52 protein-coding genes (2 of these 52 cut by a window edge) are annotated in these 56,073 nt (G+C 65.8%); 26 read left to right on the top strand and 26 right to left on the bottom strand.

Features of this window, described 5'->3' with window-relative positions:
* The 4 genes from ACNFIA_RS10820 to ACNFIA_RS10805 form a co-directional block, all read left to right on the top strand.
* A protein-coding gene (locus tag ACNFIA_RS10820) for an inorganic triphosphatase (protein WP_259757946.1) crosses the window boundary here: on the top strand, positions 1-954 show its 3' portion. 411 nt of this gene lie to the left of the window's left edge; only the last 954 of its 1,365 coding nucleotides appear in the window; its start codon lies off the left edge, out of view; it ends in the stop codon at positions 952-954.
* Positions 955-1,099: 145 nt separating this feature from the next.
* On the top strand, positions 1,100-2,884 hold the full coding sequence (locus ACNFIA_RS10815) for a GspE/PulE family protein (RefSeq protein ID WP_259757947.1): 1,785 nt from the start codon (positions 1,100-1,102) through the stop codon (positions 2,882-2,884).
* Between the two features lie 120 nt (positions 2,885-3,004).
* A complete protein-coding gene (locus ACNFIA_RS10810; protein ID WP_259757948.1) occupies positions 3,005-3,931 on the top strand; it encodes an SPFH domain-containing protein in 927 nt (308 codons plus the stop codon).
* Positions 3,931-4,377, top strand: a complete 447-nt coding sequence (locus tag ACNFIA_RS10805) for an NfeD family protein (protein WP_259757949.1) — start codon at positions 3,931-3,933, stop codon at positions 4,375-4,377. The genes ACNFIA_RS10810 and ACNFIA_RS10805 overlap by 1 nt, the downstream gene beginning before the upstream one ends.
* 153 nt (positions 4,378-4,530) lie before the next feature.
* Here the strand turns inward: ACNFIA_RS10805 and lgt are convergent, their stop codons facing one another.
* Together lgt and ACNFIA_RS10795 are read right to left on the bottom strand one after the other, a co-directional pair.
* Positions 4,531-5,331, bottom strand: coding sequence for a prolipoprotein diacylglyceryl transferase (gene lgt, locus ACNFIA_RS10800; RefSeq protein WP_416784741.1), 801 nt, complete (start codon positions 5,329-5,331; stop codon positions 4,531-4,533).
* A 19-nt stretch (positions 5,332-5,350) separates the two neighbouring features.
* Positions 5,351-6,133, bottom strand: a complete 783-nt coding sequence (locus tag ACNFIA_RS10795) for a sulfite exporter TauE/SafE family protein (RefSeq protein ID WP_416784739.1) — start codon at positions 6,131-6,133, stop codon at positions 5,351-5,353.
* Between the two features lie 113 nt (positions 6,134-6,246).
* Between ACNFIA_RS10795 and ACNFIA_RS10790 the strand changes: the two genes are divergently transcribed.
* A complete protein-coding gene (locus ACNFIA_RS10790; protein ID WP_259757952.1) occupies positions 6,247-6,993 on the top strand; it encodes an NRDE family protein in 747 nt (248 codons plus the stop codon).
* On the opposite strand, the gene ACNFIA_RS10785 is transcribed toward ACNFIA_RS10790, so the two are convergent.
* The 3 genes from ACNFIA_RS10785 to ACNFIA_RS10775 form a co-directional block, all read right to left on the bottom strand.
* Entirely contained in the window at positions 6,990-8,015 is a 1,026-nt protein-coding gene (locus tag ACNFIA_RS10785) for a sensor domain-containing diguanylate cyclase (RefSeq protein WP_259757953.1), read from the bottom strand. The two genes, ACNFIA_RS10790 and ACNFIA_RS10785, sit on opposite strands and share 4 nt — an antisense overlap.
* Positions 8,016-8,101: 86 nt before the next feature.
* On the bottom strand, positions 8,102-10,381 hold the full coding sequence (ptsP, locus tag ACNFIA_RS10780) for a phosphoenolpyruvate--protein phosphotransferase (protein WP_259757955.1): 2,280 nt from the start codon (positions 10,379-10,381) through the stop codon (positions 8,102-8,104).
* A 31-nt stretch (positions 10,382-10,412) separates the two neighbouring features.
* On the bottom strand, positions 10,413-10,892 hold the full coding sequence (locus ACNFIA_RS10775) for an RNA pyrophosphohydrolase (protein WP_017520843.1): 480 nt from the start codon (positions 10,890-10,892) through the stop codon (positions 10,413-10,415).
* Positions 10,893-11,039: 147 nt separating this feature from the next.
* Here ACNFIA_RS10775 and ACNFIA_RS10770 point away from each other — a divergent pair, with 147 nt between their 5' ends.
* A complete protein-coding gene (locus ACNFIA_RS10770) occupies positions 11,040-11,696 on the top strand; it encodes an HAD family hydrolase (protein WP_416784736.1) in 657 nt (218 codons plus the stop codon).
* Between the two features lie 7 nt (positions 11,697-11,703).
* Here ACNFIA_RS10770 and ACNFIA_RS10765 read toward each other — a convergent pair whose 3' ends face one another.
* The 3 genes from ACNFIA_RS10765 to ilvA form a co-directional block, all read right to left on the bottom strand.
* Positions 11,704-12,189, bottom strand: a complete 486-nt coding sequence (locus ACNFIA_RS10765; RefSeq protein ID WP_416784734.1) for a DUF2269 family protein — start codon at positions 12,187-12,189, stop codon at positions 11,704-11,706.
* A 10-nt stretch (positions 12,190-12,199) separates the two neighbouring features.
* Positions 12,200-12,667, bottom strand: a complete 468-nt coding sequence (locus ACNFIA_RS10760) for a DUF2269 domain-containing protein (protein WP_416784733.1) — start codon at positions 12,665-12,667, stop codon at positions 12,200-12,202.
* Between the two features lie 68 nt (positions 12,668-12,735).
* Entirely contained in the window at positions 12,736-14,262 is a 1,527-nt protein-coding gene (gene ilvA / locus ACNFIA_RS10755; protein ID WP_416785407.1) for a threonine ammonia-lyase, biosynthetic, read from the bottom strand.
* Between the two features lie 190 nt (positions 14,263-14,452).
* Between ilvA and rpiA the strand changes: the two genes are divergently transcribed.
* The 3 genes from rpiA to ACNFIA_RS10740 all read left to right on the top strand — a co-directional run bounded on the left by rpiA (position 14,453) and on the right by ACNFIA_RS10740 (position 17,706).
* Positions 14,453-15,124 (top strand): ribose-5-phosphate isomerase RpiA, encoded by a 672-nt coding sequence (rpiA, locus tag ACNFIA_RS10750; RefSeq protein ID WP_416784731.1) that lies wholly within the window; start codon positions 14,453-14,455, stop codon positions 15,122-15,124.
* Between the two features lie 92 nt (positions 15,125-15,216).
* Positions 15,217-15,549, top strand: a complete 333-nt coding sequence (locus tag ACNFIA_RS10745; protein ID WP_416784729.1) for a YegP family protein — start codon at positions 15,217-15,219, stop codon at positions 15,547-15,549.
* Positions 15,550-15,762: 213 nt separating this feature from the next.
* Positions 15,763-17,706, top strand: a complete 1,944-nt coding sequence (locus ACNFIA_RS10740; RefSeq protein WP_416784727.1) for an autotransporter outer membrane beta-barrel domain-containing protein — start codon at positions 15,763-15,765, stop codon at positions 17,704-17,706.
* Between the two features lie 21 nt (positions 17,707-17,727).
* On the opposite strand, the gene ACNFIA_RS10735 is transcribed toward ACNFIA_RS10740, so the two are convergent.
* Positions 17,728-18,651, bottom strand: coding sequence for an SdiA-regulated domain-containing protein (locus tag ACNFIA_RS10735; RefSeq protein WP_416784726.1), 924 nt, complete (start codon positions 18,649-18,651; stop codon positions 17,728-17,730).
* Positions 18,652-18,800: 149 nt separating this feature from the next.
* Here ACNFIA_RS10735 and ACNFIA_RS10730 point away from each other — a divergent pair, with 149 nt between their 5' ends.
* From ACNFIA_RS10730 to ACNFIA_RS10700, 7 genes are all read left to right on the top strand, one after another.
* Complete coding sequence (locus ACNFIA_RS10730; RefSeq protein ID WP_416784724.1) at positions 18,801-19,817, top strand: AraC family transcriptional regulator; 1,017 nt, start codon at positions 18,801-18,803, stop codon at positions 19,815-19,817.
* A 364-nt stretch (positions 19,818-20,181) separates the two neighbouring features.
* Complete coding sequence (locus tag ACNFIA_RS10725; RefSeq protein WP_416784722.1) at positions 20,182-21,219, top strand: ABC transporter ATP-binding protein; 1,038 nt, start codon at positions 20,182-20,184, stop codon at positions 21,217-21,219.
* Positions 21,216-22,130: an ABC transporter permease gene (locus tag ACNFIA_RS10720; protein WP_259757967.1), complete on the top strand. Its 915-nt coding sequence runs from the start codon at positions 21,216-21,218 to the stop codon at positions 22,128-22,130. The genes ACNFIA_RS10725 and ACNFIA_RS10720 overlap by 4 nt, the downstream gene beginning before the upstream one ends.
* Entirely contained in the window at positions 22,127-22,915 is a 789-nt protein-coding gene (locus tag ACNFIA_RS10715; RefSeq protein ID WP_065086552.1) for an ABC transporter permease, read from the top strand. Before ACNFIA_RS10720 ends, ACNFIA_RS10715 begins: the two co-directional genes overlap by 4 nt.
* Positions 22,916-22,958: 43 nt before the next feature.
* Positions 22,959-24,008 (top strand): extracellular solute-binding protein, encoded by a 1,050-nt coding sequence (locus tag ACNFIA_RS10710; protein ID WP_259757970.1) that lies wholly within the window; start codon positions 22,959-22,961, stop codon positions 24,006-24,008.
* 389 nt (positions 24,009-24,397) lie between these two features.
* Positions 24,398-25,786 carry an APC family permease gene (locus ACNFIA_RS10705; RefSeq protein ID WP_259757971.1) on the top strand — a complete coding sequence of 463 codons (1,389 nt, stop codon included), beginning with the start codon at positions 24,398-24,400 and terminating at the stop codon, positions 25,784-25,786.
* 54 nt (positions 25,787-25,840) lie between these two features.
* The gene (locus ACNFIA_RS10700) at positions 25,841-26,872 is read left to right on the top strand and encodes a histone deacetylase family protein (RefSeq protein ID WP_017520827.1); all 1,032 of its coding nucleotides are present in this window, start codon (positions 25,841-25,843) and stop codon (positions 26,870-26,872) included.
* A 260-nt stretch (positions 26,873-27,132) separates the two neighbouring features.
* Here ACNFIA_RS10700 and ACNFIA_RS10695 read toward each other — a convergent pair whose 3' ends face one another.
* The 4 genes from ACNFIA_RS10695 to ACNFIA_RS10680 form a co-directional block, all read right to left on the bottom strand.
* Entirely contained in the window at positions 27,133-27,510 is a 378-nt protein-coding gene (locus tag ACNFIA_RS10695) for a NirD/YgiW/YdeI family stress tolerance protein (protein WP_416784719.1), read from the bottom strand.
* Between the two features lie 118 nt (positions 27,511-27,628).
* Entirely contained in the window at positions 27,629-28,582 is a 954-nt protein-coding gene (locus tag ACNFIA_RS10690; RefSeq protein ID WP_416784717.1) for an SdiA-regulated domain-containing protein, read from the bottom strand.
* Positions 28,583-28,627: 45 nt separating this feature from the next.
* Complete coding sequence (locus ACNFIA_RS10685) at positions 28,628-29,293, bottom strand: fumarylacetoacetate hydrolase family protein (protein ID WP_259757975.1); 666 nt, start codon at positions 29,291-29,293, stop codon at positions 28,628-28,630.
* 160 nt (positions 29,294-29,453) lie between these two features.
* Complete coding sequence (locus tag ACNFIA_RS10680) at positions 29,454-30,848, bottom strand: FAD-binding oxidoreductase (RefSeq protein WP_259757976.1); 1,395 nt, start codon at positions 30,846-30,848, stop codon at positions 29,454-29,456.
* Positions 30,849-31,042: 194 nt separating this feature from the next.
* Between ACNFIA_RS10680 and serA the strand changes: the two genes are divergently transcribed.
* A complete protein-coding gene (gene serA, locus ACNFIA_RS10675; protein ID WP_259757977.1) occupies positions 31,043-32,272 on the top strand; it encodes a phosphoglycerate dehydrogenase in 1,230 nt (409 codons plus the stop codon).
* A gap of 228 nt (positions 32,273-32,500) precedes the next feature.
* On the opposite strand, the gene ACNFIA_RS10670 is transcribed toward serA, so the two are convergent.
* Complete coding sequence (locus tag ACNFIA_RS10670; RefSeq protein ID WP_259757978.1) at positions 32,501-32,932, bottom strand: DUF4399 domain-containing protein; 432 nt, start codon at positions 32,930-32,932, stop codon at positions 32,501-32,503.
* Between the two features lie 143 nt (positions 32,933-33,075).
* Positions 33,076-33,570 carry a DUF523 domain-containing protein gene (locus ACNFIA_RS10665; protein ID WP_259757980.1) on the bottom strand — a complete coding sequence of 165 codons (495 nt, stop codon included), beginning with the start codon at positions 33,568-33,570 and terminating at the stop codon, positions 33,076-33,078.
* A gap of 266 nt (positions 33,571-33,836) precedes the next feature.
* Between ACNFIA_RS10665 and ACNFIA_RS10660 the strand changes: the two genes are divergently transcribed.
* Entirely contained in the window at positions 33,837-34,385 is a 549-nt protein-coding gene (locus tag ACNFIA_RS10660) for a DUF6160 family protein (protein WP_416784715.1), read from the top strand.
* A gap of 4 nt (positions 34,386-34,389) precedes the next feature.
* Here ACNFIA_RS10660 and ACNFIA_RS10655 read toward each other — a convergent pair whose 3' ends face one another.
* Positions 34,390-35,028 carry a 2OG-Fe(II) oxygenase gene (locus tag ACNFIA_RS10655; RefSeq protein WP_259757982.1) on the bottom strand — a complete coding sequence of 213 codons (639 nt, stop codon included), beginning with the start codon at positions 35,026-35,028 and terminating at the stop codon, positions 34,390-34,392.
* A 100-nt stretch (positions 35,029-35,128) separates the two neighbouring features.
* Between ACNFIA_RS10655 and ACNFIA_RS10650 the strand changes: the two genes are divergently transcribed.
* Positions 35,129-35,869, top strand: a complete 741-nt coding sequence (locus ACNFIA_RS10650; protein ID WP_416784713.1) for a hypothetical protein — start codon at positions 35,129-35,131, stop codon at positions 35,867-35,869.
* Positions 35,870-36,014: 145 nt separating this feature from the next.
* Here ACNFIA_RS10650 and ACNFIA_RS10645 read toward each other — a convergent pair whose 3' ends face one another.
* Positions 36,015-36,953 (bottom strand): alpha/beta hydrolase, encoded by a 939-nt coding sequence (locus ACNFIA_RS10645; RefSeq protein WP_416784711.1) that lies wholly within the window; start codon positions 36,951-36,953, stop codon positions 36,015-36,017.
* 123 nt (positions 36,954-37,076) lie between these two features.
* Between ACNFIA_RS10645 and ACNFIA_RS10640 the strand changes: the two genes are divergently transcribed.
* Positions 37,077-37,652 carry a DUF6436 domain-containing protein gene (locus ACNFIA_RS10640; protein ID WP_259757986.1) on the top strand — a complete coding sequence of 192 codons (576 nt, stop codon included), beginning with the start codon at positions 37,077-37,079 and terminating at the stop codon, positions 37,650-37,652.
* A gap of 89 nt (positions 37,653-37,741) precedes the next feature.
* Positions 37,742-38,254, top strand: coding sequence for a transcriptional regulator (locus tag ACNFIA_RS10635; protein WP_259757987.1), 513 nt, complete (start codon positions 37,742-37,744; stop codon positions 38,252-38,254).
* Between the two features lie 3 nt (positions 38,255-38,257).
* On the opposite strand, the gene ACNFIA_RS10630 is transcribed toward ACNFIA_RS10635, so the two are convergent.
* Positions 38,258-39,307 (bottom strand): AraC family transcriptional regulator ligand-binding domain-containing protein, encoded by a 1,050-nt coding sequence (locus tag ACNFIA_RS10630; RefSeq protein WP_416784708.1) that lies wholly within the window; start codon positions 39,305-39,307, stop codon positions 38,258-38,260.
* Positions 39,308-39,414: 107 nt separating this feature from the next.
* Between ACNFIA_RS10630 and ACNFIA_RS10625 the strand changes: the two genes are divergently transcribed.
* A complete protein-coding gene (locus tag ACNFIA_RS10625) occupies positions 39,415-41,802 on the top strand; it encodes a penicillin acylase family protein (RefSeq protein WP_416784706.1) in 2,388 nt (795 codons plus the stop codon).
* Positions 41,803-42,201: 399 nt separating this feature from the next.
* On the opposite strand, the gene ACNFIA_RS10620 is transcribed toward ACNFIA_RS10625, so the two are convergent.
* The 8 genes from ACNFIA_RS10620 to ACNFIA_RS10585 form a co-directional block, all read right to left on the bottom strand.
* Entirely contained in the window at positions 42,202-43,077 is an 876-nt protein-coding gene (locus ACNFIA_RS10620) for an ABC transporter permease subunit (protein WP_259757991.1), read from the bottom strand.
* Entirely contained in the window at positions 43,074-43,955 is an 882-nt protein-coding gene (locus tag ACNFIA_RS10615; protein ID WP_259759495.1) for an ABC transporter permease subunit, read from the bottom strand. The genes ACNFIA_RS10620 and ACNFIA_RS10615 overlap by 4 nt, the downstream gene beginning before the upstream one ends.
* Positions 43,956-43,981: 26 nt before the next feature.
* Positions 43,982-45,136: an ABC transporter ATP-binding protein gene (locus tag ACNFIA_RS10610; protein WP_259757992.1), complete on the bottom strand. Its 1,155-nt coding sequence runs from the start codon at positions 45,134-45,136 to the stop codon at positions 43,982-43,984.
* A gap of 150 nt (positions 45,137-45,286) precedes the next feature.
* Positions 45,287-46,354 (bottom strand): polyamine ABC transporter substrate-binding protein, encoded by a 1,068-nt coding sequence (locus ACNFIA_RS10605; RefSeq protein WP_416785404.1) that lies wholly within the window; start codon positions 46,352-46,354, stop codon positions 45,287-45,289.
* A gap of 256 nt (positions 46,355-46,610) precedes the next feature.
* The gene (locus ACNFIA_RS10600) at positions 46,611-47,711 is read right to left on the bottom strand and encodes a polyamine ABC transporter substrate-binding protein (protein ID WP_259757993.1); all 1,101 of its coding nucleotides are present in this window, start codon (positions 47,709-47,711) and stop codon (positions 46,611-46,613) included.
* A gap of 117 nt (positions 47,712-47,828) precedes the next feature.
* Positions 47,829-49,196, bottom strand: a complete 1,368-nt coding sequence (locus ACNFIA_RS10595) for an aspartate aminotransferase family protein (RefSeq protein ID WP_017520806.1) — start codon at positions 49,194-49,196, stop codon at positions 47,829-47,831.
* Positions 49,197-49,257: 61 nt separating this feature from the next.
* Positions 49,258-50,616 (bottom strand): glutamine synthetase family protein, encoded by a 1,359-nt coding sequence (locus tag ACNFIA_RS10590; RefSeq protein WP_259757994.1) that lies wholly within the window; start codon positions 50,614-50,616, stop codon positions 49,258-49,260.
* 40 nt (positions 50,617-50,656) lie between these two features.
* Positions 50,657-51,406 carry a gamma-glutamyl-gamma-aminobutyrate hydrolase family protein gene (locus ACNFIA_RS10585; RefSeq protein WP_259757995.1) on the bottom strand — a complete coding sequence of 250 codons (750 nt, stop codon included), beginning with the start codon at positions 51,404-51,406 and terminating at the stop codon, positions 50,657-50,659.
* A 278-nt stretch (positions 51,407-51,684) separates the two neighbouring features.
* On the opposite strand from ACNFIA_RS10585, the gene ACNFIA_RS10580 reads away from it, so the two are divergent.
* From ACNFIA_RS10580 to aguA, 4 genes are all read left to right on the top strand, one after another.
* Positions 51,685-53,061: a glutamine synthetase family protein gene (locus ACNFIA_RS10580; RefSeq protein WP_259757996.1), complete on the top strand. Its 1,377-nt coding sequence runs from the start codon at positions 51,685-51,687 to the stop codon at positions 53,059-53,061.
* Positions 53,062-53,307: 246 nt separating this feature from the next.
* On the top strand, positions 53,308-54,369 hold the full coding sequence (locus ACNFIA_RS10575; protein ID WP_416784703.1) for a polyamine ABC transporter substrate-binding protein: 1,062 nt from the start codon (positions 53,308-53,310) through the stop codon (positions 54,367-54,369).
* A gap of 55 nt (positions 54,370-54,424) precedes the next feature.
* Entirely contained in the window at positions 54,425-55,066 is a 642-nt protein-coding gene (locus ACNFIA_RS10570; protein WP_416784701.1) for a TetR/AcrR family transcriptional regulator, read from the top strand.
* A 257-nt stretch (positions 55,067-55,323) separates the two neighbouring features.
* A protein-coding gene (aguA, locus tag ACNFIA_RS10565; protein WP_259757999.1) for an agmatine deiminase crosses the window boundary here: on the top strand, positions 55,324-56,073 show its 5' portion. The gene runs 360 nt beyond the window's last position; 750 of the gene's 1,110 nt are visible here — the first part of the coding sequence; its start codon is at positions 55,324-55,326; the stop codon falls past the right edge of the window.

The raw sequence follows: 56,073 nt of genomic DNA, 5'->3' as shown, positions 1-56,073 counted from the left end.
AAGGCCAAGGTGGTGATCGAAGCCGCGCTGGACCTGGGCAAGGTCGTCGCCGGCAAGCAGGCCGAGGAAATCTGCGAGCTGGAACTGGAACTGCGCCAGGGCGAGCCCGAGGCGCTGCTGGACCTGGCCATCGAACTCGCCGCCGACCTTGCGCTGATGCCCTGCGACATCAGCAAGGCCGAGCGCGGCTACCGCCTGTTCGACCCGGCCAGCTACAGCGTGCAGCCCGACACCCAGAAGCTGCTGCATGAAACCCCGCTGGACGGCGCCTTCGCGGCGCTGTCGTGGTCGCTGCTGGGCAGCAGCCAACGCCTGGCCGAGCAATACCGCTTCAACGGCCACTGGAGCCTGCTGGAAAGCTGGCTGCAGCAACTGGTCGACCTGCGCGCCCTGCTCGGCAGCCTTGGCCAGGCCGTGCCGCGCGCCAGCACCCGCGAACTGCGCGCCGCCCTCGATGCCCTGATCGCCGACTGGCAGCCGCGCATCGAACAGGGTCGCCACGACGAATCCGTGCGCCAGCAGATGCCCGCTGCCTTCCGCGAGGAACTGGCGAACCTGCGCTGGGGTCAGTTCTCCCTGAGCACTTCGCGCTGGCTGCTGGGCAAGGCCTGGACCGTGGAGCGCAACGAGCGCGCCAACCGCCTGGGCGGCTCCGCCGTCGGCAAGTGGCTGCAGCGCACCCTGGCCGAAGAGGCCCAGGCCATGCCGCTGCAACGCGCCCAGCAATTGCCCGAAGTGCTCGCCGACCAACTGCCGCGCCTGCAGCGCATGCTGGTCTGGCTGCGCCTGGCGCGCAGCGTGCTGGAGCTGCCGGAAACCGACCGCCTGTACGGCGAGCTGGCCAAGCTGCAGGAGCTGCTCGTGACGCCCGACGCCGAGGGGCGCCTGGATGCCCTGGCGGCTCAGGCCCATACTGTGCTGACCCTCAAGTCGTGGAAGGCGCTTTTGAAATAATCTTCCGGCGAGCGGCGCGCCCGGGCTCTTCGCAGGAGCGAGTTCGCTCGCGCACCAGACCTGGCACCGTGCCAACGAGGTTCGCGAGCAAGCTCGCTCCTACAGATCGCCGCGTCCCGGCCCGCCACGCCCCACAGGAGTTCTGATGTCCGTCTTCGCTTCCTCCGCCCAGGACCGTCTGCTCGACCTGGGCGATATCCTCCGCGAACTGGTCGCCCAGGGCCGCGTCGATCAGAACGACGCCGAACAATGCCTGGCGATCCGCCGCAGCGCGGTGAAAAACCAGCAGCATCCGCTGGAGTTCCTCGCCGCGCAGCAGGTCGAGGACCGTCAGCGGCCGGGACGCAAGCTGGACCTGGAAACCCTGGTGCATTGGCTGGCGGAGTTCTCCGGCCAGCCTTACCTGCGCATCGACCCGCTGAAGATCGACGTCGCCTCGCTGACCCCGCTGATGTCCTACGCCTTCGCCCAGCGCCACCAGATCCTGGCGGTGGCGGTCAGCCCGGACGAAGTCACCATCGCCAGCGCCCAGCCCTTCGTGCGCGCCTGGGAGAGCAACCTCACCCACGTGCTCAAGCGGCCGATCAGGCGCGTGGTGGCCAACCCGGTGGACATCCAGCGCTTCACCGTGGAGTTCTACCGCCTGGCCAAGTCGGTCAGCGGCGCCACCGCCAAGGACATGAAGCTCAGCGGCGTCGGCAACTTCGAGCAATTGCTCAACCTGGGCGCCAGCGACCAGGAGCCCGATGCCAACGACGCGCACATCGTCACCATCGTCGACTGGCTGTTCCAGTACGCCTTCCAGCAGCGCGCCAGTGACATCCACATCGAGCCGCGCCGCGAGCAGGGCACGGTGCGCTTCCGCATCGACGGCGTGCTGCACAACGTCTACCAGTTCCCGCCCCAGGTGAGCATGGCGGTGGTCAGCCGCCTGAAGACCCTGGGCCGCATGAACGTCGCCGAGAAGCGCAAGCCGCAGGACGGCCGGGTGAAGACCAAGACCCCGGACGGCGCCGAAGTCGAACTGCGCCTGTCGACGCTGCCCACGGCCTTCGGCGAGAAAATGGTAATGCGGATCTTCGACCCGGAGGTGCTGCTCAAGACCTTCGACCAGTTGGGCTTCTCGCCGGACGACCTGCGCCGCTGGGAGAGCATGACCAGCCAGCCCAACGGCATCATCCTGGTCACCGGGCCGACCGGTTCGGGCAAGACCACCACGCTCTACACCACGCTCAAGCAACTGGCGACCGACGAGGTGAACGTCTGCACCATCGAGGACCCGATCGAGATGATCGAGCCCACGTTCAACCAGATGCAGGTGCAGCACAACATCGACCTGACCTTCGCCAGCGGCGTGCGCGCCCTGCTGCGCCAGGACCCGGACATCATCATGGTCGGCGAGATCCGCGACCTGGAGACCGCCGAGATGGCGATCCAGGCGGCGCTCACCGGCCACCTGGTGCTCTCCACGCTGCACACCAACGACTCGCCCACCGCCATCACCCGCCTGCTGGAACTGGGCGTGCCCTACTACCTGATCCGCGCCACCGTGCTCGGCGTCATGGCCCAGCGCCTGGTGCGCACCCTGTGCCCGCACTGCAAGGCGCCGATGGAACTGCACGAGGAAGACTGGCAGGAAGTCACCCGCCCCTGGAATGCCCCGCTGCCCACCGGCGCGCACCAGGCCGTGGGCTGCCTGGAGTGCCGCGACACCGGCTACCGGGGCCGGGCCGGGGTGTACGAGATCATGCTGCTGAGCGAATCGCTGAAGGAGCTGATCACCGCCGATACCGACCTCATCCCGCTGCGCCGCCAGGCCTTCAAGGAGGGCATGCGCAGCCTGCGTCTGTCCGGCGCACAGAAGGTCGCGGCAGGCCTGACGACCATCGAGGAAGTGCTGCGGGTCACGCCGCAAAGCGAGCAGAAGTGAGCCACCCGTCAGTCGCTTGAGAAAAGTCCTCGGGCGGCTGCTGCACTTTCCTGCATGCCAGCCTGGCGTGCCGGTTACACTCGATCCTCCCCTATCCACGCCAGACAAGGAGTCCTTCGCATGGAAATCGGCAGCGTCGCCCTGCTTTTCGTCATTCTCGCCATCGTCATCGTTCTCATGGGGTTCAAGGTCGTGCCCCAGGGCTACGAATGGACCATCGAGCGCTTCGGCCGCTACACCGTCACCTTGAAGCCGGGCCTGAGCATCATCATTCCGGTGGTGGACCGCGTCGGGCAGAAGATCAACATGATGGAGCGCGTGCTCGACGTGCCGCCGCAGGAAGCGATCAGCGCCGACAACGCCATCGTGCAGATCGACGCCGTGTGCTTCTTCCAGGTGGTCGACGCGGCGCGCGCGGCCTATGAAGTGAGCGGGCTGGAAAACGCCGTGCGCAACCTGGTGATGACCAACATCCGCACCGTGCTCGGCTCCATGGAGCTGGACCACATGCTCAGCCAGCGCGACGCGATCAACGAGCGCCTGCTGCGCACCGTCGACGAGGCCACCGCGCCCTGGGGCCTGAAGGTCACCCGCATCGAGATCAAGGACATCAGCCCGCCGGCCGACCTGGTGGAAGCCATGGCCAGCCAGATGAAGGCCGAGCGCCTGAAGCGCGCGCAGATCCTCGAGGCCGAAGGCCGCCGCGCCGCCGAAATCCTCACCGCCGAGGGCAAGAAGCAGGCGCAGATCCTCGAAGCCGAGGGCCTGCGCCAGTCGGCCTTCCTCGAATCCGAAGCGCGCGAGCGCCAGGCCGAGGCCGAAGCCAAGGCGACCCAGGTAGTCTCCGAAGCCATCGCCAGCGGCAACGTGCAGGCGATCAACTACTTCGTCGCGCAGAAATACGTCGACGCCCTCGGCCAACTGGCCAGCTCCAACAACAGCAAGATCGTGCTGATGCCGCTGGAGGCCAGCCAGGTGATCGGCGCGGTCGGCGGCATCGGCGAGATCGTCAAGGCCACCTTCGGCGACAACAAGGGCCGTAGCTGATGCTGGGCTTCCTGGAGCACCTGGGCTTCTGGGACTGGCTGGGCCTGGGCATCGTCCTGCTGATCCTGGAGATCTTCGGTGCCGGCGGCTACCTGCTGTGGATCGGCATCGCCGCGGCGCTGACCGGCGTGCTGTCGTTCCTGCTGCCGGGGCTGGACTGGGTCTGGCAATGCCTGGCGTTCGGCGTGCTGGCGATCCTCACCGCGCTCTACTGGTGGAACCACCAGCGCCTGAACAAACGCCAGGCCGTACCCTCCAGCCTCAACCGCCGCGGCAGCGAGCTGGTCGGGCGGCAGTTCACCCTGCACGACGCCATCGTCGGCGGACGCGGCAAGATCCGCGTGGGCGACAGCGTCTGGCTGGTCAGCGGGCCGGACCTGCCCGTCGGCGCGCAGGTCCGCGTGACCGGACAGGATGGCGTGCTGCTTCTCGTCGAACCCGTCTGAGCGCCGATCTAGCCGGTATCTGTAGGAGCGAGCTTGCTCGCGAACATGCCCCGCTGCGAGTGTTGGTTCGCGAGCAAGGACTGGGCGTCCCCCTCGGTCCTACGAAAAGCAAAAAAGCCCGCCGATCGGCGGGCTTTTTCATTCAGGCGATACTCAGCTCGCAGCCGGCTGTGCCGGTGCGCGGCGGTAGGCCCACACCATCAGCGCGATACCGCCCAGCACCATCGGCACGCACAGCACCTGGCCCATGGTCAGCCAGCCCCACGCCAGGTAGCCCAGTTGGGCATCCGGCACGCGGACGAACTCGACGATGAAGCGGAAGATGCCATAGCACAGCACGAACAGGCCGGACACCGAGGCAGTCGGGCGTGGCTTGCGGGTGAACAGCCAGAGCACGACGAACAGCGCCACGCCTTCCAGCGCGAACTGGTACAGCTGCGACGGATGGCGCGGCTCCGGGCCGCCGGTGGGGAAGACCATCGCCCAGGGCACGTCGGTCACCTTGCCCCACAGCTCGCCGTTGATGAAGTTGCCGATGCGCCCGGCGCCCAGGCCGATCGGCACCAGCGGCGCGATCAGGTCCATCAGCTGGAAGAAGCTCTTGTTGTTGCGCTTGCCGAACCACCAGGTGGCCAGCATCACACCGATCAGGCCGCCGTGGAACGACATGCCGCCCTTCCACACCTCGAAGATCAGCGTCGGGTTGGCGATGTACTCGTCCAGGTTGTAGAACAGCACGTAGCCCAGGCGACCGCCCAGGACCACGCCGCACGCCACCCAGAAGACCAGGTCGGAGAGCTTCTCCTTGGTCCAGGTCGGGTCGAAATCCTTCAGCTTGCGCGACGCCAGCAGCCAGGCGCCGCCGATGCCGATCAGGTACATCAGGCCGTACCAGTGGATTTTCAGCGGCCCGAGCGATACGGCAACCGGGTCGATCTGTGGATAAGGCAGCATCCGCTTCTCCTAGCAGGAATCAGATCAGGAAACTCAAGCCCACGCCGAACAGCAGCAGGGCGAACAAACGCTTCAGCACCTTGGCTGGCAGGCGATGCGCCAACCGGGCCCCGAGGCGGGCGAAGAACATGCTGGTGACGGCAATGCCGACCAGCGCCGGGAGGTAGACGAAACCCAGGCTCAGCGGCGGCAACTGGTCGTGGTGCCAGCCGACGACGATGAAGGATATCGCGCCGGCGATGGCGATCGGCAGGCCGCACGCCGAGGAAGTCGCAACCGCCTGTTGCATGGAGACGCCGCGCCAGCTCAGGAAAGGCACGGTCAGCGAACCGCCGCCGATGCCGAAGATCGCCGACGCCCAGCCCACCAGGCCGCCGGCCACGCCCAGGCCGAAGCGCCCCGGCAGCTCGCGCGCCCCCTTGGGTTGCAGGCCCAGGGCCATCTGCAGCGACACCAGGATGGCGAAACTGCCGATGATCTTCTGCAGCACCGGCCCCTGGATCTTCGCGGCGGTGATCGCGCCCAGCGCGCTGCCGACCAGGATGCCCACGGTCATCCAGGCGAACACCGGCCAGCGCACCGCGCCGCGGCGGTGGTGTTCGAGGATCGAATTGACCGAAGTGAAGATGATGGTCGCCAGCGAAGTACCGACCGCCATCTGGGTCAGCACGTCGGGCGAAAAACCGTGGGCGCCGAAACTGAACACCAGGGCGGGGACGATGATCAACCCGCCGCCGACGCCGAACAGGCCGGCGAGCACGCCAGCACAGGCGCCAAGCACCAGGTAGAGCACGAACTCCATGGGCAACCTCGGGCAACAAAGCGGGCATGGTAGCCGAAGGCTCCGGGGCGCTCCAGCCACTCCGGGACTTCGCTGGATGTTGATAGACTGCGGACACACTACGGAGTTCGCCCATGTGCCTGATCGTCTTCGCCTGGCGCCCCGGCCACGCCAGGCCCCTGATCGTCGCGGCCAACCGCGATGAGTTCTACGCCCGCCCCGCCCTGCCGCTGGCGGCCTGGGAGGATTCTCCCGGCGTCTATGCCGGGCGCGACCTGGAAGCGGGCGGGACCTGGCTGGGGGTGGCGCCGGACGGCCGCTTCGCCGCCCTGACCAACGTTCGCGACCCCGGCCAGCCGCTGGGCCCGCGCTCGCGAGGCGAACTGGTGGCGGCGTTCCTGCAGGGTCGCCAATCGCCGCTGGAGTACCTGCAGCAGGTGGCCCGCCGTGCCTCGGACTACAGCGGCTTCAACCTGCTGGTGGGCGATGGGGCACAGCTCTGCTATCTCAATCCCCGCGTCGGCCCGCCGGTGGCGGTGGCGCCGGGCGTGCACGGGCTGTCGAACGCCGCACTGGACACGCCCTGGCCGAAGCTGCTGAGCGCCCGCGACGGACTGGAGGCGGTCCTGGGCGCACCCGACACCGGCGCCCTGGTCGCCCTGCTGCGCGACAACCGCCAGCCCTCCGATGCGGAACTGCCGGACACCGGCGTGGGCCTGGCCACCGAGCGCCTGCTGTCGAGCGTGTTCATCGCCAGCCCCACCTACGGCACCCGCGCCAGCACCGCGCTGATCGTCCACGCGGACGGCCGCCGCGAGCTGCTGGAACACAGTTTCGGCCCCAGCGGCGCGCGCCTGGGCGAGGTGGCGCTGAGCGTCTAGCAGACGACGATGCAGTCGCGCTGGCGTTTGGCGCGGTAGAGCCCGTCGTCCAGCCGACGCAGCATCGCCATCAGGTCCTCGCCGGGCTGCATCTCGGTGACCGAGAAGCTGGCGGTGAGCTGGGTCGGCAGCGAGATGTCCGCCCGGCGCAGGCTCAGGCGCAGCCGTTCGGCCAGCTCCCGCGCCGCCTCGCCGGTGGTTTCCGGCAACAGCACGATGAACTCCTCGCCACCCCAGCGCGCAAAGCAGTCCTCCTCGCGCAGGCGCCGCCGCACCACTTCGGCCACCGCCACCAGTACGCGGTCGCCGGCCTGGTGGCCGAGGCTGTCGTTGATGCGCTTGAAGTGGTCGAGGTCGAACATCAGCAGCGCACAGCCGTGCTCGTGGCGTTGCAGGCGCTGCCACTCGGCGTGCATCTGCTGCTCGAAGCGCCGCCGGTTGGCGATCTGCGTCAGCGGGTCGATCTCGGCGAGGCGCTGGGCGACGGCAGCCTGCTCGGCCAGCGCCTGGTTGGCCTGGCGCAGGGCCTCGGTGCGCTGCAGCACCAGGTACTCCAGGCTCAGGTTGAGCTGGTGCAACTCATGGTTCTTTTCCTGCAGCGCCAGCTCCGCCAGCTTGCGCTCATGGATGTTGCAGTGCGCGCCGACCATCCGCGTGGGCTTGCCGTTCTCGTCGAATTCGAAGAAGCGTCCGTGATCGCTGACCCACAGGTAATTGCCGTCCCGGCAGCGGCAGCGGTACTCCTCGCGGTAGACACCGCTGCGTCCCTCCACGTAGGCGTCGAAGGCGTACATCACGCGCTCGAAATCCTCGGGATGGATGATCTCGTGCCAGGTGGCGACGTTTTGCGGAAGGCTGCCCGGGTCATAGCCGAGCATGGCGTACCAACTGGGGCTGCGGGTGACGTGGTTGGTGCGGATGTCCCAATCCCAGATGCCGTCGCTGACGATGCTCAGGGCATAACGCAGGGTGCGGGCGCTGTCGTCGGATTCCGTGCTGGGGCGTTGGTCGAGCTCTTCCATAAGCTGCGTCCCGGCCGGCAAGCCGGCCCTGTTTCTTCATCTGCCCTGCGGTGATGCACGAATCCGCCAGGGGGTCGTTCGCCCGATCAGGCCTGGATGGTCGCCGCCGGGTTGATCACCCGGCCCAGACCCAGGTTGCGCAAGGCCAGGTGCAGCGAACTGTGGATAACCTGCGGGTTGTCGAAGGTCATCAGCTGGCTGAGCAGTTCGCGGGCCTTGGACAGGGTCATCTGGCGCAGCAGCCACTTCACCTTGGGCAGGTTGGTGGCGTTCATCGACAGGGAATCGAAGCCCATGGCCATCAGCAGCACGGCGGCCGCCGGGTCGCCGGCCATCTCGCCGCAGATGCTCACAGGCTTGCCTTCGGCGTGGGAGTCGTCGACCACCTTCTTCAGCGCCTGCAGCACGGCCGGGTGCAGGTAATCGTAGAGGTCGGCGACGCGCGGGTTGTTGCGGTCCACCGCCAGCAGGTACTGGGTCAGGTCGTTGGAGCCGACCGAGAGGAAGTCCACCTGGCGCGCCAACTCGCGGGTCTGGTACACGGCCGCGGGGATCTCCACCATCATGCCGATCGGCGGCATGGGGATGTCGACGCCCTCGTCGCGCACTTCGCCCCAGGCGCGGTGGATCAGGTGCAGCGCCTCTTCCAGCTCGTGGGTCCCGGAGATCATCGGCAGCAGGATGCGCAGGTTGTCCAGGCCTTCACTGGCCTTGAGCATGGCGCGGGTCTGCACCAGGAAGATTTCCGGGTGGTCGAGGGTGACGCGGATGCCGCGCCAGCCGAGGAAGGGGTTGTCTTCCTTGATCGGGAAGTAGGACAGCGCCTTGTCGCCGCCGATGTCCAGGGTACGCATGGTCACCGGCAGCGGGTGGAAGGCGGAGAGCTGCTCGCGGTAGATGGCGAGCTGTTCCTTTTCGCTGGGGAAGCGGTCGTTGATCATGAACGGCACTTCGGTGCGGTACAGGCCGACCCCTTCGGCGCCGCGCTCCTGGGCGCGCGCCACGTCCGCCAGCAGGCCGGTGTTGACCCACAGCGGCATGCGATGGCCGTCCAGCGTCTCGCAGGGCAGCTCGCGCAGCGCGGCCAGGCCCTTGCTCAGTTCCTTCTCTTCGGCGACCACTTCGCCGTATTGCTTGACCAGCTGCGGCGACGGGTTGGTGTAGATCTCGCCGTGGTAGCCATCGACGATCAGGTCGATGCCGTCCACCTTGGAATATGGCAGATCGACCGCGCCCATGACGGTCGGGATGCCCATGGCGCGGGCGAGGATGGCGACGTGGGAGTTGCCCGAGCCCAGCACCGAGATCAGACCCACCAGCTTGCCTTCGGGGACTTCGCCGAGCATGGCCGGCGACAGCTCCTCGCTGACGATGATGGTCTGGTCGGGGTAGGTCAGCGACTGCTTACGCTCTTCCTGCAGGTACGCCAGGATGCGCCGGCCGATGTCCTTGACGTCCGATGCGCGCTCGCGCAGGTAGGCGTCGTCCATCAGCTCGAAGCGCTGCACGTGCTCCATGACCACCTGGCGCAGCGCGCCCTGGGCCCACTGGCCGGTGCGGATGATGCGTTTGACTTCCAGGCCGATGGAGGCGTCGTCGAGCATCATCAGGTAGACGTCGAACAGCGCCCGCTCTTCCTTGCGCAGCTGGGTGGCCAGCTTGCTGGAAAGGTTGCGCATGTCCTCGCGGACCGATTCCAGCGCCTGCTTGAAGCGCTCGACCTCGGCCTCGACGTCGTCGATGGGTTTGTCCGGGACCACTTCCAGGTCGGCCGGCGGCAGCACCACCACGGCCTTGCCCACCGCCACGCCGGGGGCGCCGGGCACGCCGACGAACTTGGCCTCGCTGATGCCCTTGCCGAGCTTGCCCAGGCCGCGGATCGAGCCGGTGGCTTCCGCATGGGCGATCACGCCGGCGAGCTGCGCGCTCATGGTGACGAGGAAGGCTTCCTCGCCTTCGTCGAACTGGCGCTTTTCCTTCTGCTGCACCACCAGGACGCCCATCACCCGACGGTGGTGGATGATCGGCGCGCCGAGGAAGGAGGCGTAGCGCTCCTCCCCGGTCTCGGCGAAGTAGCGGTAACGGGGGTGTTCGGAGGCGTTCTCGAGGTTCAGCGGCTCCTCGCGGGTGCCGACCAGGCCAACCAGACCCTCGTTGGGCGCCATGCTGACCTTGCCGATGGAGCGCTTGTTCAGGCCCTCGGTGGCCATCAGCACGAAGCGGTTGCTCTCCGGGTCCAGCAGGTAGACCGAGCACACCTGGGTGCCCATCGCCTCCTTCACGCGCTGCACGATGATGCCCAGCGCCGCCTTGAGGTCCTTGGCGGAGTTCACTTCCTGGACGATCTTACGCAGCGTGTTGAGCATGGCGTGGGGGTCTAACTCCTTGAACTTCGTGCTAGTCGCGCGCCAGCAGGCGCGGTGCCAATTCCTTCAGGGCCCGGCGGTAGACCTCGCGCTTGAAGGTCACGACCTGGCCCAGGGGGTACCAGTAGCTCACCCATTTCCAGCCGTCGAATTCGGGTTTGCCGGTGACATCCATGCGCACCCGGCTTTCCTCGCCGGTCAGGCGCAGCAGGAACCACTTCTGTTTCTGCCCGATGCACAGCGGCTGGCTGTTGGTACGTACCAGACGTTGCGGCAGGCGATAACGCAGCCAGCCCCGGGTACAGGCCAGGATCTTGACGTCCTGCTCTTCCAGGCCGACTTCTTCGTTCAGTTCGCGGTACAGCGCTTCCTCAGGGGTTTCGCGGGCGTTGATGCCGCCCTGGGGAAATTGCCAGGCTTCCTGGTTGATGCGCCGTGCCCACAGAACCTGTCCGACATCGTTGCAAAGGATGATGCCGACATTGGGGCGAAAACCATCGGGATCGATCACGGCGGTACATCCTCGAAATCGCGTGTGCCCGCATTGTTCCACAAAGCTTGTGACAGCGGCAACGCGGGCTGCGGCGTCCTGTGCTGGGTGGGCAAAAGCCGTTACTCTAGGCGACTTTTCCGTATTGGCAACTGGCGGTAATTCATCGTGCGACTGGCTCTCTTCGATCTCGACAACACCCTCCTGGCCGGCGACAGCGACCACAGCTGGGGCGAATGGCTGTGCCAACGCGGCCTGGTCGATGCCGGCGAGTACCAGGCGCGCAACAATGCCTTTTATGCCGACTACCTGGCCGGCACCCTCGACGTGTTCGCCTACCAGGCCTTCACCCAGGCGATCCTGAGTCGCAACAGCCTGGACCAGCTGGATACCTGGCACCGCCAGTTCATGCAGGAAGTCATCGAGCCCATCGTCCTGGCCAAGGGCGAGGCGCTGCTGGCCAAGCACCGTGCCGCCGGCGACAAGCTGGTGATCATCACCGCCACCAACCGCTTCGTCACCGGCCCGATTGCCGCGCGCCTGGGCGTGGAGACGCTGATCGCCACCGAATGCGAGATGGACAACGGCCTGTACACCGGCCGCACCTGCGACGTGCCCTGCTTCCAGGGCGGCAAGGTGACCCGCCTCAACCGCTGGCTCGAGGAGACCGGCCTTGCGCTGGACGACGCCTACTTCTACAGCGACTCGCGCAACGACCTGCCGCTGCTGGAGCTGGTGGCCCACCCGGTGGCGGTGGACCCCGACGACACCCTGCGCGCCGTCGCCCTTGAGCGCGGCTGGCCGGTGATCAGCCTGCGCGACTGAGCGCCCGTCAAGCTCCGCCCAGGGCGCCGAAGCCCTTGTTGACCATCAGGTAGAAGATCGCCAGGAAGGCCACGAACGCCGGCCAGCCCAGGGCGAACCACCAGCGCATATAGAGGAAGGCCCTGGGCGGCAATGCCGCCCCCTGCTGGTGCGCCGCCTCGGCCATGTCGCGCACGCGGATCTGCAGCCACACCACAGGCAGCCAGCAGGCGCCGGCGAAGACAAACAGCGCCAGGCTCCACAGCAGCCAGCCCGAATCCAGCGGCCAGCCGGCCATATGCGCCATGGCGATGCCGCTCAGCGGCTGGAACACCGCCGTGGTGGCGATGAACAGCCAGTCGGCGGTGACCAGGTGGCGGAAGGTGATGCGGATGGCATCCAGGTTGCCGCTGCGCCAGGCGCGCCAGCTGTAGTAGGCCGAGCCCAGCCCGGTGCCGAACAGCAGCGTGGACGAGAGAATGTGCAGGGTCTTGACCAGCAGGTAGAGATTCACGCGGCGGGCATCACACCGGCTTGCCGATCATCAGCACCAGGATGGCGATCACGCACAGCAGCGCGAGCACGAAGAAGGCCAGGCCGAACTTCCACTGCCGCGCCGCGCCGGCGGAGATCGGTTCGCCGCTGCTCTGCGCCACCAGCGCGAGGTCGCGGATACGCCACAGGCGCGTGGTGAACAGCAGCCAGAAGATCGTCGCGACGATCAGCAGACAGGCGCTGCCCAGCAACCAGGTCTGGCCCAGCGGCCAGCCGACGGTCTGCACCATGCGGTAGCCGGTGACCGGCAGGCTGGCGACGCTGCCCGCCACCAGCACCCAGCCGATCAGGCCGATGCGCTGCAACGCCTTGGCGATCACCCCGGCGTCGCCTCCGCGCCAACTGCGCCAGCCGTACCAGGCCAGGCCGATGATGGCCAGGAACGGCAGCACGGCGGCGATGCCGTGGAGAATGCGCAAGGTCTGCAGGCTTTCCATTTCAATTCCCTGTGAAGAAGGCGGCGTTCCGACAAGCCTAGCAGCAGTCGCGCCGCCCCTGCCTGGCCTCAGCCGAGGAACAGGCGATAGGCCGGGTTGTCCGTCTCGTCCCAGTAGGGGTAGCCGATCTCGTCCAGCGCGGCCGCCACCAGGTGGCGCTCGTCTTCGGGCACCTGCAGGCCAGCGACCACGCGGCCGTCGGCAGCGCCGTGGTTGCGGTAGTGGAACAGGGTAATGTTCCAGCGCCCGCCCAGGCGGTTGAGGAAGTTGAACAGCGCGCCGGGGCGCTCGGGGAACTCGAAGCGGAACACCTGCTCGCCGGACACCCGCGGCGAATGGCCGCCGACCATGTGGCGGATGTGCAGCTTGGCCAGTTCGTTGTCGGTCAGGTCCAGCACCGGGAAGCCCTGCTCCTGCAGTTGCTCCACCAGCGCGGCGCGCGGGTCGTTCTCCGGGTGGGTCTGCACGCCGACGAAGATGTGCGCTTCGCTGTCGGTGTTGTAGCGGTAGTTGAACTCGGTGATCTGGCGCTTGCCGATGGCCTCGCAGAAGGCCTTGAAGCTGCCGGGGCGCTCGGGGATGGTCACCGCGATGATCGCTTCGCGCTTCTCACCCAGTTCGGCGCGCTCGGCCACGTGGCGCAGGCGGTCGAAATTGATGTTGGCGCCCGAGTCGATGGCCACCAGGGTCTCGCCCTTCACGCCCTCGCGCTCGACGTAACGCTTGATCCCGGCCACCGCCAGCGCGCCGGCCGGCTCGGTGATGGAGCGGGTGTCGTCGTAGATGTCCTTGATCGCCGCGCAGATCTCGTCGGTGCTGACGGTGATCACTTCGTCGACATGCTCCTTGCACAGCTCGAAGTTGTGCTGGCCGATCTGCGCCACGGCGACGCCGTCGGCGAACAGCCCGACCTGGCCGAGCACGACGCGCTCGCCGGCGGCCATGGCGGCCTGCAGGCAGTTGGAGTCGTCCGGCTCGACGCCGATGACCTTGATCTCCGGGCGCAGGTATTTGACGTAGGCGGCGATGCCGGCGATCAGGCCGCCGCCGCCGACCGGCACGAAGATCGCGTCGATGCGGCCCGGGTTCTGGCGGAGGATTTCCATCGCCACGGTGCCCTGGCCGGCGATCACGTCCGGATCGTCGTAGGGGTGGATGTAGACGTAGCCCTTCTCTTCCACCAGCTTGAGCGAGTGCGCCAGCGCCTCGGGGAAGGCATCGCCGTGCAGCACGGCCTTGCCGCCGCGGGCGCGCACGCCCTGTACCTTCAGCTCCGGCGTGGTGCGCGGCATCACGATGGTCGCCTTGATGCCCAGCTCGCGGGCGGCCAGCGCCACGCCCTGGGCATGGTTGCCGGCCGAGGCGGTGACCACGCCACGGGCGAGCTCTTCCGGGCTCAGCTGCGCCAGCTTGTTGTAGGCGCCGCGAATCTTGAAGGAGAACACCGGCTGCAGGTCTTCGCGCTTGAGCAGAATCTGGTTGCCCAGGCGCTCGGAGAGCTGGCGGGCGGGCTGCAGGGGCGTTTCCACGGCAACGTCGTAGACACGCGAGGTGAGGATCTTCTTGACGTAGTGTTCGAGCATCGGAAGGGCTATATCGGCGGCTTTTCGAGGAACCGCGAGTCTACTCCAGCCGGCGCGGCGCGGGCCACCGAACAATCCGCGCGCAGATGACCGTAACAGTTGCCCGGCGGCGCAACACCGGCGCGCCTTCGGCCGCTATAATCCGCCCTCTCGACCATTCCCCGGCGCTTTCGCGCCCAGCCAGGTAAGAAGACTCTTCGCCATGAATCAGGATCAGCTCAAGCAGGCTGTGGCCCAGGCCGCCGTCGACCACATCCTTCCGCACCTCGACAGCAAGAGCATCGTCGGCGTGGGCACCGGCAGCACCGCCAACTTCTTCATCGACCTGCTGGCCAAGCACAAGGCCGAGTTCGACGGCGCGGTGGCCAGCTCCGAAGCCACCGCCCAGCGCCTGAAGGGCCACGGCATCCCGGTCTACGACCTGAACACCGTCAGCGAACTGGAGTTCTACGTGGACGGCGCCGACGAGACCAACGAACGCCTGGAGCTGATCAAGGGCGGCGGCGCCGCGCTGACCCGCGAGAAGATCGTCGCCGCGGTGGCCAAGCAGTTCATCTGCATCGCCGACGCCAGCAAGCTGGTGCCGATCCTGGGCGGCTTCCCGCTGCCGGTGGAAGTCATCCCCATGGCCCGCAGCCACGTGGCGCGCCAGCTGGTGAAGCTGGGCGGCGACCCGGTGTACCGCGAGGGCGTGCTGACCGACAACGGCAACATCATCCTCGACGTGCACAACCTGCGCATCGACAGCCCGGTGCAGCTCGAAGAAGCGATCAACAACATCGTCGGCGTGGTCACCAACGGTCTGTTCGCCGCGCGCCCGGCCGACCTGTTGCTGCTGGGCACCGCCGAGGGCGTGAAGACCCTCAAGGCCTGACCCGCCTGGCGCCATCCGCCGGATGGCGCCTTCCAGAGCGCCTGCTGCCGTCTACGCTGGGATAACCCCATCCTCCTACAGGGAGACGCAGCATGGCCGCCAAGTACCACCTGAAGAAGGCCAGCGATGGCCAGTTCCTCTTCAACCTGCACGCCAGCAACGGCGAGATCGTCCTCACCAGCGAGCTGTACAGAGCCAAGCCCTCGGCCATCGGCGGCATCGAGTCGGTGCGCAGCAACTCCCTGCGCGAAGGCGCCTTCGAACTCAAGGTCGCCAGCAACGGCAAGCACTACTTCGTGCTCAAGGCCAGCAACGGCCAGGTCGTCGGGCAGAGCCAGATGTACGCCAGCAAGGCCACCGCCGATGCCGGCGCGGCGGCGGTCAAGCGCTACGCGGCGGAGGCGCCGATCAGCGACGACACCTGATCGCGCACCGATTCGGTGAAGCCCGCCCCGCGCACGCCCTCCACGGCCGGCCAGCTCGCCGGCCGTGTATCACCCTTGTTACAGTGACGCGACAAGCTCGGTCACTGAAGCGTCAAATTCCGCCCATCTCCGGCGAACCGGTCCACATCCTGCTTTGCTCCGGCGCACGCATCGAAGACCGATGCGATTCCAATCGACACAGAGGAAAGTGCCGTGTTCAAACCCTTAGCCGTTGCGGTCAGCCTGGGCTGCGCTGCGCTGGCCACCGACGCCAACGCCTACGAATACGGGGACTACGCCGGGGACACCCTGGACACCCTGATCAACGACTACCCCGGCCGTTACCGCGGCACCGCCAGCTTCGCCGGGGCCGCCGCGCTGATGCAGTCGCGCCTGGGCTTCGGCTACCAGACGCAGGTCCAGGACTTCACCTGGGCCGGCAACCGCAGCTCGCAGAACGTCATCGCCAGCGCCCCGGGCAGCAGCGGCCAGTACGTGGTGCTCGGCGCGCATTACGACACCTACTACGGCCGGCCGACCCTGCAGGGCCTGGACGACAACGGTTCGGGCGCCGCCGTGCTGACCGAGATCGCCCGCAACCTGGGCGGCATCGCCCTGGAGAACGGCCTGGAAGTGGTCGGCTTCGGCGCCGAGGAGGAAGGCCTGCGTGGCTCGCGCGCTTATGTCGCCTCGCTCAGCGACGAACAGCGCAGCAACCTGCGGGGCATGATCAACCTCGACAGCCTGATCACCGGCGACAGGATGTACGCCCACGCCGGCTTCAACAGCGTCGACAATCCCGCGCTGGGGGCCTACCGCGACCAGCTCCTGCGCATCGCCCAGGAACTGAAGATCCCGCTGTTCACCAACCCCGGGCTGAACGAGGAATACCCGGCCGGCACCGGTTGCTGCAGCGACGGCGAAAGCTTCGAGGGGCTCAATGTCCCGGTGCTGTTCATCGAGGCCACCAACTGGGAACTGGGTGACCTGGACGGCTACGTGCAAACCGACAACCCGGCCATCCCCGGCGGCGCCACTTGGCATAACCCGACGCTGGACAATGAGCAGGTGCTCACCAGCGCCTTTGGCCAGGAGCGCATCGACCAGCGCCTGCGCGACTTCTCGCGCCTGCTCACGCGCCTGGTGCTGGAGCTGACCAATGCCGACCTGCTCGCTTCCACCGCCTCCGGCGGCGCGATGGCGCGGCAGATGGAAGACCAGCTGCAACGCCAGCACCTGGCCCTGACCCGCCTGCACGACCGCCGCTGGCTGACGCTGCTGGGCAGCTCGCGCCCGGTCGGCAGTTTCGATGGCGCGGTGGGCGTTGAAGGCGAAACCACCCCCGAGAGCGGCTTCGACATGCCCGGCGACCCGCGCTCGCACCGCGCCGGCGTCAACCTGCTGGGCGACTACCGCGCCAGCGAGGCGCTGACCGTCGGCGGCAGCCTGAGCTTCCAGCGCAGCCGCGACAACCTGGACCACAGCGCACGCCTGGAAGCGGAAACCTGGCAACTGGGCCTCTACGGCCTGCTCAACGACGGCGGTCCGGCCTGGCTGGGCGGCGAGCTGAGCGCCGGCTACGCCGATTTCGACAGCAAGCGCTCGGTGTACCTGAAGGCGAAGAACGGCCCGGTGCTGCTCGACCAGCGCATCGACGGCGACACCCACGCCTGGTTCTGGGGCGCGCGGGTGGATGGCGGCTATGACCTGGACATCGGCGGCCTGAAGACCGGACCGCAAGGCGGGCTGGACTACGTCCACTACAAGATCGACGACTTCGACGAAGACGACGACCTGCGCACCGCCCTGGGCTACGAGAAGCAGGACTACGACTCGGTCGAAGCCAGCCTCGGCTGGGGCCTGCGCGGCGAACTGCCGCTGGGCAACCGTATGGCCGTGCAGCCCTACGCCAGCGCACGCTGGGTGAAGGAGCTGGCCGACGGGCGCCTGGACGACATCGCCCTGACCGCCCTGGGCGACGGCCGCACTCGCGTCGCCGACCTGGGCGATGTGGACAAGGACTTCGGTCGCGCCCAGGTCGGCGCCCTGCTGGCGGTCACCGAGCAGTTGGGCGTGTTCGCCGAGGCCAACGCGCGCTTCGCCCACAGCGAAGGCAGCCAGGCGTCCTATTCCCTCGGCGTGCAATGGCAGTTCTGATCGCCAGGCAGCGAGGTGCCCTCAGGGTGCCTCGCGCTTCTTGAACACGTAGAAGAGGTTGGGCTCGCTGACCAGGTACAGCGTGCCCTCGTCGTCCATGGCGATCCCCTCGGCCTGCGGCACGCTGCGCCGCAGACCGTGCATGCCGCGCAGCAGCGACAGCGAGCTGATCGGCTCGCCATCGGCGCTCAACTCCAGCACCAGCCAGGACTCGTCGGACAGCGCCAGCAGGTGCCCGCTACGCTCGTCGTATTGCAGGCTGGAAAGGTCGCGGACGAACAGGTTGCGGTTGTGCCGGAGGTCTTCCACCACGTGCACCGCGACGGGCTGCTGCGACTGCTCGTAGGGAAAACCGCGGACCTCGTAGATGTGCACCGGGTTGCGCTCCTTGGCGACGAACAGGCGCTTGCCCTGCGAGTCGTAGGCCAACCCCTCGAAGCCGCTGTTGCCGCCGCGCCCCAGGGCCAGGGCGAGCTGTTGGGCATCGTCGGCGCGCAGTTCCGTCGTGTCGTCGTGCAGCTCGACGCGAAGCAGGCGCTGGTGGGTTTCGTCGGTGATCACGTAGACGTTGCGGCTGATGTATTCGATGGCCTCGGTATCGCCGAAGCCGTGCAGCGCGACCCGGCGCAGCACCTTGCCTTCCAGCGACAGCTCGACCAGCTCGTTGCGCTTGTTGGTGACGGTGAACAGGGTCTGCCGGTCCGGATCGAAGGTCAGCGCCGAGACGTTCTCCTCCAGCCCCTGGATCGGCTGCGCCTCCAGCACCACGCGATAATCGGGCAGCCAGAGGGACTGCTCCTGCCACTGCGCCGCATGCCGCCACTCATTGAACTTGAACCACACGCGCTCATAGACCCGGAAGCTCTGGCCCACGGCGAGCAAGGCGGCCAGGGCGAGCAGCGCCAGCAGCAGGAACAGACGACGGGGTTTGAGCAGACGGCGCATGCGGGACTCGCAGTGGGGTGGCGTGGCAGATTGACAGCAGCGCCTGAAGCCAAACTTAATGGCCGCCGGGGCCTGCGTGGCAGGCTAGAGTCAGGTTAGTGCAAGTCTGTGCTGAGTTTCTTTTGCAAGCGACTGCAAGAGGCGTATCGATGGCCCAACATCTACTCCCCGAACAACGCCAACAGGCGACCCTCCACACCGTGGTGCTGGCGACCGAGGTGCTGCACCATGCCGGCGTCCTCCGGCCGAAGCTGCTGGAGGGCAGCGGCATTGGCGAGGCGGACCTGCTGACCCCGGAAAAGCTGATCACCCATGCGCAGGAACTGCGGGTCTTCGCCAATGCCCTGAACTGCCACCACGACCCCGCGCTGGGCCTGTACCTCGGCCTGCGCATGCATGTCTCGGCTTACGGCATCCTCGGCTACAGCATGCTCGCCAGCCGCACCCTGCGCGACGCGCTGCAACTGGCGCTGTCCTTCCCCGAGCTGCTCGGCACCTATTTCCGCCTGGCGCTGACGCCGCAGGGCGACGAGGTGCACCTGACCGCCGACGGTTACCGCTACGCGCCGGAGCTGACGGTGTTCAACACCGAGCTGTGCCTGACCTCGCTGCTGACGGTGATCCGCGACCTGCTCGGCGAGTCGGTGCGGCCGCGCCGGCTGCTGCTGGCCTATCGGCCGCCGCTGCATGCCGAGACCTATACCGAGCGCCTGGGCTGCCCGGTGGATTTCGGCGCGCCCACCAGCGCCCTGTGCTTCAGCCCGGCGCTGCTGGACCGTCCGCTGCCGCTGGCCGACCCGGTCAGTTGCCACAACGGCGTGCAGCAATGCCTGCGCATGAGCGCCATGCTCAGCAGCCGCGGCGACGTCATCGACCAGCTGCGCCAGCACCTGGCCAGCCACCTGCAGGACACCGCCAGCCTGGACACCGTGGCGCGCCACCTGCACCGCTCCACCCGTACCCTGCGGCGCCATCTGCAGCAGCAGAACACCAGTTATCAACAGGTGCTCGACGAAGTGCGTTTCGACCGCGCGCGGCAGTTGCTCAAGGACACCGACCTGCCGATCTACCTGATCGCCGAGCAGCTGGGGTACAGCGAGACGGCCAGCTTCCGGCACGCGTTCCAGCGCTGGAGCGGGGCGAGTCCGAGCCTTTACCGAGGCTGAGCCGGGAGCTCTCTTCGTAGGATGGAGTGGAGCGCAGCGATACCCATCACCCTCCCGACATCGGCAGCATGGGTATCGCTGCGCTCCACCCATCCTACCCATCTTGCTCGCGAACCCGGCCCCACGGCGATTGTTCGCGAGCAAGCTCGCTCCTACAAAAGCTCGAAAGACGACACCCCGCTGGCGCCCGAAATCCAGCATTTCCAGGCGCCTTTTTCAACTTGGCCTGATTTATCCCTTATTGGCCTGATCTATCGTTCTGCGCATCCGGCGCCTTGGTCATTATCAATCCGCAGCTAGGTGAAACGGTCCTAGAAATCGTAAAACCTCAACAATAACAACTGCTTAACTGCATGGTACGAGCATGACCAGCGCGATCACCATCGAGCGGATATGCATGGAGTTCGGTACACCCGGGCAAGGCCTCAAGGCCCTGGACGACGTGTCACTGGAAATCCGCGCCAACGAATTCTTCACCCTCCTCGGCCCGTCGGGCTGCGGCAAGACCACCTTGCTGCGACTGATCGCCGGCTTCGAACAACCCTCCTCCGGCAGCATCCGCCTCTACGGCGACGCGATGGAAGGCCTCCCGCCTTTCAAACGCCCGGTCAACACCGTCTTCCAGAGCTACGCCCTGTTCCCCCACATGACCGTGGCCGAGAACATCGCCTTCGGCCTGGAAATGCAGGGCAAGCAACGCAGCGACATCGACGCCACGGTGCAGAAGATGCTCGATCTGGTGCGCCTGCCCGATGTCGGCAAGCGCCGCGCCGACCAGCTCTCCGGCGGACAGCAACAGCGCATCGCCCTGGCCAGCCGACCCAAGGTACTGCTGCTGGACGAATCGCTGTCCGCGCTGGACCTGAAGCTGCGCAAGGAAATGCAGATCGAACTCAAGCGCCTGCAGCACGAGACCGGCATCACCTTCATCTTCGTCACCCACGACCAGGAAGAAGCGCTGACCATGTCCGACCGCATCGCCGTGATGAGCCGCGGCAAGGTCATGCAGATCGGCACGCCCACCGAGATCTACGAGGCGCCGGTCAACCGCCTGGTGGCCGACTTCATCGGCGAAACCAACTTCCTCGAAGGCGAATCCAGCGGCGACAGCGTGCGCCTGGCCGACGGCCAGATGCTGCCGGCCGCCACCACCTTGCCCGGCAAGGTGACCCTGGCGATCCGCCCCGAACGTACCGAACTCGCCCAGGACGGCCAGCTCGAAGGCGTGGTCGAGAACATCGTCTACGTCGGCACCGATACCGTGTACCACCTCAACGTCGCCGGTCAGGGCGGCTTCCGGGTCCGTCAGCAGAACCGCGACGGCGCCCTTTCCACCCACGCGCCCGGCGCGCGGGTGCGGGTCCGCGTTCCCGCCACCGCCATCCGGGTGCTGGCCGAATGAGTACACTGCGCGCACAAGCGGAACGAAAGTCGCTGTTCAACCGCCTGGCCCTGACCAGCCCGGCGATGATCATGCTGGTGGTGTTCCTCGTCCTGCCCCTGGGCATCATGTTCGCCGTGTCGATCCAGGCGCCGGGCGACTACGGCGGCGTGAAGTGGGGCCAGCACACCGTCGAGGCCTACCTCAACTTCCTCTGGGAGCGCGATCTGGACGACAGCCTGTCGTTCAACGCCGATTACCTGGGCATCTTCCAGCGCTCGTTCTGGCTGTCGATCCTGACCACCCTGGGCTGCGTGCTGATCGGTTTCCCCACCGCGCTGTACCTGGCGCTGCAGGACGAACGCCGGCGCAACCTGCTGCTGTTCCTGGTCACGGTGCCGTTCTGGACCAACCTGCTGGTGCGGGTCTATGCCTGGATGCTGCTGCTGCGCAACGGCGGGCTGATCGACGAGGGTCTGCACGGGCTGGGTTTCTCGGACGCCTCCCTGGGCATCCTCTACACCGACAACGCCGTGATCATCGGCCTGCTCTACACCTACCTGCCGTTCATGGTCCTGCCCATCTACACCAGCCTGGAAAAGATGGACTGGCGCCTGGTGGAGGCGGCCTTCGACCTGGGCGCCAACCGCTGGAAGGCGCTCAGGCGGATCATCATCCCGCTGGCCATGCCCGGCATCGTCGCCGGCTGCATCCTGGTGTTCATCCCCTCGCTGGGCAGCTACATCATTCCCGAGCTGCTCGGGGGCGGTAAGTCGCTGATGATCGGCAACCTGATCCAGCTGCAGTTCGGCACGGCGCACAACTGGCCGTTCGGCGCGGCGCTGTCCTTCGCCCTGCTGGCCTTCGTGCTGCTGGCGATGATGATCTACAGCATGCGGTTCAAGCAGGGCGCATCGGGAGGTCATCCATGAAGTCGGCCAACCCGCTGTGGAAGTTCACCGGGGTCCGGCCCGCCGCCTGGCTGTTCTTCGCCTTCCTCTACATCCCGATCTTCGTGCTGGTGGTGCTGAGCTTCAACAGCGGCCAGTCGGCGACGCTGTGGGAAAGCTTCAGCCTGAAGTGGTACGCCGTGGTGGCGGACGACCCGGAGATCCTCCGCGCGGCGAAGAACTCGCTGATCGTCGCGACCCTGGCCACCGTGGTCGCCACCACCCTGGCGACGCTCGCGGCATTGGGCATGCGCGGTCGAACCTTCCGCGGGCAGACGCTGATGAGCGGCGTGCTGGGCCTGCCGCTGCTGGTGCCGGAGATCGTCACCGCCGTGGCGACCCTGATGTTCTTCGCCTTCATCGGCCTGAAGCTGTCGTTGTTCACCATCCTGCTGGCGCACATCGTGTTCTGCATTCCCTTCGCCTACCTGCCGATCCGCGCCCGTCTCGAGGGCATGGACCCGCGGCTGGCCGAAGCGGCAGCGGATCTGTATGCCTCGCCATGGAAGACCTTCTGGAAGGTGACCTTCCCGCTGCTGACGCCGGGGATCGTGTCCGGGGCGATGCTCGCGTTCATCATCTCGATGGACGACTTCGTCATCACCTACTTCGTCGCCGGCGCCGGGGCCACCACCCTGCCGGTGTACATCTTCAGCTCCATCCGCATGGGGATTTCCCCGAAGATCAACGCCATATCTTCAATAATACTGTTGATTTCCATCGCGTTCGTTGCGTTGTCGTACTACGTCGGCCAGCGTCGCCGCTGACCTCCTGCCGCCAATCAAAACAACATTGCAAGGAGCTTCACCGATGAAATTCCGCCGTACCCCCATCGCCCGCACGCTCGTCGCCGCCAGCCTGCTGCTGGCCGGCAGCGCCCATGCCGAAGGCACCCTGCACTTCGCCAACTGGTCCGACTACTTCCCGCCGGAACTGCTGAAGAAGTTCGAGAAGGACACCGGCATCCACGCCACCCTGGATTCCTACGACAGCAACGAAACCCTGCTGGCCAAGCTCAAGGCCGGCGGCGGCGCCTACGACGTGGTGGTGCCGTCGGACAGCTTCATCGAGATCTTCGTCAAGGAAGGCCTGCTGCAGAAGCTCGACAAGTCGCAGCTGCCGAACCTGGCCAACCTCAAGGACAAGTTCAAGACCCTGACCTACGACCCGGGCCACGACTACTCCGTGCCCTACCTGTGGGGCACCACCGGCTACAGCTACGACAGCGCCAAGGTGCCTGGCGGCAAGCTGGATGAAAGCTGGAAGCCGTTCTTCGAGCCGCCGGCCGAGCTCAAGGGCAAGGTGGTGGCGCTCAACTCCATCGAGGAGCTGTACGCGCCGGCGTCCTACTACCTGGGCGTGGACGAGTGCACCGAGGACCCGAAAGAGGCGGCGAAGATCCAGGACCTGCTGCTCAAGCAGAAGCCCATGCTCGCCATGTACAACAGCGACGGCACCATCGAGCGCATGGCCGCCGGCGAAGTCTCCATGCACCAGCAATGGAACGGCGCCTTCCACCGCGCCCACGCCCAGCGCGCCAGCCTGGTCTACGTCTATCCCAAGGAAGGCGTGCGCCTGTTCATCGACAACCTGACCATTCCCAAGGACGCCACCAACATCAAGGAGGCGCATGCCTTCCTAAACTGGATGATGCAGCCGGAGAACATCGCCCTGGCCTCCAACTTCGCCAAATACAACAACGCGATCGAGGGCTCGGACAAGTTCATGGACAAGGAGCTGTTCGACGATCCGGCGATCAACACCCCGGCGGACAAGCTCGATCGCCTGAAGCCCTTCAAGCTGTGCTCGCCCAAGGCGCTGCAACTGCGCTCCAAGGTCTGGACCAAGCTGAAGAAATGACCTGACGGTCGCCCGGCGCGGCGGTGCGCGCCGGGCGCCCCTGACAGCCAATTTGGCCATTTCGATCCCTTTTTGACCCTTTGCAGGGTTCTGCCCGGCACCCTGCGTTGCTAGAGTCGGGCGGCTCGCGCAGGGAGCGGCTGGAAAGGCGGCCAGCCCTTGCACCATCGACGATGGCGCAGGGAAATCCCGAGGGAACGCGAGCGCGTTATCCACAAGAACAAATGCCCCGAGAACGCCCATGACCAGCTTTTGCGTCACCCTGCAGCACACACCCTCATTCCTCGCGCGTCGTCAGCGCTGCGGCTGAGCCGTAACCCGACGACTTCAGGACGGCCACCGAACGCCGCCCGCCCGCACCAGACCATAAAAATCGCGAGGACTCTTCCATGGCCAGCCAACACAGCGCCAGCACTGCACACACTCCACAACAGGGCACGGCGACCAGCGCCGACGCCCGCCTGAAACGCGTCCTGGGCCTGCCCGCCCTGGTCTTCTTCGGCCTGGTCTACATGGTCCCACTGACCATGTTCACCACCTACGGCGTGGTCACCGAGATGACCGGCGGCCGCACCGCCACCGCCTACCTGATCACCCTGCTGGCGATGCTGTTCACCGCAGCCTCCTACAGCTTCATGGTGCGCAAGTACCCGATTTCCGGCTCCGCGTATTCCTATACCAGCCTGAGCTTCGGCCCGGTGGTCGGCTTCCTCTCTGGCTGGTCGCTGCTGCTCGACTACCTGTTCCTGCCGATGATCAACTACCTGCTCATCGGCCTGTTCATGAACATCGCCTTCCCGGAGATCCCGGCCTGGATGTTCGTGGTCGCCTCCATCGCCCTGGTCACCGTGCTCAACGTGGTCGGCATCAGCCAGGTCGCCGGCATGAGCAACGTCATCGTCGGCGCGCAGCTGGTGTTCATCGTGGTGTTCGTGGTCATGTCGATCAAGACACTGGCCGGCGGCGCCGCGATCGACTTCAGCCTGCCCTTCGTCGGTGACGGCAGCCAACCCGGCTTCGCCCCGCTGATGGCCGGCGCCGCGGTGCTGTGCCTGTCGTTCCTGGGCTTCGACGCCGTCTCGACCATGGCCGAGGAAACCCGCGACGCCCGCCGCGACATCCCCCGCGCGATCATCATCACCACCGTCATCGCCGGCCTGATGTTCACCCTGCTGGCAATCATCAGCCAGCTGGTGTTCCCCGGCAGCGTGTTCCAGAACGCCGACTCGGCGGCCAACGAAGTGATGCTCAAGGCCGGCGGCCAGTTCCTCGGCAACTTCTTCACCTCCGCCTACATCGCCGGCTGCATCGGCTCGGCGCTGGCGTCCCAGGCCTCGGTGTCGCGCATCATCTTCACCATGGGCCGCGACGGCATCCTGCCGCGCAGCCTGTTCGGCACCCTGCACGCGCGCTTCCAGACCCCGGTAGTAGCGATCCTGGTGGTGTCCGCCGTCTCCCTGCTGGCGATCGTGCTGGACCTGACCACCCTCGCCTCGATGATCAGCTTCGGCGCGCTGGTGGCCTTCTCCGTGGTCAACCTGGCGGTGATCCGCACCTACCTGGGCGTCGAGCGCCGCCGCGGGGCGAAGAACGTCCTGCTCTACGGCGCGATCCCGTTCATCGGCCTGTGCCTGACCCTGTGGCTGTGGACCAGCCTGTCCCAGCTGACCCTGGTGGTCGGCCTGAGCTGGTTCGCGGTCGGCTTCGCTTACCTGGCGGTGCATACCGGCGGTTTCCGTCGCAAGGCACCGAGTGTGAATTTCGAGGAAAACGCCTGACGGCCCAGCTACTAGAACCCAACGGGCGCCCGGAGGCGCCCTCAGGAGCGCGTGATGTTGACGATCTATACCGACGACCATCGCTTGCACCACGGTCAGCACGAGCTGATCGGCGGCCAGTTCACCCCCTGCTTCGAAAAGCCCAGCCGCGCCGACATGGTGCTGGATCGGGCCAAGGCGGTGAAACTGGGCGACATCCAGGCCCCGCGCGATTTCGGCCTGGAACCCATCCTGAGGGTGCACAGCGAAGGCTTCGTGCGGTTCTTGCAGCACGCCTGGCGTGACTGGCTGGCCACCGGCCGGACCCACGACATGCTGCCGATCTGCTGGCCGACCCGCCGCCTGCGGCAGAAGGAGCCGGACAGCATCGACGGCCGGCTGGGCTACTACAGCCTGGACGCCGGTGCGCCGATCACCGCCGGCACCTGGCAGGCGGTGCTGAGCTCCGTGAACGTGGCGATGACCGGCCAGGCCGAACTGGCCAAAGGCGCCCGCTCGGTGTTCTCCCTGTGCCGCCCGCCGGGCCACCACGCCTCGGCGGATTTCATGGGCGGCTACTGCTTCTTCAACAACGCGGCCATCGCCGCCCAGTCGATCCTCGACCAGGGCGCCAACCGCGTGGCCATCCTCGACGTCGACTACCACCACGGCAACGGCACCCAGGACATCTTCTACGACCGCGCCGACGTGCTGTTCACCTCGATCCACGGGGACCCGCGCTTCGAGTACCCCTACTTCCTCGGCTACGCCGACGAGAAGGGCCAGGGCGTGGGCGAAGGCTTCAACTTCAACTACCCGCTGGCCTCGGGCAGCGACTGGTCGGTGTGGAGCCTGGCACTGCAGGCGGCGATCCGGCAGATCTCGGCGTACAAGCCGGACGTGCTGATCGTCTCCCTGGGCGTGGACACCTACAAGGAAGACCCCATCTCCCAGTTCAAGCTGGACAGCCCGGACTACCTGCGCATGGGCGAAGCCATCGGCAAGCTCGGCCTGCCGACGCTGTTCGTGATGGAGGGCGGTTACGCAGTGGAAGAGATCGGCATCAATGCGATCAATGTGCTGCAGGGGTTTGAGAGTATCGGGTGATGGGCTGGTGGGATTGAACTCCCGGACTTCGGGTGTGGACCTGAAAGCCCCTCTCCCTAACCCTCTCCCTGAAGGGAGAGGGGACTGATCGGCATCAAGTGAAACGCCGTGCCCTCCGGCATCGCCAAACGGCTCCCTCTCCCTTCAGGGAGAGGGCGGGGGAGAGGGAATTACAACGGTCTTCCAGCGAACCCACCAGCACCAACGAACAAAAAAAGCCGCACCGGGATTTCCGGTGCGGCTTTTTCATTGGAGCTGGATTACTGAAGGACCTCGACCCGATCCACATCGATGTCAGTCGCCTTCATCTTGTGATGATCCACCTCGCCGGTCAGGCGCACCTTGGTGCTTTCGGAAACCGACGCGCCCGCCGGCCAATCGTCGTTGTCGATCTCGACCTGGATGCTGCCGGTGGCGTCCTTGAATTCGTAATGCTCGCCGCCGATACGCTTGGTGATCACCCCTTCGAGCACCACCGGGGTGTCGTCGGCGGCGGACTGCGCCTGCTTGACCGTGGTGACCTGCGCGGCGGCGGCAGCGGGCCTGGCGTCGCTGCCCGGGCCGGTGTAGCCGGCGGCCAGGGTGAAGGTGGAGAACAGGCCAGCGGCAGCGATCAGGGGGAGATGAGTCAGTTTCATGGAAGTGCCTCCTGCGGCGTTTTCGATGGGTTCAGCCTATGGCCGGCGGCTGAAATCAGCCTGAATCCGGACTTAACCCAACCTTAAAGCCATCCGACCCGCATTCCCCCGCCCTGGATCAATCGGTTTTGGCCGCCTCGCGCTTGAACACGTAGAACAGGTCCGGCTCGCTGACCATGTAGATGGTGCCGTGCTCGTCGATGGCCACGCCTTCGGCGCGCGGAATCTTCTCGTGGAGGCCGTTCAGCCCGCCCAGCAGGCTGATGAAGCTGACCGGCTCGCCCTTCTCGTCCAGCTCCAGCAGCAGGTGCGACTCCGCCGACAGCACCAGCGTGTGGCCGGTGCGCGGATCGATGCTCAAGGCCGAGACGTTGGTCATCAGCAGGTCGCTGGCGATCGGCTGCAACGCCCCGCTCAGGCTGGCGCTGCCGTCGCTGGCCAGGCTGAACAGCGCCAGCGGATCGCGCTCCTGCCCCAGCACCAGGCGATGCTGGCGCGGGTCCCAGGCGATGCCTTCGATACCCTTGTTCTTCTTGCCGCGGGGGCCGAGATCGAAGCTGGCGAGCTTCTCGGTGCTCAGCTCGCGGGTCTGCGGGTCGACATGGAAGATGGTCAGCGAGTTCTTGCGCTCGTCGGTCACGGCGACATTGCCGTTTTCCAGCACCGCCACGCCCTCGGGGTTGGACATGCCCAGCAGCGGGATCACCCGCAGCACGTCGCCGGTCAGCGACAGTTCGGCCAGCAGCGGCTTCTTGCCGGTGACGGTGAACAGGGTGCGCGTCACCGGGTTGTAGGCCAGGTCGGAGGTTTCCTGCCCCTCGAGCCCGCCGGTGAGCGGCTTGGCCTGGATCACCGCGCGGTAGCCGGGCAGCCAGACGCTTTCGGAGCGGGCCTGGGCGCTGGTGTCCCGCTCACGCAGCCACAGGCGCGCGCGGTCATCCCAATGGAAGCGCGAGGTCAGGTAGCCGAGCACCACGAGGATGAGCAGCAGGGCCGGCAGCAGCCAGCGAGGGCGAAGGATGGACATGGTCATGACGACTCTTGTGGGCAGCACGGCAAGGTATCGCGCCATACACGAAGGCCGCACAAATGGCGGCCTTCGGTGGGACAACTCGGGTCAAAGCACGCGGCTTTCGAATCGGCTGGCGCCAGGAAGTTCCAGCACCAGCTCACTGCCGCGCGTGAGCGGGCCGACGCCGACCGGGGTGCCGGTGGACACCACATCGCCCGGCTGCAGCGAGAAGTGCCCGCAGATGTGCTGGATCAGCGGCACGATGGGGTTGAGCATGTCGCGGCTGTTGCCGTCCTGGCGGACTTCGCCGTCGATCACCAGGCGGATGCCGATGTCGGTCGGGTCCGGGAAGTGGTCGGCACTGACGAAGGGCGCCAGCACGAAGGCACCGTCGAAGGACTTGGCCAGCTCCCAGGGCAGGCCCTTTTCCTTCAGCTTGGCCTGCACGTCGCGCAGGGTCAGGTCCAGCGCCGGGGCATAGCCGGAGATGGCGTCCAGCACTTCCTCGGTGCTCGGCTTGCGCGACAGCGGCTTGCCGATCAGCACGGCGATCTCCGCCTCGTAGTGCACCGAGCCGCGATCCTCCGGAATGGCGAAGCCGCCGGCGTGGGAGACGGTGCAGGAGCCGGGCTTGATGAACAGCAGCGGCTCGGTCGGTACCGGGTTGTTCAGCTCCTTGGCGTGCTCCGCGTAGTTGCGGCCGACGCAGACCACCTTGCCCAGGGTGAAATGGATCGGGGTGCCATCGACATACTGGTGCTGGTAACTCATGACCGACTCCTGACTACGGATGGAAGAGATGATCCGCGGGGCTCGTGATCCCGCGCGGTTGCCCGCATTCCTGCCGGCGCACACGCCACTTCCCGTGGCGCTGACGTGCGAAGGGCCGGCCCCTCTATCCAAAGAGCCGGCCCTCCTCTGATGCAGCGACTTATTCGGCGAAGATCTTGCCGGGGTTCATGATCCCGTTCGGGTCGAACACCGCCTTGACTGCCTTCATGTAGCCGATTTCAGCCTCGGAGCGAGAGTAACCCAGGTAATCGCGCTTGGTCATGCCCACGCCGTGCTCGGCGGAGATGGAGCCGTTGTACTTCTGCACGGTCTCGAAGACCCACTTGTTGACGGTGGCGCACTTGGCGAAGAACTCGTCCTTGGTCAGGTTCTCGGGCTTCAGGATATTCAGGTGCAGGTTGCCGTCGCCGATGTGGCCGAACCAGACCACTTCGAAGTCGGGGTAGTTGGCCGCGACGATGTCGTCGATGTCCTTGAGGAAGGCCGGGACCTTGCCGACGGTGACGGAGATGTCGTTCTTGTACGGCGTCCAGTGGGAGATGGTCTCGGAGATGTACTCGCGCAGCTTCCACAGGTTCTGCAGCTGCTGTTCGCTCTGGCTCATCACACCATCGAGCACCCAGCCCTGCTCTACACAATGTTCGAACGTCGCCAGCGCCTCGTTGGCCACTTCCTCGGTGCTCGCCTCGAATTCCAGCAGCGCATAGAACGGGCAGTCGGTCTCGAAGGCCGGCGGCACGTCGCCACGGGCCATGATCTTGGCCAGGGCCTTGTCGGAGAAGAACTCGAAGGCGGTTAGGTCCAGCTTGTTCTGGAAGGCGTGCAGCACCGGCATGATCGAGTCGAAGTCCGGGGTGCCCAGGACCATCGCGGTGAGGTTCTTCGGCGTGCGCTCCAGGCGCATGGTGGCCTCGACCACGAAGCCCAAGGTGCCTTCGGCGCCGATGAACAGCTGGCGCAGGTCGTAGCCGGTGGCGTTCTTGATCAGGTCCTTGTTCAGCTCCAGCAGGTCGCCCTTGCCGGTGACGACCTTCAGGCCGGCCACCCAGTTGCGGGTCATGCCGTAGCGAATGACCTTGATCCCGCCGGCATTGGTGCCGATGTTGCCGCCAATCTGGCTGGAACCCGACGAGGCGAAGTCCACCGGATAGTACAGCCCGTGCTCTTCGGCAAAGGTCTGCAGCTGCTTGGTGATCACGCCCGGCTGGCAGACCACGGTGCGGTCGAATTCGTTGAAGGCCAGCACCTTGTTCATGTAGTCGAAGGCCACGACCACCTCGCCATTGGCGGCGACGGCGGCGGCGGAAAGACCGGTACGACCACCGGAGGGCACCAGCGCGACCTTGTGCTCATTGGCCCAGCGGACGATGGCCTGGACCTGCTCGGTGCTCTTGGGGAAGGCGATCGCCAGCGGCGCCGGGGCGAAATGCTTGGTCCAATCCTTGCCATAGGTGTCGAGGGAATCGGCGTCTGTCAGCAGCTTCCCGGCATCCAGCAGGGGCTTGAGCGATTCGATCAGGGCGTCGCGGGTCATCGGAGGAACTCTCAAATGGTTCATGGTCGTCCTGAGAACAGCTCAGGTCGCAACCGGGCAAGGAAAAGGGAGAACATGCTAGCATACGCACCCCACGCAGATCGCCACCTGGCGCCGAGCTGCCTGGCACCGGCCGGTTCGGCCAGAGCTATTGGTTTTCTAGCCACTCTCCCGGGACTACAGGTTCAAAGCAGATGAGCAAGACTTCTCTCGACAAGAGCAAGATCAAATTCCTTCTCCTTGAAGGCGTGCACCAGAACGCCGTCGACACCCTCAAGGCGGCCGGCTACTCCAACATCGAGTACCTCAAGACCGCACTGTCCGGTGACGAGCTGAAGGAAAAGATTGCCGATGCCCACTTCATCGGTATCCGCTCCCGCACCCAGCTGACCGAAGAAGTCTTCGATGCTGCCAAGAAGCTGATCGCGGTGGGCTGCTTCTGCATCGGCACCAACCAGGTCGACCTGAACGCAGCCCGCGAGCGCGGCATCGCCGTGTTCAACGCGCCCTACTCCAACACCCGCTCGGTGGCCGAGCTGGTGCTGGCCGAAGCCATCCTGCTGCTGCGCGGCATCCCGGAGAAGAACGCCTCCTGCCATCGCGGCGGCTGGATCAAGTCCGCGGCCAACTCCTTCGAGATCCGCGGCAAGAAGCTGGGCATCGTCGGCTACGGCTCCATCGGCACCCAGCTCTCGGTCCTGGCCGAAGCACTGGGCATGCAGGTGTTCTTCTACGACGTCGTGACCAAGCTGCCGCTGGGTAACGCGCAGCAGGTCGGCAACCTCCACGAGCTGCTGGGCATGTCCGACATCGTCTCGCTGCACGTGCCGGAACTGCCGTCCACCCAGTGGATGATCGGCGAGAAGGAAATCCGCGCCATCAAGAAAGGCGGCATCCTGATCAACGCCGCCCGCGGCACCGTGGTCGAGCTGGACCACCTGGCCGCCGCGATCAAGGACGAGCACCTGATCGGCGCCGCCATCGACGTGTTCCCGGTCGAGCCCAAGTCCAACGACGACGAGTTCGAAAGCCCGCTGCGCGGCCTGGATCGCGTGATCCTGACTCCGCACATCGGCGGCTCCACCGCCGAAGCCCAGGCCAACATCGGCCTGGAAGTGGCCGAGAAGCTGGTCAAGTACAGCGACAACGGTACCTCGGTATCCTCGGTCAACTTCCCCGAAGTGGCCCTGCCGTCGCACCCGGGCAAGCACCGCCTGCTGCACATCCACGCCAACATCCCGGGCGTGATGAGCGAAATCAACAAGGTGTTCGCCGACAACGGCATCAACATCTCCGGCCAGTACCTGCAGACCAACGACAAGGTCGGCTACGTGGTGATCGACGTCGACGCCGAGTACTCGGACCTGGCGCTGGAGAAGCTGCAACACGTGAACGGCACCATCCGCAGCCGCGTGCTGTTCTAAGCGCGCTTCGGTGGCAAGAAAAAAGGAGGCCTTCGGCCTCCTTTTTCGTGTCTGCTTCCTGAAAGCTCCAGTGTTGGGCGGAGCGCCCTCTCCCTAACCCTCTCCCTGAAGGGAGAGGGGACCGTATGGTGCAGGGTGAAACCAACGCGTCAGCCGGCACGAACAGCTCCCTCTCCCTTCAGGGAGAGGGCGGGGGAGAGGGTAAAGCCCCGCTCCGCAGCCTGACCATTACTTCACATTGACAGTGATCTGCTGCGACTCCACCGGCGGGTCGAACGGCACGTGGTTCTTGTCGCCCACCAGCAGCTGCAGGGTGTGCTTGCCCGGCGGCAGGGTCACCTGGGTCTCGGTCTGGCCCTTGCCGAAGTGCTTGATCTGATCGGTCATCGGCAACGGCAGGTTCATTGCCGGCTGCTCCTTGAGGTCGATCAGCAGGTGGTGATGGCCGGTGGCCGGCGAGTCCACGCCGGCCGGCGCGACGCCCATGCCCTTGAGGCCGAATTTGACGGTGAAGGTCTTGTCCACCGTGGCGCCATCGGCCGGCTCGATGAAGTACACCTTGGCGCCTTCCGGGGCCGGGGTGCGCGGGATGTCCGCGGCAATGGCGGAGGTACCGGCGAGCAGCGCGGCGAGGCCGAGGCAAGGCAGCATGGTTCTCATGTTCTTCTCCTTTCTACATGACGATCGAAAAGGCGAAGAACCCGCTCAGGCCGGCCTCGCCTCCTCGCATGGAAGGAACAAGCATAGGCGCCAGGGCGCGAGGCTCAAGGAAAATAGTGCGTCTTCGAATGTCGGCGGCCGCTCTAGCCTCCGGCTTCCAGCCCGGCCAGACAGACGGCGGCGGCGTCCAGCTCTTCCTCGCTGAACACCAGCACGCCCATGCGCTTGAGCGCGGCAGCGGTGACACCTTCGCCGGCAACCTTCCGCCCGCTGAAGCTGCCGTCATAGTTCTCGCGGTTGCCGCAGGAGGGGCTGCGCGCCTTCAGCACGGCCAGGCGGATGTCGTGGCGGCGCACCAGGGCCATGGCTTGCTCGGCGCCGAGCAGGAAGGCGTCGCTGACGTCCTCGCCCTCCACCGTCATCACCGGGCGCGCCCGCTCGAGCACGGCCATGCCCTGGCCGCCGGGGATTTCCGCCGGGGCGCGGGGCGTCGGCAGGCCGCCGGCAACCTCCGGGCAGAGGGCAACCACCCGGCCCTGGTCGAGCCAGCGCGAGAGCAGGTCGAACGGCCCGTGCGCGCCGCCGTCGTAGCGGACGCGATGGCCAAGCAGGCAGCGGCTGACGAGAACCTTCTGCATAGGCGAATCACTCCCTTTTGGAAGGGGACAGACTAGCCGCTCGCCGTTTGCCGGTCACGCCGGGTAACGCAACTTTCATCGGCGCGTCTGTCGCAACAGGTTTCCGACCCGCCGAAAGTCGGGTCCTTGAGCGGCGCGCCGGTCGTCGGCGTGCACCTGGACACCGCCCGAGCACAACCTTCGACGGGAACAGCCGTCCGGCACTGGCTGCGCCGCAGGGCGCCGCCCAGACTCGCGCATCGGCCAATCGCCATGGAGCCTCTGTCATGCCTCGCCTCTTGCTCTGCACCGCCACCCTCGCCGCGCTGTCCTACCTGCCCTTGGCCTTCGCCGAACTGCAGGCGCTGGACAACGAGCACCTGGGCGCCGTCACCGGCCAGGACGGCATCAGCATCCGCGCCGACGTGCTTGCGCACATGGACAGCGTGGCCTGGAACGACGACGGCGGCAGCGTTTCCCTGCGCAACGTGTTCATCGACAACGGCTGCGTGAATGCCGGCGACTGCCCCGACGGCCGTGGCGGCAGCCTGCCCTACGGCGCGGCGCAACTGGGCCTGAGCCTGCCGATCTTCGGCGTCGAGCAGCCGACCCTGCAGGTGGACGTGGTGCAAGGCGCCGGCGGCCAGCAGCAACTGGCGCTGACCCTGCCCGACCTGACCACCATCAACCAGCAGCTCAACGCCAGCGGGCTGCCCTCGCAGACCATCCGCCTGCGGGTGGCCGGCGATCTCTACGTGGGTGGCGGGAAGCTGGGGAGCATCGAGGTGCGCGACATCCAGGACATCAGCGGCACCCTGAAGATCTGGGGGCACTGACCGCTCAGAGCGGCGCGTCACCCCGGCGGCGGAACCAGCCGGTGAGCGACAGGCGCTCGTGGCTGGCCGGCAGCACTTCGTGGGGGAATTCGCCGGAGAGGAACACCACCAGCCGGCCGGCCAGCGGCGGCAGGTCCAGGGTCCGTTCGTCGGGCAGATACAGGCGCAGTTCGCCGCCCTGCGCGGCCGGCCAGTCGCGGTTGAGGTAGAACACCGCGGAGACGGTGCGGCGGTCATCGTCGCGGAAGCGGTCCAGGTGCTTCTGGTAGAAGGCCCCCGGCGGATAGAGCGCGAAGTGTCCCTCGAAATCCTCCAGCCCCAGGTACAGCGAGCGGTTGATCAGCCGGCGCAACGTGTCCAGCGCCGCCAGGTACTGGTCGCACGCCTCGCACTGGCCGGGCTCGATCCACTGGATGCGGTCGCCGCGAATGCCTTCGCGCACGGCCTGGCCGTCTCCCCGGCCGATGGCGGCGGCGGCCAGTTTGCCGGCGGCATCGCGGGCACGACACTCCGTCGCCAGTTGGGCGATCAGGGCATCGGGAAGGAAGGCATCCTGCTGCGACCAGCCCTGGTCGGCGAGGTCGTCGACGATGCGTTGCAGAAGGGGGCCTTGCAGGAATGGAGAATCGGCGTCGAAATGCATGGCGCATTGTAACGTCTGGCGCCAGTGTCTCGACAAGCGGGGCAAGCCTTGCCGACAATAGCCCCCGGCGAGCGAACCCTGCCGCCCAAAAGGAGTTGCAATGCGCGTACTGCTGGCCCTCACCCTTCTTGTACTGGGCATGCCTGCCCTGGCCGACAACTACCAGCGCCTGTACCAGGCCGCGGGCTGGCCGGAACAGCGAGCGCACTTCAATGACGCCCTGCACGCCGCGCAGAAGCGCTACCAGGGCAACCTGCCGCCGGCGCTGTACCAGACGCTGGTGGACAACAGCAACCAGCGCTTCGCCCCCGCCGACATCGACCAGCGCGCCCTCAACGGCCTGCGCCAGAACCTGCCGGACAGCGCGGTGGCGCTGAATTTCTTCGAATCCCCCCTGGGCCGCAAGGTCGCCGGCGCCGAGACCCTGGCCACGCGCAGCGACCAGTTACAGAAATACGCCAATGGCCTGCCGCGCCAGCAGGCCAGCGAGGCACGCAAACAGATCGTCCATCGCCTGAGCCAGGTGCTGCCGGCCCGCGAAGCCGGCGCCGAGGTCAGCCTGGCGCTGGCCAGCGTGGCCGCCGACAGCCTCAGCCAGATGCTCCCCGGCCTGCTCGGCGGCGGCACCACCCAGGGCATGCTCGAAGGCCAGCGGCAGAAGCTGATGAGCCAGATCGGCGCCGATCTCGACAACACCCTGCTCTACGTCTATCGCGGCCTGAGCGATGCCGAGCTGGGCCAGTTCGCCGACTTCAGCGAGTCGCCCGCCGGCCGCAGCTATTACCGCGCGGCGCTGGCCGCCCTTAAGGCTGGCTTAGCGGTGTCGTCCGACGGCCAGTGATCGGAAACCGCCTACCGGGTATGTGGACCATTCCGAGGAGGCCTCCTCCTAGAATGGCGCCGCTGTACAGAGGGTGGCGCCTGAGGATGATGGCGCAAGGAGTGAAGGACACACCCTCATACCGACAGCCCCGCCCTGCCTCGCCCTACCCCATCCGCTCACTGAGAAAATCGAAGTATCGCCGGCGCAACGTCTTGCTTTCGTTCGCCAGGTGGTGCCGCGCGCCCGTCAGCAGCAAGCATTCGATCTTCTCGAACTTCTCCTCCAGCACCTTCAGGTTGTAGCGCCAGTCCACCGTCTCGTCGGCGTCGCCCTGCACCACCAGCAGGCTTTGCGCGCCATGGCCGGCGGCCTCGATGCGCGGAATCCAGCGCGCCAGCGCACCGACCCAGGCGGTGGGCAGTATCTTCGGCTGCAACGGGTCGCGGTCCCGCAGGAAGGCGAGGAATTCGGCGTCGTTGGAGTTCTCGCTGAAACGCCGCGGGATCGAATCCACGAAGGGCCGCAGCATCTGGTAGCTGAACTTCGACCAGCCCCAGGCTCGCGGCCGCACCAGCGGCGCCAGCAGGATGATACGGCCCAGCTCCGGGCGCGGCGCGCCGGTCAGCAGGTAGTCCAGCAGGATCGCCCCGCCGGTGCTTTGCCCGCACAGGTGCCAGGGTTGCGGCAGCTCCAGCGCCTGGGCCTGGTCCAGCAAGGCACCCAGCACAAGCTGATACTCGGCGAAATCGCCGATGCTGGCGGCGGCGCCACCGGACAGCCCGTGGCCGGGCAGGTCGCAGGCCAGCACCGCGAAGCCCATGCCCAGGGCCCAGTCGATGACGTGGCGGTACAGCCCCATGTGGTCGTAGTAGCCATGCAGCAGCACCAGGGTGCCGCGCGCCAGCACCGGCCGCCAGTATTGCGCGGCAATCTGGTAGCCGCCGGCCTCGAAGGTGCCCAGGCGGCTCTGCAGGCCGGGGTGCCGGGCGTGCAGGTCCAGGCCGTAGAAATGCTGGTACAGCGCGATGCCGACCTCGTTCGCCTCTGCGGTCAGAGGTCGCAGCAGGGTGCGCAGCAGATCGGGCTGGAAGGCTTCAGGCATGGGCGTTTCGCTTCTGGCAGGCGGGTGACGATGGGAGCGCGGGCAGCAGCGGGATATTCTGCCGCGCCCGCCCCCGTGGCAAGCTTGTCGGCTATCTTACCGACTCTGTCACTGGTCGCTGCCATGTCCTCACGTCGAAAACCGCTGCTCACCTGGCTGATCGCCGCGCTCTGCCTGGGCGCGCTGCTCGCCACCTACCAGTGGTACGAGAACCGCTTCATCCGCCCGTTCAGCCACCAGCCGCAGCTGTTTTCCGGCGACCACCTGATGCTGCCGGCGCAATTGGCCGGCCCCGGCAAGATCCGCCTGGTGCACTTCTGGGACCCGGCCTGCCCGTGCAACGTCGGCAACCAGCAGCACCTCGCCGAGCTGATCCAGCGCTTCGGCCCGCAGGGCGTGGAGTTCTTCGCCGTGCAGAAGCCGGGCACCCGCGGGCATCTGCCGGATACGTTGAAGGCGATGCGCGCGCTGGAGGCCCTGCCCGGCGCCGAGCAGTTGCCGGCCAGCCCCGCCGTGGCGATCTGGGATGCCCAGGGCAAGCTGGCCTACTTCGGCCCCTACAGCGAAGGCGCGGTGTGCACCTCGGGCAACAGCTTCATCGAGCCGATCCTCGATGCCCTGGTGCAGGGGCGCCAGGTCAACGCCACCCACACCCTGGCGGTGGGCTGCTATTGCCCCTGGGATGACACCCGGCACTGAGCCGCATCAACAAAGCCAAGCGCCAATCCGTGACTACACTTGGAACGCCGGCCCAAGAAGGGCCGTTCGCTCACCAAGGAGTTTTTCGTATGCGTCTTCCTTCCGCCCTCGCCTTCTGCGCCGTTCTCTCCACCGGGCTCGCCCTGCCGCTGGCCGCCCACGCCGAGGATGCCCCCAGCAGCAGCCAGGTCATGGAGCAGCACAAACAGGCCATCAACAACCGCATCGCCGACATCGACTACAAGCGCAAGCGCATCGTCGAAGCGAACATGAAGCTCACCCCGCAGGAAACCGAGAAGTTCTGGCCGATCTACAACAGCTACCGCACCGAGGCGGACAAGCTGAGCAAGCAGACCCTGGCCATCATCATCGACTACGCCAACAGCTATAACAGCGGTTCGGTGAGCAACGACGAGGCCGCCAAGCTGCAGAAACAGGTGCTGGAGCTGCAGGACGACCGCCAGGACCTCAAGGAGAAGTACCTCAAGCGCATCGCCAAGGAAGTTTCGCCGCAGCGCGCCCTGCGCTTCCTGCAGATCGAAGACCAGCTCGACGCCATGGCGCTGCTGGAAGTGAGCCGCGAGATCCCGCTGGCCGAGTGACCCTCAGCCCTCGGTGCCGCCCTGCAGGCGCTGGCGATAGCGCTCGGGCGGCACCGAATACCAGCGCTTGAATGCCCGGTAGAACGGCGACAGCTCGGCAAAGCCGCAGCTGCGCGCCACCTCGCGGATCGCCACGCCCTGCTCCAGCATCTGCGCCGCCCGCTGCCGGCGCACCTCCTCCCGCACCTCCCTGAACGTCTGCGCCCGGCCCGCCAGGTTGCGCTGCAGCAGCCCGGCGCGCACGCCCAGTTCGCGGGCGCAGCTTTGCAGGGTGCACGCCTGCTCCCCCAGGCGGATGCCGATCAGATAGCGCAGGCGGTTGAGCAGGTCGTTCTCGTCCAGGGTGCCCAGCTGTTCCCGCGCGTGCTCGGTGAGCAGACGGTGCAGCACCGGGTTGCCGGTGCGCGACGGCCGCGCCAGCAGGGCGCGGTCGAACAGCAGCGCGTCGTGGGGCTTGCCGAAGCTCGGCGTGAGGCCGAACAGACGCCGGTGCTCGCTCAGCCGGCGCGGCTGGGGATGGCGGAACTCGATGGCCTGGACGCCGAATTCATCGTCGGTGATCAGCGCCAGCAGCTTGAGAAACAGCAGCATCAGGCACTCCATCTGCTGGCGCAGGTTGCTGGCGCCCAGGTAGTTGAGGTCGAGGATCAGCCGTACCTGCTCGCCCTCCTCGCGCACCTGCGCGGCGAAGCCGCCGGAGAGGATGTGCTGGAAGCGCAGGAAGCTGTGCAGCGCCTCGCGCAGGTCGCCACTGGCCATCAGCAGGTAGCCGACGACGTCCAGCAACCGCGGCTTCATCGCTTCGCCCAGGTGCAGGCCGATATCGGCGTCGCCGGTGATCTCGTCGAGGCTGTTCCAGAACAGAGGCGCATCGTCGTGCACCAGGCGGCCGCTCTGCGCCGGGGGCGGCAGACGCACCTTCTGCAAGGCCTGGCGGTAGATGTCGGTGGGGTCGAAGCCCAGCACCGAGAGCGCCTCGTACAGCTGGCGACGCAAGGTGGCGGACTGGGTCAGCGCCGGGGTGGCGGGAAAGTTCAGGTCGGCGGCGGACATGTTCACTCCTTGGATTGACCAGAGAATTCCAGCCGCGAGACATTGGGTCAATGAGCGACGGGCAACATCCACTGCAAAATCGCCGCATAACAACAAGGAGTTGCCCCATGAAACGCACTTTGACCGTCCTCGCTGTCGTCATCGCCGCTGCAACGGCCGGTGGCGCCTGGTACCTGCACGGCAAGCAGCCGGTACGCGACGGACAACTGCCCCTGGCCGGGCTCGCCAGCGAAGTCACGGTCCGCTACGACGAGCGCGGCGTGCCGCACATCAAGGCCGGCAGCGAGGAAGACATGTACCGGGCGATCGGCTATGTCCACGCCCAGGACCGCCTGTTCCAGATGGAAATCCTCAGACGCCTGTCCCGCGGCGAGCTGGCCGAGGTGCTCGGGCCCAAGCTGGTGGACACCGACCGCATGTTCCGCAGCCTGCGCATCCGCGACCACGCCGCCGAGTACGTCGCCCGGCAGGACAAGAACTCCCCGGCCTGGAAGGCGCTGGTGGCCTATCTGGACGGCGTCAACCAGTTCCAGGACAGCCATCCGCGCCCGGTGGAATTCGACATCCTCGGCATTGCCAAGCGCCCCTTCACCCCGGAGGACACCGTCAGCGTCGCCGGCTACATGGCCTACAGCTTCGCCGCCGCCTTCCGCACCGAGCCGGTGCTGACCTACGTGCGCGACGAATTGGGCGCGGACTACCTGAAGGTCTTCGACCTCGACTGGCACCCTGACGGCGTGCTCACTCCCTCCCCGCTGGCCGCCGCCGACTGGCAGGACCTGGGCGCCATCGCGCGTCTGAGCCACGCCGCGCTGGAGAAGGCCGGCCTGCCGCAATTCGAGGGCAGCAATGCCTGGGCCGTCTCCGGCAGCCGCACCAAAAGCGGCAAACCGCTGCTGGCGGGCGACCCGCACATTCGCTTCGCGGTGCCGGCGGTCTGGTACGAAATGCAGGCCAGCGCGCCGGGCTTCGAGCTGTACGGCCATTACCAGGCGCTCAACCCCTTCGCGTCGCTGGGCCACAACCTGCAGTTCGGCTGGAGCCTGACCATGTTCCAGAACGACGACGTCGACCTGGTCGCGGAGAAGGTCAACCCGGACAACCCCAACCAGGTCTGGTACCACGGCCAGTGGGTCGACCTGAAGAGCGAGGAGCAGAGCATCGCGGTGAAGGGCGAGGCGCCGGTGAAGATCACCCTGCGCAGCTCGCCCCACGGCCCGCTGGTCAACGATGCCCTGGGCACCGCCGCCGGCAAGACGCCGGTGGCCATGTGGTGGGCCTTCCTGGAAACCCAGAACCCGATCCTCGACGCCTTCTACGAGCTGAACCGCGCGGATACCCTGGCCAAGGCACGCACCGCGGCCTCGAAGATCCAGTCGCCGGGCCTCAACGTGGTCTGGGCCAACGCCCGCGGCGACATCGGCTGGTGGGCCGCAGCGCAGCTGCCGGTGCGCCCGGACGGGGTGAACCCGGCCTTCCTGCTCGACGGCGCCAGCGGGCAGGCCGACAAGAGCGGCTTCTACCCCTTCAGCGAGAACCCGCAGGAAGAAAACCCGGCGCGCGGCTACATCGTCTCCGCCAACTTCCAGCCGGTGCCGGCCAACGGCCGGCCGATCCCCGGTTACTACAACCTGCCCGACCGCGGCCAGCGCCTGAACCAGCGCCTGGCCGACCCGTCGGTGAAATGGGATCTGCAGAACAGCCAGGCGTTGCAGCTGGACACCTCCACCGGCTACGGCCCGCGCTTCCTCAAGCCGCTGCTGCCCATCCTGCGTGAAGCCGCCGCCACCGACGAGGAGAAGGCGCTGGTGGACAACCTGGCCCACTGGCAGGGCGACCATCCGCTGGATTCGGTGACCGCCACGCTGTTCAACCAGTTTCTCTACCAGTTGGCCGATGGCGCCATGCGCGACGAGATGGGCGACGCCTTCTTCGACAACCTGCTGTCCACCCGCGTGCTCGACGTGGCCTTGCCGCGCCTGGCCGCCGACGAGCACTCGCCCTGGTGGGACAACCGCAAGACGCCGCAGAAGGAGACCCGCGCCGATATCGTCAAGGCCGCCTGGAAGGACAGCCTGGCGCACCTGCGGGCCAAGCTGGGCCAGGACTCGAAGCAGTGGCAGTGGGGCACGGCGCACACGCTCACCCACGTCCATGCGCTGGGCCAGCAGAAGCCGCTGGACCGTATCTTCAACGTCGGCCCGTTCGCCGCGCCCGGTGGTCACGAGGTGCCGAACAACCTTTCGCACCGCGTCGGCCCGGCGCCGTGGCAAGTGGTGTACGGCCCGTCCACCCGGCGCCTGATCGACTTCGCCGACCCGGCCCACAGCCTGGGCATCAACCCGGTGGGCCAGAGCGGCGTGCCGTTCGACAAGCACTACGGTGACCAGGCCGAGGCCTACATCGAGGGCCAGTACCTGCCGCAGCACTACGACGACAACGAGGTGAAGGCCAACACCCAGGGCGTCCTGCGCTTGATCCCCGTCCGCCGCTGACGCCCCTCGACGGGGCTGCCGAAAATGAAAAACCCCGCTCCTGCGGGGTTTTTCATTACTGCGTTGTAGAGAGTGTTGCGGGAGATGCCGAAGCTCCCTGGCGCGTTATTTCCCCAAGGGATAACGATCGGGGTGTTGTATTGGGCGCCGCCTCCCGCACGGAGTGCCATATGGCTTCACTGGAAGTTTGCCGGCGGCGCGGCCCGATCCTGGTTCGGGGGGTGACCGGGCAGCGCATCCGAACACTTCAAGCGTAGTTGGCAATCGGCTGGGAGTGAGGCTTTGCGACCCACGGTTTTTTCCGATAACTCCCGAATTTCCAAGCACTTCGGAATAAGCTGGGGCAAAAAAAACGGGCCACCCGAAGGTGGCCCGCGTTTCGACAAGCGCCGGAGGGCGTCAGGCGGTAGCAGTCGCCGCCTTCTGCTGCCAGTCGGTCGCGTTGGACTCCATGGCTTCCTGGATCGCCCGCTTGCGACGTTCCTCGGCCTGGCGGGTGAAGTACCAGGCGAAGAAGGTGAACAGCGAAACGGTCAGCAGGATCAGGCTGGCGACCGCGTTGATCTCCGGCTTCACGCCCAGGCGCACGGCGGAGAACACTTCCATCGGCAGGGTGGTGGAGCCAGGGCCGGACACGAAGCTGGCCAGCACCAGGTCATCCAGCGACAGGGCGAAGGACATCATGCCGCCCGCCGCCAGCGACGGCGCGATCATCGGGATGGTGATCAGCAGGAACACTTTCCAGGGCTTGGCGCCCAGGTCCATGGCTGCTTCCTCGATGGACAGGTCCAGCTCGCGCAGGCGCGCCGACACCACCACCGCCACGTAGGACGAGCAGAAGCTGGTGTGGGCGATCCAGATGGTCACGATGCCGCGCTCCTGCGGCCAACCGATCAGCTGGGCCATGGCGACGAACAGCAGCAGCAGCGACAGACCGGTGATCACCTCGGGCATCACCAGCGGCGCGGTCACCATGCCGCCGAACAGCGTACGGCCACGGAAGCGCGGGATGCGGGTCAGCACGAAGGCGGCCAGGGTACCCAGGGCCACCGAGGAGATCGCGGTGTAGCAGGCGATCTCCAGGGAGCGGAACACCGAGCCGATCAGTTGCTGGTTGTCCAGCAGACCGACGTACCACTTCACCGACCAGCCGCCCCACACGGTCACCAGCTTGGAGCCGTTGAAGGAGAAGATGACCAGGATGACCATCGGCACGTAGATGAAGAGCAGGCCCAACACCAGCATGATGTTGGAGAACGACCAACGCTTGTTCATACCTTGCCCTCCAGCTCTTTCGCCTGGTTCTTGTTGAACAGGATGATCGGTACGATCAGGATCGCCAGCATCACCACGGCAAGGGCGGAAGCCACCGGCCAGTCACGGTTGTTGAAGAACTCCTGCCACAGCACCTTGCCGATCATCAGCGTCTCGGGGCCGCCGAGCAGTTCCGGGATCACGAACTCGCCCACCGCCGGGATGAACACCAGCATGCAGCCGGCGATGATGCCGTTCTTGGACAGCGGGACGGTGATCTTCCAGAAGCTGGTGAAATTGCGCGCGCCGAGGTCGGACGCGGCTTCCAGCAGGCTCATGTCGTGCTTCACCAGGTTGGCGTAGAGCGGCATGACCATGAACGGCAGGTACGAGTAGACGATACCGATGTACACCGCGAAGTTGGTGTTGAGGATCGTCAGCGGTTCGTTGATCACCCCCAGCCACATCAGGAAGCCATTGAGCAGGCCGTTGTTGGACAGGATGCCCATCCAGGCGTACACGCGGATCAGGATCGCCGTCCAGGTCGGCATCATGATCAGCAGCAGCAGCACGGTCTGCATTTCCTTGCTGGCGCGGGCGATGGCGTAGGCCATCGGGTAACCGATGAGCAGGCACAGGAAGGTGCTGATCGCCGCCATCTTCAGCGAGCCCAGGTAGGCGTCGATGTAGAGCGGGTCATCCGTCAGCATCAGGTAGTTGCCCAGGTTCATCACCACCTGGAGCGTCTGGTCGGCGTACTGGAACACCTCGGTGTACGGCGGAATGGCCACGTCCGCTGCTGCCAGGCTGATCTTCAGCACGATGGCGAAGGGCAGCAGGAAGAACAGGAACAGCCAGAAGAACGGCACACCGATCACGGCATGCCGGCCGTTGGGCAGGCGTTTCATGAGCGATTTGCTGATGTTCATGATTGCAGTACCACACCGCTGTCGTCGTACCAGCTGATGTACACCGGCTGGTCCCAGGTCGGGCGCGCCACGTGGCGCTCGGCGTTGGCCATGAAGGCCTGGACGATGAAGCCCGACGCCAGCTTGATGTAGTACACCGAGTGACCGCCCAGGTAGGCGATGTCATGCACGATGCCCTGGGCGACGTTGAAGCCTTCGTGCTCCAGGTCGGCCGGCTTCTGCGCGCTGACCATGACCTTTTCCGGACGCAGCGCGTAGGTGATGCGCTTGTTCTCGGCACGGGTGCTGATGCCGTGGCCGATGTAGATCGGGTTCTCCAGCTGCGGGCAGGCGATGACCGCGTGGTCCTGCAGGTCTTCGACGATCTCGCCGTCGAACAGGTTGACGTTGCCGATGAACTCGCAGATCAGGCGGCTGGCCGGCGTCTCGTAGATGTCCATCGGGCTGCCGATCTGCTCGATGCAGCCCAGGTGCATGATGGCGATGCGCTGGGCCATGGTCATGGCCTCTTCCTGGTCGTGGGTCACCATCACGCAGGTCACGCCCACGCGCTCGATGATTTCCACCAGTTCCAGCTGCATCTGCGAACGCAGTTTCTTGTCCAGCGCGCCCATGGGCTCGTCGAGCAGCAGCAGTTTCGGGCGCTTGGCCAGGGACCGGGCCAGGGCCACGCGCTGGCGCTGGCCGCCGGAGAGCTGGTGCGGCTTGCGCTTGGCGTACTGAGTCATCTGCACGAGCTTGAGCATCTCGTCGACGATCTTGTCGATCTCGGCCTTGGGCAGGCCGTCCTGCTTCAGGCCGAAGGCGATGTTCTGCGCCACGCTCATGTGGGGGAACAGGGCGTAGGACTGGAACATCATGTTGATCGGCCGCTCATAGGGCGGCAGGTCGGTAATGTCCTGGCCATCGAGGAAGATACGACCTTCAGTAGGACGCTCGAAACCAGCCAGCATGCGAAGCAGGGTCGACTTGCCCGAACCCGAACCACCCAGCAGGGCGAAGATCTCGCCCTTCTTGATGTCCAGCGTCACGCTGTCCACTGCCAGCGTTTCGTCGAACTGCTTGCTGACCCGGTCGATTTTTACCAGAACCTCTTTCGGTTTCTGGTCGCCACTCAAGGCTTTCTTGTAGGCACCGGAGGCTATTGCCATTACCACAACTCCCAAATCATAGAGGCCCGGCCCCCGCGGCCGGGCATGCTTGGTATTACTCAGGGCTGGCGCAGTGTACGTGCGCCGCAACGCCTTACGAGAGGCCCTGCGACGCTCCGTGCCCGCGCGGACGGATTGGGGGAAACCGCCTTACTTGCCCGACTTGATCTTGGTCCAGGAACGGGTCATGAGGCGCAGGGTCTTCGGCGGCAGCTCATGCTGCACGAAGAGTTTGTCGAGAACCTCCTGGGAGGGGTACACCTCAGGATTGTTGCGCACGGACTCATCCATGAATTCGCCAGCCTTGGGGTTCGGGTTGGCGTAACCGACGTAATCGCTGACCTTGGCGATCACCTCGGGTTTGAGCAGGTAGTTGATGAACGCGTGGGCCGCCTTCGGGTTGGAGGCATCCTTGGGAATGGCGAGGATGTCGAACCAGAGGTTGGCGCCTTCCTTGGGAATGGCGTAGGCGATGTTCACGCCCTTGCCGGCTTCCTTGGCGCGGTTGGCGGCCTGGAATACGTCACCGGAGAAACCGGCCGCCACGCAGATGTTGCCGTTGGCCAGGTCGGAGATGTACTTGGAGGAGTGGAAGTAGGTGACGTACGGACGCACCGCCATCAGCTCTTCTTCCACTTTCTTGTAGTCGTCCGGGTTGGTGCTGTTGGGGTCCAGCCCCAGGTACTTGAGCACAGCCGGCATCATCTCGTCGCCCGAATCGAGGAAGGCGACGCCACACTGGCTGAGCTTTTTCATGTTCTCGGGCTCGAAGAGCACAGCCCACGAATCGATCTTCTCGACACCCAGCGCGGCCTTGACCTTCTCGACGTTGTAGCCGATGCCGTTGGTGCCCCACAGGTACGGCACGCCGTACAGGTTGCCCGGGTCGTTCGCCTCGAGCTGCTTCATCAGGTGCGGGTCGAGGTTCGACCAGTTCGGCAGCTGGCTCTTGTCCAGCTTCTGGAATGCGCCGGCCTTGATCTGGCGGCCGAGGAAGTGGTTGGACGGCACGACCACGTCATAGCCGGTGCGGCCGGCCAGCAGCTTGCCTTCCAGGGTTTCGTTGGAGTCGAAGACGTCGTACACCGGCTTGATACCGGTTTCCTTCTCGAAATCGGCGAGAGTGGTTTCACCGATGTAGTCCGACCAGTTGTAGATGTGGACGGTCTGCTGCGCCTGCGCCAGCGAAGTCAGGCCGAAGACGGAGACTGCTGCGATCAGGGTTCTGCGGAAGGGAATACGCACACGTGAGTCCTCTCGTTGTTTATTGCTACTTCAGTCGGTTGCTGCCGGGGTTTCGACGACCGGTCCGTGGATAGCGCCGAAACCTCCATCAGCACGAGAGCGCCGGGGCTTGCGCAGCCATTCCACCGATGGAAGCTGTGTGTTGCTGCCGGTAGCGGGCGGAGGAGCGCACTCCCCCGCCGCTTGCCCGGACCATCCACTGCCGCGCCAGGCGGCAGCGACTACCCGATTACTTGCCGGACTTGATGGTGGTCCAGCTGCGGGTCATCAGACGCTGGGTCTTCGCCGGCAGGTCCGGGAAGGCGTACAGCTTCTTCATCACCTCGTCGGTCGGGTAGATGCCCGGATCCTTGCGAATGGCCTCGCTCACCAGCGGGGTGGCGGCGGCGTTGCCGTTCGGGTAGGAAACGGTATCGCTGATCTCGGCGATGACCTTCGGCTCGAGCAGGAAGTTGATCCACTTCAGCGCGGCTTCGGAGTTCTCCGCATCCTTCGGAATGGCGACGGTGTCGAAGAACGCGCCAGCACCTTCCTTGGGAATGTTGTACTTCACAGTGACCTTGTTCTTGGCTTCTTCAGCGCGGGACTTGGCCTGGTAGACGTCACCCGAGTAACCGATGGCCACGCAGATGTTGCCGTTGGCGATGTCGGAGATGTACTTGGAGGAGTGGAAGTAGGAGATGTACGGACGAATCTTCAGGAACAGCGCTTCGGCTTCCTTCAGCTCTTTCGGGTCCTGGCTATCGGGCTTGTAGCCCAGGTAATGCAGGGCGGCCGGGAGCATCTCGGTCGGCGAGTCGAGGAAGCTCACGCCGCAGGCCTTCAGCTTCTGGATGTTTTCCGGCTTGAACACCAGATCCCAGGAGTCCACCGGAGCGTTGTCGCCCAGCGCGGCCTTGACCTTGTCCGGGTTGTAGCCGATGCCGATGGTGCCCCACAGGTACGGGATCGCGTACTGGTTGCCCGGGTCGCTGATCTCCAGGGTCTTCATCAGGTCGGGGTTGAGGTTCTTCCAGTTCGGCAGCTTGGACTTGTCCAGCGGCTGGTAGACGCCAGCCTTGATCTGCTTGGCCAGGAAGGAGTTGGACGGCACCACGATGTCGTAGCCCGACTTGCCGGCCAGCAGCTTGGCCTCCAGCACTTCGTTGCTGTCGTAGACGTCGTAGACGACCTTGATTCCGGTTTCCTTGGTGAACTGATCGACCGTGCCCGGCGCGATGTAGTCCGACCAGTTGTAGACGTGCAGTACTTTGTCGTCAGCCTGCGCCATACCAGCCACAGCACCTGCCAGCGTCACGGCGAGCAGGGATTTGCCGAAGGTCTTGAACATGCGGGTAGCTCCGTTTGTTTTTTTGATGTTCCGGGTGGCGTGGACATCTCCTTCCGTCACCACCCGGTGAGCCTGGCCAACGCACAGGCGCAGTCTGTCAAAGGTCTGGTGAAAGACTCAAGACAGAACGGCTGCGGCGGTTTGATCGAGGCACTTTCGCGCCAGGGTGATCAGATCATCGATCTGCGATTTTTCGATCACCAGCGGCGGCGAGATAATCATAGTGTCTCCCACCGCGCGCATGATCAGACCATTACGGAAGCAGTGCTCGCGGCACAGCATCCCGACGCCCTTGCCGTCGAAGCGCTCGCGGGTCTTCTTGTTCTTCACCAGCTCCAGTGCTGCCACCAGGCCTACCCCGCGGGCTTCGCCCACCAGGGGATGGTCGGCCAGCTCTTGCCAGCGCTGCTGCAAATACGGTGCCGTTTCGGCCTTCACCTTCTCGACGATCTTCTCTTCCCGCAGGATGCGGATGTTCTCCAGCGCCACCGCAGCGGCGACCGGGTGACCAGAGTAAGTGAAGCCGTGGTAGAACTCCCCACCCTCATTCAGGGTATGGACGATCTCGTCGCGAACGATCACGCCGCCCATGGGGATGTAGCCGCTGGTGAGGCCCTTGGCGATCGGCATCAGGTCCGGGGCGTTGCCGAAGTACTGGCTGCCGAACCACTCGCCGGTACGGCCGAAGCCGCAGATGACTTCGTCGGCGATGAACAGGATGTCGTACTTGGCGAGGATCTCGCGGATCTTCGGCCAGTAGGACTTCGGCGGAACGATCACGCCGCCCGCGCCCTGCAGGGGCTCGGCAATGAAGGCGGCGACCTTGTCTTCGCCGACTTCGAGAATCTTCTTCTCCAGCTGCTCGGCCGCCCAGACGCCGAACTCTTCCGGGTCCATGTCGCCGCCTTCGCCGAACCAGTAGGGCTGGGCGATGTGCTCGATACCCGGGATCGGCAGGTCGCCCTGCTCGTGCAGCGCCTTCATGCCGCCGAGGCTGACGCCGGCGACAGTGGAGCCGTGGTAGCCGTTCCAGCGGCCGATGACCACTTTCTTCTGCGGCTGGCCCTTGATGCTCCAGTAGTGACGGACCATGCGCAGCACGGTGTCGTTGGATTCGGAGCCCGAACCGGTGAAGAACACGTGGTTCATGCCTTCGGGGGCGATGTCGGCGATGGCCTTGGCCAGCTCCAGCGCCGGCGGGTGGGCGGTCTGGAAGAACAGGTTGTAGTAGGGCAGTTCCTGCATCTGCTTGTAGGCGGCTTCAGCAAGCTCCTTGCGACCGTAGCCGACGTTCACGCACCACAGGCCAGCCATGCCGTCGAGGATCTTGTTGCCCTCGCTGTCCCACAGGTACACGCCTTCGGCCTTGGTGATGATGCGCGCACCCTTCTCGTTCAGCTGCTTGTAGTCGGTGAACGGAGCCAGGTGGTGATCGCGGCTGAGCGCCTGCCAGTGTTGGGTGTTGGCGCTGGTCTGGTTAGTCATCTTGATAAAACCTCTTCTCTAAGAAACACGGGGCCCGGCCACGCGCCGGCCCCCACGCCGATCAGACAGAAAGCAGGAGGAACTCACGCTCCCAGGAACTGATTACTCGCTTGAAGTTCTCGTGCTCGGCGCGTTTCACCGCGACGTAGCCTCGAATGAACTTGTCACCCAGGTATTTCTCCAGGGTCTTGCTGCCTTCCATGCACTCCAGGGCGGCCTCGATGGTCAGCGGCAGGCGCAGGTTACGCCGTTCGTAGCCGCGGCCCTTGACCTGGGCACTGGGTTTGAGCCCTTCGACCATGCCGATGTAGCCGCACAGCAGGCTGGCCGCCAGGGCCAGGTAAGGGTTGGCGTCGGCGCCGGCCAGGCGGTTCTCGACGCGGCGGTTGTCCGGGGTGGAGTCCGGCACGCGCAGGCCCACGGTGCGGTTCTCCTCGCCCCACTCCACGTTCACCGGCGCCGAGGTATCGGGCAGGAAGCGGCGGAACGAGTTGACGTTCGGGGCGAACAGCGGCAGCGCCTCGGGAATCAGCTTCTGCAGGCCGCCGATGTGGTGCAGGAACAGCTCGCTCATGCTGCCGTCGGCGTTGGAGAAGATGTTCTTGCCGGTCTGGATGTCGACGATGCTCTGGTGCAGGTGCATGGCGCTGCCCGGCTCACCGGTCATCGGCTTGGCCATGAAGGTGGCGGCGACGTTGTGCTTGAGCGCGGCCTCGCGCATGGTGCGCTTGAACACCACGATCTGGTCGGCCAGGTCCAGGGCATCGCCGTGACGGAAGTTGATCTCCATCTGCGCGGTGCCTTCTTCATGGATCAGGGTGTCCAGATCCAGGCCCTGCAGTTCGCACCAGTCGTACATGTCCTCGAACAGCGGGTCGAATTCGTTCGCCGCGTCGATGGAGAAGGACTGGCGGCCGGTCTCCTGGCGACCGGAGCGGCCGATCGGCGCCTGCAGCGGGTAGTCGGGGTCGTCGCTGCGCTTGGTCAGGTAGAACTCCATCTCCGGCGCGACGATGGGCCGCCAGCCCTTGTCGGCGTAAAGCTTGAGCACGCGCTTGAGCACGTTGCGCGGCGACAGCTCGATGGGGTTGCCCAGCTTGTCGTAGGTGTCGTGGATGACCATCGCGGTCGGCTCGATGGCCCAGGGGACGAGGAACACGGCATTCTCGTCCGGGCGGCAGACCATATCGATGTCGGCCGGGTCCAGCAGGTCGTAATAGATGTCGTCCTCGACGTAATCACCGGTCACGGTCTGCAGGAGAACGCTCTCCGGCAGGCGCATGCCCTTCTCGTTGAGGAATTTCGCGGTCGGCGCGATCTTGCCCCGGGCAATCCCGGTCAGGTCGGCGATCATGCATTCCACTTCGGTGATCTTGCGTTCCTTCAACCAGCCGCTCAGCTGGTCTAACGTGCTAGTCATAAAGACCTCAGGGTATGAGAGCCCGGCCCCAACGCCAGGCTCAGCGGTTCCCCGCCCTCTTGCCGCAGGCTTTGCCGAAAGCCTGGAAGATGGCGAGATAGTTGGGGTTCGTTTCGACCTGCCATTCCGGGTGCCACTGCACCCCGACGGCGAAGGCCGCACCTTCGACGGAGAAGGCTTCAACCAACCCGTCAGGCGCCAGAGCTTCTACACGAAGGCCGGGCGCCAGACGATCAACGCCCTGGCCGTGAATGGAGTTGACCTGGAACTGCGAGGGTAGCCCGATACCGGCGAAAACGCCGCCCGGCTGCACGTCGACGACGTGCCGCAGCCCGTACTGGATTTCGATCGGCTCACCGGCGGGTTCGCGGTGGTCCATGAAGCCCGGGGTTTCGTGCACTTTCTGGTGCAGCGAACCGCCGAAGGCGACGTTCATTTCCTGGAATCCGCGGCAGATGCCCAGCACCGGAATCCCGGCCGCGACGGCGCGGCGGATCAGCGGCAGCGTCGTGCTGTCGCGCTCGGGATCGTGAGGGGTGCCTGCTACGCTTGCGGAGCCACTATAATGATGGGGTTCGACGTTCGACGCCGAGCCCGTGAAGAGCAGGCCGTCGAACGCGGCCAACATGGCTTCCTGGTCGATGGCATCGCCCAGGGAGGGAATGATCAAAGGAATGCCCGAGGCCCCGGAGATCAGCGCTCTGAGGTATTTGTCGCCAGCAACATGGTAGGGTTTGGAACCGATCTGCTTGAGGCAGGCGGACACGCCGATTAACGGCAGGCGAGACATGGGACACCCGTGTTTGTAAGTGTTATGGGCTTGAGGCCGAGCTTAGCCTTGTTCATTTTTTTACACAATAGTCATGTAAAAAATCAAACACGCCCCACTGAACAGCCCGCCAGCCAAGGCTCTCCGCGAATCAAAAGCGGCTCGAAACGCCCCAAAAACGGCCCATCAGGAGTTGTGCGCCCCACTTTGGTGCGACATTGACAACCCTTGCCAATTCGGATTGACTCACACCTCAGCTTTCGAATGATTGAAATTTTTAACAATAAAGGTGTTACATCATGTCGGTACCCCAGAGTGCCGTGTCGCTCGAAGAAGCGAGTGAGTTCCTGAAGGAACACCCCGAGGTCCAATTCGTCGACCTCCTTATTGCAGACATGAACGGTGTGGTGCGCGGCAAGCGCATCGAACGCACCAACCTGCCCAAAGTCTATGAGAAAGGCATCAACCTCCCCGCCTCTCTCTTCGCTCTCGACATCACCGGCTCCACCGTAGAAAGCACCGGCCTCGGCCTGGACATTGGCGACGCGGATCGCGTCTGCTACCCCATCCCCAACACCCTCTCCATGGAACCCTGGCAGAAGCGCCCCACCGCGCAGCTGCTGATGACCATGCACGAGATGGAAGGGCAACCCTTCTTCGCCGATCCCCGTGAAGTGCTGCGTCAAGTGGTGCAGAAGTTCACCGACATCGGCCTGACCATCGTTGCGGCCTTCGAGCTGGAGTTCTACCTGATCGACCAGGAGAACGTGAACGGCCGTCCGCAGCCGCCGCGCTCGCCGATCTCCGGCAAGCGTCCGCAATCGGTGCAGGTCTATTCCATCGACGACCTCGACGAGTACGCCGACTGCCTGCAGGACATCATCGATGGCGCCCGCGCCCAGGGCATCCCGGCCGACGCGATCGTCAAGGAAAGCGCCCCGGCCCAGTTCGAAGTCAACATGCACCACGTTGACGACGCCCTGAAGGCCTGCGACTACGCAGTCCTGCTCAAGCGCCTGATCAAGAACGTCGCCTACGACCACGAGATGGATTCGACCTTCATGGCCAAGCCCTACCCGGGCCAGGCTGGCAACGGTCTGCACGTCCACGTCTCGCTGCTCGACAAGGACGGCAAGAATATCTTCACCAGCGAGGATCCCGAGCAGAACGCCGCGTTGCGCCACGCGATCGGCGGTGTGCTCGAGACCCTGCCGGCGTCGATGGCGTTCCTCTGCCCGAACGTCAACTCGTACCGCCGTTTCGGTTCGGCCTTCTTCGTGCCGAACGCACCGAGCTGGGGCCTGGACAACCGCACCGTCGCCCTGCGCGTGCCCACCGGCACGCCGGAAGCGGTGCGCCTGGAGCACCGCGTCGCCGGCGCCGATGCCAACCCGTACCTGCTGCTCTCGGCGGTACTGGCCGGCATCCACCACGGCCTGACCAACCAGGTCGAGCCGGGCGCGCCGATCGAAGGCAACGCCTACGAGCAGCTGGAACAGAGCCTGCCGAACAACCTGCGCGATGCCCTGCGCGAGCTGGACGACAGCGACGTGATGAACAAGTACATCAGCCCCGAGTACATCGACATCTTCGTCGCGTGCAAGGAGCATGAGATGCAGGAGTTCGAGTATTCGATCTCCGACCTCGAGTACAACTGGTACTTGCACACCGTATAAGTGGTAAACGAAACGCCGGCCCTTGTGCCGGCGTTTCCTTGTGCCGCTGGCACACCCAGGGGAACTGCGACATCGCAACGGCGAGGAGGGGCGCCTGGGCGAGTCACCTCCGTCGTTCCTTCCTGCCCGCGATGCTCCATCCGCCCGACCGGGCGCATCGTGTCTGTCGTGACTTTGCTGACTGCTGTCGCGCGGCGACTGACTGCCGCATCCGCTGATTTCGTGGTTCATTCAGGGAGATCGCCAATGCCACGCCTGTACGCCTTGATGCTGATGTTGTTGTGCCCGCTGTCCGCCTGGGCCGACCCGGTCATCCGCGTCTACAACTGGAACGACTACATCGCCCCGCAAGTCCTCAAGGACTTCGAGAAAGACACCGGCATCCGCGTCGAATACACCACCTACAGCACCGCCGAAGAGGTCAAGAAGGCCCTGGACAGCGGTGAGAAATTCGACGTCGCCGTGCCCTCGCACAACGACCTGCCAGCCCTGATCCGCGACAAGCGCATCCAGGCCCTGGACCTTTCCAAGCTGCCCAACCGCAGCCACCTCGATACGCAGCTGCTGAGCAAGCTGGCCGCGGTCGATCCGAACAACCAGCACGCCGTGCCGTACCTGTGGGGCGCCGTGGGCCTGGCGATCAACGAACCCGAAGCGGAGAAGGCCTACGGCGGCAAGCTGCCCGACAGCTGGAGCATCCTGTTCGACCCGCAGCAGAGCCAGCGCCTGAAAGCCTGTGGCATGAGCCTGCTGGATGCGCCGGACGAAGCCTTCTCGGTGCTGATGAACTACCAGGGCCGCAACTTCGCCCGCAGCGCCCCGTCGCAGATTCGTCGCGCCGGCGAGGTGCTCGCGCAGCTGCGCCCGAACCTGCGCTACATCGACAGCGAGCGCTACATCCAGGACCTCAACGCCGGCAAGCTGTGCGTCGCCATGGCCTGGGTCGGCGACGCCCTGGGCGCGGCCAACGCCGGCCAGCCGGTGCGCTTCGTGGTACCGCAGGAAGGCTCGGTGCTGTTCATCGACAACCTGGTCATCCCCGCTGCCGCCGAACACCCGGACCTGGCGCTGAAGTTCATCGACTACCTGATGCAGCCCAAGGTCGCCGCGCAGATCACCGCCGCCACCCTTTACCCCAACGGCAACAAGGACTCCGCGCAGTTCCTCGATGCCGCCCTGCGCGACCAGCCGGGCCTCTACCCGGACCAGGAGACCAAGCGCCGCCTGTTCGCCCTGGAAACCGCGCCGGAGAAGACCGCCCCGGTGATTACCGAGGTCTGGGGCAAGCTGCGCGCCGGCGGCAGCTGACTTGCCGAGCACCCCGGAGCTGGCGTCCAATAGCCGCCCAGCTCCGGAGATCGTCATGCCCGCACCCTCTGCCACCCGCAAGCCCCGCGCCAGCAGCCAGGCACGCATCGCCGTGATCCTCGCGGCGGCCCGCGCCCTGCTCGCCGAGAGCGGCGCAGCGGGCCTGTCGATCTACGCGGTGGCCGAGCGCGCGGGCATCCCGCCCTCCTCCGTCTACCACTTCTTCCCCAGCGTGCCGGCGCTGCTCCAGGGGCTCACCAGCGATGTCCATGCGGCCTTCCGTGCCTGCCTGGAACAACCCGTCGACCATGCCGCCCTGCGCGACTGGCGCGACCTCGCGCGGCTGGTCGAGCAGCGCACGCTCGCGGTTTACGCAGATGATGCCGCCGCGCGCCAGCTGATCCTCGCCAGCCACGGTCTCGCCGAGGTGACCCAGGCCGACAGCCAGCACGACGTGCAGCTTGGCCAGGCCATGCGCGCGCTGTTCGAGCGCCACTTCGAACTGCCGCCGCTGCCCCGGGATATCGAGGTCTTCAGCCTCGCCATCGAACTGGGCGACCGCGTCTATGCCCTCTCCGTGCAGCGCCACGGGCAGATCACCGAGCGCCTGGCCGAGGAAGGCATGCGGGTGATCGACGCCTACCTGTCGCTGTACCTCCCGCCCTGCCTGCCGAAGCGCCCAGCGCCCCTGCAATAACCGATTTTTATCCGATAAATATCCGGATGAATGGCCTAAATATTTTCAATGAGCCCTTCTTTAACCGATTTTTATCGGATATAAATTCTCCCACCCGGGAGCACCCCGACGCGATGCCTGGACCGCGACCTATACTGGCCCTCCGGCGACGACCTCCCGAATGACACAACCCACTCCGTAGGATGGGTGGAGCGCAGCGATGTCCCGCGACGGGTATCGGCCTCACCTTGCCACGAAGCACACACCAAGGACCGCCCATGACCACGCTGACCAGCACACCCCGCGCCGATGGCTTCCGCATGCCGGCGGAATGGGAACCCCACACCCAGACCTGGATGGTCTGGCCCGAGCGCCCGGACAACTGGCGCCTGGGCGGCAAGCCCGCGCAGGCCGCCTTCAGCGCCGTCGCCCGTGCCATCGCCCGCTTCGAGCCGGTGACCGTCGGCGTCTCCGCTGGGCAGTACGAGAACGCCCGCGCCCAGCTGGCCGACGCTGCCAACATCCGCGTCGTGGAAATCAGCAACGACGACGCCTGGGTGCGCGATACCGGCCCGACCTTCGTCATCAATGACCAGGGCGACGTACGCGGCGTGGACTGGACCTTCAACGCCTGGGGCGGTCTGGAAGGCGGCCTGTACTTCCCCTGGCACCGCGATGACCAGGTGGCGAGCAAGATCCTCGGCATCGAGCGCTGCGACGGCTACCGCACCGAAGGTTTCGTGCTGGAAGGCGGCTCCATCCACGTAGACGGTGAAGGCACCCTGATCACCACCGAGGAATGCCTGCTCAACCACAACCGCAACCCGCACATGAGCCGCGAAGAAATCGAGGACGTGCTGCGCGAGCACCTGGCCATCGACACCGTGATCTGGCTCCCGGACGGCCTGTTCAACGACGAGACCGACGGCCACGTCGACAACTTCTGCTGCTACGTGCGCCCCGGCGAGGTGCTGCTGGCCTGGACCGACGATCAGAACGATCCGAACTACGCACGCTGCCAGGCCGCC

Source organism: Pseudomonas sp. NY15437, from assembly GCF_048068435.1.
Taxonomy (GTDB): domain Bacteria; phylum Pseudomonadota; class Gammaproteobacteria; order Pseudomonadales; family Pseudomonadaceae; genus Pseudomonas; species Pseudomonas nitroreducens_B.
Note: the sequence above shows the minus strand (reverse complement) of the source record. Positions and strands in the feature narration are given on the sequence as shown.

Excerpts from the sequence above, each read along its gene's own strand:
- ACNFIA_RS10815 (WP_259757947.1), top strand. The coding sequence starts at position 1,100 with ATGTCCGTCTTCGCTTCCTCCGCCCAGGACCGTCTGCTCGACCTGGGC.
- ACNFIA_RS10810 (WP_259757948.1), top strand. The coding sequence starts at position 3,005 with ATGGAAATCGGCAGCGTCGCCCTGCTTTTCGTCATTCTCGCCATCGTC.
- ACNFIA_RS10805 (WP_259757949.1), top strand. The coding sequence starts at position 3,931 with ATGCTGGGCTTCCTGGAGCACCTGGGCTTCTGGGACTGGCTGGGCCTG.
- lgt (WP_416784741.1), bottom strand. The coding sequence starts at position 5,331 with ATGCTGCCTTATCCACAGATCGACCCGGTTGCCGTATCGCTCGGGCCG.
- ACNFIA_RS10795 (WP_416784739.1), bottom strand. The coding sequence starts at position 6,133 with ATGGAGTTCGTGCTCTACCTGGTGCTTGGCGCCTGTGCTGGCGTGCTC.
- ACNFIA_RS10790 (WP_259757952.1), top strand. The coding sequence starts at position 6,247 with ATGTGCCTGATCGTCTTCGCCTGGCGCCCCGGCCACGCCAGGCCCCTG.
- ACNFIA_RS10785 (WP_259757953.1), bottom strand. The coding sequence starts at position 8,015 with ATGGAAGAGCTCGACCAACGCCCCAGCACGGAATCCGACGACAGCGCC.
- ptsP (WP_259757955.1), bottom strand. The coding sequence starts at position 10,381 with ATGCTCAACACGCTGCGTAAGATCGTCCAGGAAGTGAACTCCGCCAAG.
- ACNFIA_RS10760 (WP_416784733.1), bottom strand. The coding sequence starts at position 12,667 with ATGGAAAGCCTGCAGACCTTGCGCATTCTCCACGGCATCGCCGCCGTG.
- rpiA (WP_416784731.1), top strand. The coding sequence starts at position 14,453 with ATGAATCAGGATCAGCTCAAGCAGGCTGTGGCCCAGGCCGCCGTCGAC.
- ACNFIA_RS10745 (WP_416784729.1), top strand. The coding sequence starts at position 15,217 with ATGGCCGCCAAGTACCACCTGAAGAAGGCCAGCGATGGCCAGTTCCTC.
- ACNFIA_RS10735 (WP_416784726.1), bottom strand. The coding sequence starts at position 18,651 with ATGCGCCGTCTGCTCAAACCCCGTCGTCTGTTCCTGCTGCTGGCGCTG.
- ACNFIA_RS10730 (WP_416784724.1), top strand. The coding sequence starts at position 18,801 with ATGGCCCAACATCTACTCCCCGAACAACGCCAACAGGCGACCCTCCAC.
- ACNFIA_RS10725 (WP_416784722.1), top strand. The coding sequence starts at position 20,182 with ATGACCAGCGCGATCACCATCGAGCGGATATGCATGGAGTTCGGTACA.
- ACNFIA_RS10720 (WP_259757967.1), top strand. The coding sequence starts at position 21,216 with ATGAGTACACTGCGCGCACAAGCGGAACGAAAGTCGCTGTTCAACCGC.
- ACNFIA_RS10715 (WP_065086552.1), top strand. The coding sequence starts at position 22,127 with ATGAAGTCGGCCAACCCGCTGTGGAAGTTCACCGGGGTCCGGCCCGCC.
- ACNFIA_RS10710 (WP_259757970.1), top strand. The coding sequence starts at position 22,959 with ATGAAATTCCGCCGTACCCCCATCGCCCGCACGCTCGTCGCCGCCAGC.
- ACNFIA_RS10705 (WP_259757971.1), top strand. The coding sequence starts at position 24,398 with ATGGCCAGCCAACACAGCGCCAGCACTGCACACACTCCACAACAGGGC.
- ACNFIA_RS10700 (WP_017520827.1), top strand. The coding sequence starts at position 25,841 with ATGTTGACGATCTATACCGACGACCATCGCTTGCACCACGGTCAGCAC.
- ACNFIA_RS10695 (WP_416784719.1), bottom strand. The coding sequence starts at position 27,510 with ATGAAACTGACTCATCTCCCCCTGATCGCTGCCGCTGGCCTGTTCTCC.
- ACNFIA_RS10690 (WP_416784717.1), bottom strand. The coding sequence starts at position 28,582 with ATGGCGCGATACCTTGCCGTGCTGCCCACAAGAGTCGTCATGACCATG.
- ACNFIA_RS10685 (WP_259757975.1), bottom strand. The coding sequence starts at position 29,293 with ATGAGTTACCAGCACCAGTATGTCGATGGCACCCCGATCCATTTCACC.
- ACNFIA_RS10680 (WP_259757976.1), bottom strand. The coding sequence starts at position 30,848 with ATGACCCGCGACGCCCTGATCGAATCGCTCAAGCCCCTGCTGGATGCC.
- serA (WP_259757977.1), top strand. The coding sequence starts at position 31,043 with ATGAGCAAGACTTCTCTCGACAAGAGCAAGATCAAATTCCTTCTCCTT.
- ACNFIA_RS10670 (WP_259757978.1), bottom strand. The coding sequence starts at position 32,932 with ATGAGAACCATGCTGCCTTGCCTCGGCCTCGCCGCGCTGCTCGCCGGT.
- ACNFIA_RS10665 (WP_259757980.1), bottom strand. The coding sequence starts at position 33,570 with ATGCAGAAGGTTCTCGTCAGCCGCTGCCTGCTTGGCCATCGCGTCCGC.
- ACNFIA_RS10660 (WP_416784715.1), top strand. The coding sequence starts at position 33,837 with ATGCCTCGCCTCTTGCTCTGCACCGCCACCCTCGCCGCGCTGTCCTAC.
- ACNFIA_RS10655 (WP_259757982.1), bottom strand. The coding sequence starts at position 35,028 with ATGCATTTCGACGCCGATTCTCCATTCCTGCAAGGCCCCCTTCTGCAA.
- ACNFIA_RS10650 (WP_416784713.1), top strand. The coding sequence starts at position 35,129 with ATGCGCGTACTGCTGGCCCTCACCCTTCTTGTACTGGGCATGCCTGCC.
- ACNFIA_RS10645 (WP_416784711.1), bottom strand. The coding sequence starts at position 36,953 with ATGCCTGAAGCCTTCCAGCCCGATCTGCTGCGCACCCTGCTGCGACCT.
- ACNFIA_RS10640 (WP_259757986.1), top strand. The coding sequence starts at position 37,077 with ATGTCCTCACGTCGAAAACCGCTGCTCACCTGGCTGATCGCCGCGCTC.
- ACNFIA_RS10635 (WP_259757987.1), top strand. The coding sequence starts at position 37,742 with ATGCGTCTTCCTTCCGCCCTCGCCTTCTGCGCCGTTCTCTCCACCGGG.
- ACNFIA_RS10630 (WP_416784708.1), bottom strand. The coding sequence starts at position 39,307 with ATGTCCGCCGCCGACCTGAACTTTCCCGCCACCCCGGCGCTGACCCAG.
- ACNFIA_RS10625 (WP_416784706.1), top strand. The coding sequence starts at position 39,415 with ATGAAACGCACTTTGACCGTCCTCGCTGTCGTCATCGCCGCTGCAACG.
- ACNFIA_RS10620 (WP_259757991.1), bottom strand. The coding sequence starts at position 43,077 with ATGAACAAGCGTTGGTCGTTCTCCAACATCATGCTGGTGTTGGGCCTG.
- ACNFIA_RS10610 (WP_259757992.1), bottom strand. The coding sequence starts at position 45,136 with ATGGCAATAGCCTCCGGTGCCTACAAGAAAGCCTTGAGTGGCGACCAG.
- ACNFIA_RS10600 (WP_259757993.1), bottom strand. The coding sequence starts at position 47,711 with ATGTTCAAGACCTTCGGCAAATCCCTGCTCGCCGTGACGCTGGCAGGT.
- ACNFIA_RS10595 (WP_017520806.1), bottom strand. The coding sequence starts at position 49,196 with ATGACTAACCAGACCAGCGCCAACACCCAACACTGGCAGGCGCTCAGC.
- ACNFIA_RS10590 (WP_259757994.1), bottom strand. The coding sequence starts at position 50,616 with ATGACTAGCACGTTAGACCAGCTGAGCGGCTGGTTGAAGGAACGCAAG.
- ACNFIA_RS10585 (WP_259757995.1), bottom strand. The coding sequence starts at position 51,406 with ATGTCTCGCCTGCCGTTAATCGGCGTGTCCGCCTGCCTCAAGCAGATC.
- ACNFIA_RS10580 (WP_259757996.1), top strand. The coding sequence starts at position 51,685 with ATGTCGGTACCCCAGAGTGCCGTGTCGCTCGAAGAAGCGAGTGAGTTC.
- ACNFIA_RS10575 (WP_416784703.1), top strand. The coding sequence starts at position 53,308 with ATGCCACGCCTGTACGCCTTGATGCTGATGTTGTTGTGCCCGCTGTCC.
- ACNFIA_RS10570 (WP_416784701.1), top strand. The coding sequence starts at position 54,425 with ATGCCCGCACCCTCTGCCACCCGCAAGCCCCGCGCCAGCAGCCAGGCA.